54 protein-coding genes and 1 tRNA gene (1 of these 55 only partly in view) are annotated in these 56,118 nt (G+C 65.5%); 36 read left to right on the top strand and 19 right to left on the bottom strand.

Annotated features, from left to right (window positions below; genetic code table 11):
- The 13 genes from trbB to cueR all read left to right on the top strand — a co-directional run.
- Window positions 1-887, top strand: partial view of a P-type conjugative transfer ATPase TrbB gene (gene trbB / locus VF617_RS00275; RefSeq protein WP_414713924.1) — the 3' portion only. 40 nt of this gene lie to the left of the window's left edge; only the last 887 of its 927 coding nucleotides appear in the window; its start codon lies beyond the left edge, outside the window; the stop codon is at window positions 885-887.
- Window positions 884-1,213 (top strand): TrbC/VirB2 family protein, encoded by a 330-nt coding sequence (locus tag VF617_RS00270; RefSeq protein ID WP_331012848.1) that lies wholly within the window; start codon window positions 884-886, stop codon window positions 1,211-1,213. The genes trbB and VF617_RS00270 overlap by 4 nt, the downstream gene beginning before the upstream one ends.
- Window positions 1,213-1,491, top strand: coding sequence for a VirB3 family type IV secretion system protein (locus VF617_RS00265; RefSeq protein WP_331012847.1), 279 nt, complete (start codon window positions 1,213-1,215; stop codon window positions 1,489-1,491). The genes VF617_RS00270 and VF617_RS00265 overlap by 1 nt, the downstream gene beginning before the upstream one ends.
- A 7-nt stretch (window positions 1,492-1,498) precedes the next feature.
- Window positions 1,499-3,925: a conjugal transfer protein TrbE gene (gene trbE, locus VF617_RS00260; RefSeq protein ID WP_331012846.1), complete on the top strand. Its 2,427-nt coding sequence runs from the start codon at window positions 1,499-1,501 to the stop codon at window positions 3,923-3,925.
- Window positions 3,926-3,930: 5 nt separating this feature from the next.
- Window positions 3,931-4,680, top strand: coding sequence for a P-type conjugative transfer protein TrbJ (gene trbJ, locus VF617_RS00255; protein ID WP_331012845.1), 750 nt, complete (start codon window positions 3,931-3,933; stop codon window positions 4,678-4,680).
- A 10-nt stretch (window positions 4,681-4,690) separates the two neighbouring features.
- The gene (gene trbK-alt / locus VF617_RS00250; RefSeq protein WP_331012844.1) at window positions 4,691-5,044 is read left to right on the top strand and encodes a putative entry exclusion protein TrbK-alt; all 354 of its coding nucleotides are present in this window, start codon (window positions 4,691-4,693) and stop codon (window positions 5,042-5,044) included.
- Window position 5,045: 1 nt separating this feature from the next.
- Window positions 5,046-6,518, top strand: a complete 1,473-nt coding sequence (gene trbL / locus VF617_RS00245) for a P-type conjugative transfer protein TrbL (RefSeq protein WP_331012843.1) — start codon at window positions 5,046-5,048, stop codon at window positions 6,516-6,518.
- Between the two features lie 4 nt (window positions 6,519-6,522).
- Window positions 6,523-7,206, top strand: a complete 684-nt coding sequence (gene trbF, locus VF617_RS00240; protein ID WP_331012842.1) for a conjugal transfer protein TrbF — start codon at window positions 6,523-6,525, stop codon at window positions 7,204-7,206.
- On the top strand, window positions 7,203-8,207 hold the full coding sequence (gene trbG, locus VF617_RS00235; RefSeq protein WP_331012841.1) for a P-type conjugative transfer protein TrbG: 1,005 nt from the start codon (window positions 7,203-7,205) through the stop codon (window positions 8,205-8,207). Before trbF ends, trbG begins: the two co-directional genes overlap by 4 nt.
- Window positions 8,204-9,418, top strand: a complete 1,215-nt coding sequence (locus VF617_RS00230) for a TrbI/VirB10 family protein (protein ID WP_331012840.1) — start codon at window positions 8,204-8,206, stop codon at window positions 9,416-9,418. Before trbG ends, VF617_RS00230 begins: the two co-directional genes overlap by 4 nt.
- Window positions 9,415-9,633 carry a DUF2274 domain-containing protein gene (locus VF617_RS00225; RefSeq protein ID WP_331012839.1) on the top strand — a complete coding sequence of 73 codons (219 nt, stop codon included), beginning with the start codon at window positions 9,415-9,417 and terminating at the stop codon, window positions 9,631-9,633. Before VF617_RS00230 ends, VF617_RS00225 begins: the two co-directional genes overlap by 4 nt.
- A gap of 466 nt (window positions 9,634-10,099) precedes the next feature.
- Window positions 10,100-12,445, top strand: a complete 2,346-nt coding sequence (locus VF617_RS00220; RefSeq protein WP_331012838.1) for a heavy metal translocating P-type ATPase — start codon at window positions 10,100-10,102, stop codon at window positions 12,443-12,445.
- A 32-nt stretch (window positions 12,446-12,477) separates the two neighbouring features.
- Window positions 12,478-12,873 (top strand): Cu(I)-responsive transcriptional regulator, encoded by a 396-nt coding sequence (cueR, locus tag VF617_RS00215; RefSeq protein WP_331012837.1) that lies wholly within the window; start codon window positions 12,478-12,480, stop codon window positions 12,871-12,873.
- On the opposite strand, the gene VF617_RS00210 is transcribed toward cueR, so the two are convergent.
- From VF617_RS00210 to copC, 3 genes are all read right to left on the bottom strand, one after another.
- Window positions 12,874-13,344, bottom strand: coding sequence for a YybH family protein (locus tag VF617_RS00210; RefSeq protein WP_331012836.1), 471 nt, complete (start codon window positions 13,342-13,344; stop codon window positions 12,874-12,876). It lies immediately after the preceding gene.
- 108 nt (window positions 13,345-13,452) lie between these two features.
- A complete protein-coding gene (copD, locus tag VF617_RS00205; protein ID WP_331012835.1) occupies window positions 13,453-14,361 on the bottom strand; it encodes a copper homeostasis membrane protein CopD in 909 nt (302 codons plus the stop codon).
- Window positions 14,362-14,365: 4 nt separating this feature from the next.
- Window positions 14,366-14,752 carry a copper homeostasis periplasmic binding protein CopC gene (gene copC / locus VF617_RS00200; RefSeq protein WP_331012834.1) on the bottom strand — a complete coding sequence of 129 codons (387 nt, stop codon included), beginning with the start codon at window positions 14,750-14,752 and terminating at the stop codon, window positions 14,366-14,368.
- A 205-nt stretch (window positions 14,753-14,957) separates the two neighbouring features.
- On the opposite strand from copC, the gene VF617_RS00195 reads away from it, so the two are divergent.
- The 4 genes from VF617_RS00195 (at window position 14,958) to VF617_RS00180 (ending at window position 18,428) form a co-directional block, all read left to right on the top strand.
- Window positions 14,958-15,260, top strand: a complete 303-nt coding sequence (locus VF617_RS00195) for a hypothetical protein (RefSeq protein WP_331012833.1) — start codon at window positions 14,958-14,960, stop codon at window positions 15,258-15,260.
- 33 nt (window positions 15,261-15,293) lie between these two features.
- Window positions 15,294-15,485 (top strand): hypothetical protein, encoded by a 192-nt coding sequence (locus tag VF617_RS00190; protein WP_331012832.1) that lies wholly within the window; start codon window positions 15,294-15,296, stop codon window positions 15,483-15,485.
- A gap of 76 nt (window positions 15,486-15,561) precedes the next feature.
- On the top strand, window positions 15,562-17,391 hold the full coding sequence (locus tag VF617_RS00185) for a copper resistance system multicopper oxidase (RefSeq protein WP_331012831.1): 1,830 nt from the start codon (window positions 15,562-15,564) through the stop codon (window positions 17,389-17,391).
- On the top strand, window positions 17,388-18,428 hold the full coding sequence (locus VF617_RS00180) for a copper resistance protein B (protein ID WP_331012830.1): 1,041 nt from the start codon (window positions 17,388-17,390) through the stop codon (window positions 18,426-18,428). The genes VF617_RS00185 and VF617_RS00180 overlap by 4 nt, the downstream gene beginning before the upstream one ends.
- On the opposite strand, the gene VF617_RS00175 is transcribed toward VF617_RS00180, so the two are convergent.
- Window positions 18,329-18,745 carry a hypothetical protein gene (locus VF617_RS00175; protein ID WP_331012829.1) on the bottom strand — a complete coding sequence of 139 codons (417 nt, stop codon included), beginning with the start codon at window positions 18,743-18,745 and terminating at the stop codon, window positions 18,329-18,331. The two genes, VF617_RS00180 and VF617_RS00175, sit on opposite strands and share 100 nt — an antisense overlap.
- Window positions 18,746-18,954: 209 nt before the next feature.
- On the opposite strand from VF617_RS00175, the gene VF617_RS00170 reads away from it, so the two are divergent.
- Genes VF617_RS00170 through VF617_RS00155 form a run of 4 tightly spaced genes read left to right on the top strand, consistent with a single transcriptional unit; the run spans window position 18,955 to window position 25,019 of the window.
- Window positions 18,955-20,235 carry a TolC family protein gene (locus VF617_RS00170; RefSeq protein WP_331012828.1) on the top strand — a complete coding sequence of 427 codons (1,281 nt, stop codon included), beginning with the start codon at window positions 18,955-18,957 and terminating at the stop codon, window positions 20,233-20,235.
- A complete protein-coding gene (locus VF617_RS00165; RefSeq protein ID WP_331012827.1) occupies window positions 20,235-21,476 on the top strand; it encodes an efflux RND transporter periplasmic adaptor subunit in 1,242 nt (413 codons plus the stop codon). The genes VF617_RS00170 and VF617_RS00165 overlap by 1 nt, the downstream gene beginning before the upstream one ends.
- A 28-nt stretch (window positions 21,477-21,504) precedes the next feature.
- Window positions 21,505-24,660, top strand: a complete 3,156-nt coding sequence (locus VF617_RS00160; RefSeq protein ID WP_349256341.1) for a CusA/CzcA family heavy metal efflux RND transporter — start codon at window positions 21,505-21,507, stop codon at window positions 24,658-24,660.
- A gap of 8 nt (window positions 24,661-24,668) precedes the next feature.
- Window positions 24,669-25,019, top strand: a complete 351-nt coding sequence (locus VF617_RS00155) for a DUF3147 family protein (RefSeq protein ID WP_331012825.1) — start codon at window positions 24,669-24,671, stop codon at window positions 25,017-25,019.
- 215 nt (window positions 25,020-25,234) lie between these two features.
- Here VF617_RS00155 and VF617_RS00150 read toward each other — a convergent pair whose 3' ends face one another.
- Window positions 25,235-26,143: a LysR family transcriptional regulator gene (locus VF617_RS00150; RefSeq protein WP_331012824.1), complete on the bottom strand. Its 909-nt coding sequence runs from the start codon at window positions 26,141-26,143 to the stop codon at window positions 25,235-25,237.
- 534 nt (window positions 26,144-26,677) lie between these two features.
- Between VF617_RS00150 and VF617_RS00145 the strand changes: the two genes are divergently transcribed.
- From VF617_RS00145 to VF617_RS00130, 4 genes are all read left to right on the top strand, one after another.
- On the top strand, window positions 26,678-27,214 hold the full coding sequence (locus VF617_RS00145) for a sigma-70 family RNA polymerase sigma factor (RefSeq protein WP_331012823.1): 537 nt from the start codon (window positions 26,678-26,680) through the stop codon (window positions 27,212-27,214).
- Window positions 27,211-28,173: a FecR family protein gene (locus VF617_RS00140; RefSeq protein WP_331012822.1), complete on the top strand. Its 963-nt coding sequence runs from the start codon at window positions 27,211-27,213 to the stop codon at window positions 28,171-28,173. Before VF617_RS00145 ends, VF617_RS00140 begins: the two co-directional genes overlap by 4 nt.
- Window positions 28,174-28,259: 86 nt before the next feature.
- Window positions 28,260-31,175, top strand: a complete 2,916-nt coding sequence (locus VF617_RS00135) for a TonB-dependent receptor (RefSeq protein WP_331012821.1) — start codon at window positions 28,260-28,262, stop codon at window positions 31,173-31,175.
- On the top strand, window positions 31,169-33,211 hold the full coding sequence (locus VF617_RS00130) for an Atxe2 family lasso peptide isopeptidase (protein ID WP_331012820.1): 2,043 nt from the start codon (window positions 31,169-31,171) through the stop codon (window positions 33,209-33,211). The genes VF617_RS00135 and VF617_RS00130 overlap by 7 nt, the downstream gene beginning before the upstream one ends.
- On the opposite strand, the gene VF617_RS00125 is transcribed toward VF617_RS00130, so the two are convergent.
- The 10 genes from VF617_RS00125 to VF617_RS00080 all read right to left on the bottom strand — a co-directional run bounded on the left by VF617_RS00125 (window position 33,189) and on the right by VF617_RS00080 (window position 41,526).
- Window positions 33,189-34,955 (bottom strand): asparagine synthase-related protein, encoded by a 1,767-nt coding sequence (locus VF617_RS00125; RefSeq protein ID WP_331012819.1) that lies wholly within the window; start codon window positions 34,953-34,955, stop codon window positions 33,189-33,191. The genes VF617_RS00130 and VF617_RS00125 overlap by 23 nt on opposite strands.
- On the bottom strand, window positions 34,952-35,590 hold the full coding sequence (locus VF617_RS00120; protein WP_331012818.1) for a lasso peptide biosynthesis B2 protein: 639 nt from the start codon (window positions 35,588-35,590) through the stop codon (window positions 34,952-34,954). Before VF617_RS00120 ends, VF617_RS00125 begins: the two co-directional genes overlap by 4 nt.
- A gap of 48 nt (window positions 35,591-35,638) precedes the next feature.
- A complete protein-coding gene (locus VF617_RS00115) occupies window positions 35,639-35,773 on the bottom strand; it encodes a benenodin family lasso peptide (protein ID WP_331012817.1) in 135 nt (44 codons plus the stop codon).
- Window positions 35,774-35,854: 81 nt separating this feature from the next.
- Window positions 35,855-36,445, bottom strand: a complete 591-nt coding sequence (locus tag VF617_RS00110; protein ID WP_331012816.1) for a GntR family transcriptional regulator — start codon at window positions 36,443-36,445, stop codon at window positions 35,855-35,857.
- A 1-nt stretch (window position 36,446) separates the two neighbouring features.
- Window positions 36,447-37,328, bottom strand: coding sequence for a phytanoyl-CoA dioxygenase family protein (locus VF617_RS00105; protein ID WP_331012815.1), 882 nt, complete (start codon window positions 37,326-37,328; stop codon window positions 36,447-36,449).
- 9 nt (window positions 37,329-37,337) lie between these two features.
- Complete coding sequence (locus VF617_RS00100) at window positions 37,338-37,955, bottom strand: acyl-homoserine-lactone synthase (RefSeq protein WP_331012814.1); 618 nt, start codon at window positions 37,953-37,955, stop codon at window positions 37,338-37,340.
- A gap of 81 nt (window positions 37,956-38,036) precedes the next feature.
- A complete protein-coding gene (locus VF617_RS00095; RefSeq protein WP_414713920.1) occupies window positions 38,037-38,780 on the bottom strand; it encodes a LuxR family transcriptional regulator in 744 nt (247 codons plus the stop codon).
- A gap of 576 nt (window positions 38,781-39,356) precedes the next feature.
- Window positions 39,357-39,431, bottom strand: a tRNA-Thr gene (locus tag VF617_RS00090).
- 182 nt (window positions 39,432-39,613) lie between these two features.
- Window positions 39,614-39,763 (bottom strand): hypothetical protein, encoded by a 150-nt coding sequence (locus VF617_RS00085; RefSeq protein ID WP_331012812.1) that lies wholly within the window; start codon window positions 39,761-39,763, stop codon window positions 39,614-39,616.
- On the bottom strand, window positions 39,730-41,526 hold the full coding sequence (locus VF617_RS00080; RefSeq protein WP_331012811.1) for an aminopeptidase P family protein: 1,797 nt from the start codon (window positions 41,524-41,526) through the stop codon (window positions 39,730-39,732). The genes VF617_RS00085 and VF617_RS00080 overlap by 34 nt, the downstream gene beginning before the upstream one ends.
- Before the next feature lie 91 nt (window positions 41,527-41,617).
- Here VF617_RS00080 and VF617_RS00075 point away from each other — a divergent pair, with 91 nt between their 5' ends.
- The gene (locus VF617_RS00075) at window positions 41,618-42,664 is read left to right on the top strand and encodes a DSD1 family PLP-dependent enzyme (RefSeq protein ID WP_331012810.1); all 1,047 of its coding nucleotides are present in this window, start codon (window positions 41,618-41,620) and stop codon (window positions 42,662-42,664) included.
- On the opposite strand, the gene VF617_RS00070 is transcribed toward VF617_RS00075, so the two are convergent.
- Complete coding sequence (locus VF617_RS00070) at window positions 42,661-42,990, bottom strand: hypothetical protein (protein ID WP_331012809.1); 330 nt, start codon at window positions 42,988-42,990, stop codon at window positions 42,661-42,663. The two genes, VF617_RS00075 and VF617_RS00070, sit on opposite strands and share 4 nt — an antisense overlap.
- A gap of 124 nt (window positions 42,991-43,114) precedes the next feature.
- On the opposite strand from VF617_RS00070, the gene VF617_RS00065 reads away from it, so the two are divergent.
- The 4 genes from VF617_RS00065 (at window position 43,115) to VF617_RS00050 (ending at window position 47,194) form a co-directional block, all read left to right on the top strand.
- On the top strand, window positions 43,115-43,861 hold the full coding sequence (locus tag VF617_RS00065; protein ID WP_331012808.1) for a TonB family protein: 747 nt from the start codon (window positions 43,115-43,117) through the stop codon (window positions 43,859-43,861).
- 18 nt (window positions 43,862-43,879) lie between these two features.
- A complete protein-coding gene (locus tag VF617_RS00060) occupies window positions 43,880-45,943 on the top strand; it encodes a S9 family peptidase (RefSeq protein ID WP_331012807.1) in 2,064 nt (687 codons plus the stop codon).
- A complete protein-coding gene (locus VF617_RS00055; protein ID WP_331012806.1) occupies window positions 45,940-46,383 on the top strand; it encodes a DUF2059 domain-containing protein in 444 nt (147 codons plus the stop codon). Before VF617_RS00060 ends, VF617_RS00055 begins: the two co-directional genes overlap by 4 nt.
- A gap of 271 nt (window positions 46,384-46,654) precedes the next feature.
- Window positions 46,655-47,194, top strand: a complete 540-nt coding sequence (locus tag VF617_RS00050) for a thermonuclease family protein (protein ID WP_331012805.1) — start codon at window positions 46,655-46,657, stop codon at window positions 47,192-47,194.
- 48 nt (window positions 47,195-47,242) lie between these two features.
- On the opposite strand, the gene VF617_RS00045 is transcribed toward VF617_RS00050, so the two are convergent.
- Entirely contained in the window at window positions 47,243-47,500 is a 258-nt protein-coding gene (locus VF617_RS00045) for a YjhX family toxin (RefSeq protein ID WP_331012804.1), read from the bottom strand.
- Window positions 47,501-47,762: 262 nt separating this feature from the next.
- Between VF617_RS00045 and VF617_RS00040 the strand changes: the two genes are divergently transcribed.
- A complete protein-coding gene (locus tag VF617_RS00040; protein WP_331012803.1) occupies window positions 47,763-48,755 on the top strand; it encodes a lipase family protein in 993 nt (330 codons plus the stop codon).
- Here VF617_RS00040 and VF617_RS00035 read toward each other — a convergent pair.
- Entirely contained in the window at window positions 48,682-50,493 is a 1,812-nt protein-coding gene (locus VF617_RS00035; protein WP_331012802.1) for an AMP-dependent synthetase/ligase, read from the bottom strand. The genes VF617_RS00040 and VF617_RS00035 overlap by 74 nt on opposite strands.
- A 317-nt stretch (window positions 50,494-50,810) precedes the next feature.
- Here VF617_RS00035 and VF617_RS00030 point away from each other — a divergent pair, with 317 nt between their 5' ends.
- Window positions 50,811-52,532: a gamma-glutamyltransferase family protein gene (locus VF617_RS00030; RefSeq protein WP_331012801.1), complete on the top strand. Its 1,722-nt coding sequence runs from the start codon at window positions 50,811-50,813 to the stop codon at window positions 52,530-52,532.
- Here VF617_RS00030 and VF617_RS00025 read toward each other — a convergent pair.
- On the bottom strand, window positions 52,529-53,506 hold the full coding sequence (locus VF617_RS00025) for a quinone-dependent dihydroorotate dehydrogenase (RefSeq protein ID WP_331012800.1): 978 nt from the start codon (window positions 53,504-53,506) through the stop codon (window positions 52,529-52,531). The two genes, VF617_RS00030 and VF617_RS00025, sit on opposite strands and share 4 nt — an antisense overlap.
- A 241-nt stretch (window positions 53,507-53,747) precedes the next feature.
- Between VF617_RS00025 and VF617_RS00020 the strand changes: the two genes are divergently transcribed.
- From VF617_RS00020 to sufB, 4 genes are all read left to right on the top strand, one after another.
- The gene (locus tag VF617_RS00020; RefSeq protein WP_331012799.1) at window positions 53,748-54,218 is read left to right on the top strand and encodes a DUF6597 domain-containing transcriptional factor; all 471 of its coding nucleotides are present in this window, start codon (window positions 53,748-53,750) and stop codon (window positions 54,216-54,218) included.
- Window positions 54,218-54,664, top strand: a complete 447-nt coding sequence (locus VF617_RS00015) for a helix-turn-helix domain-containing protein (protein ID WP_331012798.1) — start codon at window positions 54,218-54,220, stop codon at window positions 54,662-54,664. Before VF617_RS00020 ends, VF617_RS00015 begins: the two co-directional genes overlap by 1 nt.
- Window positions 54,665-54,721: 57 nt before the next feature.
- On the top strand, window positions 54,722-55,132 hold the full coding sequence (locus tag VF617_RS00010; RefSeq protein ID WP_331012797.1) for an Rrf2 family transcriptional regulator: 411 nt from the start codon (window positions 54,722-54,724) through the stop codon (window positions 55,130-55,132).
- The coding region (sufB, locus tag VF617_RS00005; RefSeq protein ID WP_331012796.1) for a Fe-S cluster assembly protein SufB at window positions 55,132-56,118 on the top strand (987 nt) is incomplete at its 3' end. The genes VF617_RS00010 and sufB, both read left to right, overlap by 1 nt.

Below are 56,118 nucleotides of genomic sequence, written 5' to 3'. Positions count from 1 at the left end.
TGGACGATGCCGAGATTGTCGAGGTCATGCTCAATCCCGACGGCCGGCTCTGGGTCGACCGACTTGGAGCGGGGCTGGCCGACACCGGGATGACGGTGTCAGCAGCGGATGGCGAGCGCATCATCCGCCTGGTCGCGCACCATGTCGGCACCGAGGTCCATGCTCGCTCTCCGCGTGTTTCGGCCGAGCTTCCCGAGTCAGGCGAGCGGTTCGAGGGGTTGCTGCCCCCGGTCGTGACCGCACCCGCCTTTGCGATCCGCAAGCGGGCCGTCGCCGTCTTCACGCTCGACGACTATGTCGCGTCGGGCATCATCTCCGCCGCGCAGTGCGCGTCGCTCCGCGCCGCAGTGACCGGGCGCGAGAACGTCCTCGTCGCCGGCGGCACCGGCAGCGGCAAGACCACACTTACCAATGCGCTGCTCGCCGAGATCTCGGGAACCAGCGACCGCATCGTCTTGATCGAGGACACGCGCGAGTTGCAGTGCACCGCGCCCAACCTGGTCGCTATGCGAACCAAGGAAGGCGTGGCGACGCTCTCCGACCTGGTACGCTCGTCGCTTCGTCTGCGTCCCGATCGCATTCCGATCGGTGAGGTCCGCGGCGCTGAAGCCCTCGATCTCCTCAAGGCCTGGGGCACCGGCCATCCGGGCGGCTTCGGCACGATCCACGCCGGCACCGCGCTCGGTGCGCTGCGCCGCCTCGAGCAGCTCATCCAGGAAGCGGTCACAACCGTGCCGCGCCCACTGATCGCCGAGACCATCGGGCTGATCGCGGTGCTGGTGCGCGACGGCTCCGGCCGGCGCCTCGCCGAACTTGCCCGCGTCGAAGGCCTCGCGCCTTCGGGCGAATACCGCCTCCACTACCTCACCAACGGAGAGTCCGAATGAACGCCTCGCTTTCCGCCGCCCGCGCCCGCGGAGTGGCTCTGTACACCTGCGCCCTGGTCGCGCTCACCGCCGGCCCCGCACGCGCCTCGGGATCGTCGATGCCCTGGGAAAGTCCGCTCCAGTCGATCCTGGAGAGCATCGAAGGCCCGGTCGCCAAGATCATCGCGGTGATCATCATCATCGTCACTGGCCTGACGCTCGCGTTTGGCGAAAGCTCGGGCGGGTTCCGGCGGCTGATCCAGATCGTGTTCGGGCTGAGCATCGCCTTTGCTGCCAGCTCCTTCTTCCTCAGCTTCTTCAGCTTCGGCGGCGGGGCGCTGATCTGATGGAAGCGTTCGATCCCGGCGCGGCCATCCCCGGCTATTTCGCGCCTGTCCACCGCGCGCTGACCGAGCAGATCCTGCTTGGCGGTGCGCCACGCTCGGTGGCGATCGTCAACGGCACGCTCGCTGGCGCGGTCGGGCTCGGGCTGCGCTTGTGGCTGGTGGGCTTGCTCCTCTGGGCGGTCGGCCATGCCATCGCCGTTTGGGCTGCGCGCCGGGATCCCCAGTTCCTCGAAGTTGGGCGGCGTCACATGCGCTACCCCGCTTTGCTGCGCGCGTGAGGCGGCCATGATGTTTCTCCGCGAATACCGCGCGCGCGGCTCCACGCTCGCAGACTTCCTACCCTGGGCGGCGCTGGTCGGTCCGGGCGTGGTGCTCAACAAGGACGGCTCGTTCCAGCGCACGGCCGCGATTCGCGGACCCGATCTGGATTCTGCGACCCCGGCGGAGCTGGTCGCCACCGCCGGCCGCCTCAACAGCGCGCTGCGGCGGCTCGGCTCCGGTTGGGCAATCTTCTTCGAGGCGCAGCGCCTGCCGGCACATGATTATCCTGAGGATGCCTTCCCCGATCCGGCATCGGCGTTGGTGGAACGCGAGCGCCGCGAGCAGTTCGCCGAGGAAGGTGCGCATTTCGAAAGCGCCTATTTCCTGACGCTGCAATGGATGCCGCCGGCCGAAGACGCCGCGCGCGCCGAGGGGTGGCTCTACGAGGGCCGCTCGGGCAGCGGCGTCGATCCGAACGAGTTGGTAGCTGGTTTCGTCGATCGCAGCGCCCGCCTGCTTCAGTTGCTCGAAGGCTTCGTGCCCGAAGCGCGCTGGCTCGATGACCGCGAGACGCTGACCTATCTGCACTCGACGATCTCGACCAAGCGCCAGCGCGTCCGGGTGCCCGAGACCCCGATGTACCTGGATGCGATCCTCGCCGACGAGCCCTTGATCGGCGGACTTGAGCCGCGGCTCGGCAGCCAGCACCTGCGGACGCTGACCGTAACCGGCTTCCCGAGCGCGACCTTTCCCGGACTGCTCGACGATCTCAACCGATTGGCTTTTCCGTACCGCTGGGTCACTCGCGCGATCACGCTCGACAAGACCGATGCGACCAAGCTGCTCGGCCGAATCCGCCGCCAATGGTTCGCCAAGCGAAAGTCGATCGCCGCGATCCTCAAGGAAGTGATGACCAACGAGGCATCGGTCCTGGTCGACAACGATGCGTCGAACAAGGCCGCCGATGCCGATCTGGCGCTGCAGGAACTCGGCAGCGACATGGTCGGGCAGGCCTATGTCACGGCGACGGTCAGCGTTTGGGACGCCGACCCCGGCCTTGCCGCGGAGAAGCTGCGCCTGGTCGAAAAGGTCGTGCAGGGCCGCGACTTCACCGTGATCGCCGAAGGCATGAACGCGGTAGAGGCGTGGCTCGGAAGCTTGCCGGGGCATGTCTACGCCAATGTCCGACAGCCTCCGCTCTCGACGCTCAACCTCGCGCACATGGTGCCGCTGTCCGCAGTCTGGGCGGGGCCGATCCGCGACGAGCATTTCGATGCGCCGCCGCTATTTTTCGCGCGGACCGAAGGCTCCACGCCATTCCGCTTCTCGCTCCACGTCGGCGATGTCGGCCACACGCTGATCGTCGGTCCCACCGGCGCCGGCAAATCGGTGCTGCTGGCGCTGATGGCGATGCAATTCCGTCGCTACGAAAATGCGCAGATCTTCGCCTTCGACTTTGGCGGTTCGATCCGGGCCGCCGCGCTGGCGATGGGTGGAGACTGGCAGGATCTCGGCCACGCGCCGCAAGAGGAGGCCGCGTATGGTGTCCGCCTGCAGCCGCTCGCCCGCATCGACGATCTGTCCGAACGCAGCTGGGCCGCCGAATGGCTCGCAGCGATCCTCGCTGCCGAGGGAGTGACGCTCGACCCGCAGGCCAAGGAGCATCTTTGGGCAGCACTGAACTCGCTTGCGTCCGCGCCGGTGCCCGAGCGGACGCTCACCGGCCTCGCGGTGCTGCTACAGTCTCACCAGCTCAAGCAGGCGCTCGGGCCCTATTGTGTCGGCGGGCCGCATGGCCAGCTTCTCGACGCGGAGTCCGAGCATCTCGGCGAGGCGCGTGTCCAGGCGTTCGAGACCGAAGGACTGGTCGGCAGCGCCTCCGCGCCGGCCGTCCTCTCCTATCTCTTCCACCGGATCGAAGCGCATCTCGACGGTGCGCCGACGATGATCATCATCGACGAAGGCTGGCTCGTTCTCGACAGCCCTGCCTTCGCGCAGCAACTGCGCGAGTGGCTGAAGACGCTGCGCAAGAAGAATGCGAGCGTGGTGTTCGCCACCCAGAGCCTGGCGGATATCGAGACGTCGGCGATCGCGCCGGCGATCGTCGAGAGCTGCCCGACCCGCATCTTCCTTCCCAATGAGCGAGCGTTCGAGCCGCAGATTGCCGCCATCTACCGGCGCTTCGGGCTGAACGAACGCCAGATCGAGATCCTCGCCCGGGCGACGCCCAAGCGCGACTATTATTGCCAGTCGCGCCGCGGCAACCGCCTGTTCGATCTTGGACTGGGTGAGGTTGCGCTCGCCTTTGCCGCCGCATCGTCGCGCACCGACCAGCGGCGCATCGCCGAACTTCTCGAGGCCCATGGCCGCGCCGGCTTCGCCGCCGCGTGGCTGCGCGCCCGTGGCCTCGACTGGGCCGCGGATCTTCTCCCCCTCACTGTCCAGGAGTAACTGTCATGCGTTCCTCGTCTCTTCGCCGCCTCGCGCTGTCCACCGGCGCCGCGATGTTACTCGGCTTCGCCTCGGCCCCTGCCCACGCCCAGTTGGGCGGCGTCGTCTACGACCCCACGAACTATTCGCAGAATGTGCTGACCGCCGCCCGCACGCTCGAGCAGATCAACAACCAGATCAAATCGCTGCAGAACGAGGCGCAGTCGCTGATCAATGACGCCAAGAACCTGGCGACGCTGCCGACCTCCGCGCTGACCGAGCTCCAGGCGCAGGTCCGCCAGACGCAGCAGCTGCTCGGCAACGCCCAGCGGATCGCCTATTCGCTCCAGTCGATCGATCAGGCGTTCAGCAGCCGGTACCGCGCCTCAAATATGTCGGCGACCGACAAGGCGCTGGTCGACAATGCTCGTGCCCGCTGGGAAGACACGGTCGCCGCCTTCGAGGACGCGCTCAAGGTGCAGGCCGGCGTCGTCGGCAACATCGAAGGCTCGCGCGACGTGATGGACCGGATTGTCGGCTCCAGCCAGTCCGCGTCGGGCGCGCTTCAGGCGGCGCAGGCCGGCAACCAGCTCCTCGCGCTTCAAGCCCGCCAGCTCGCCGACCTGACCGCGGTCGTTGCGGCGCAGGGCCGAGCGCAGGCGCTCGAGGCATCGCAGCGTGCGGCTGCGCAGGACCAGGCTCGCGAGCAGCTCCGCCGCTTCCTCGCTCCGGGCACCGGCTACCGGCCGACCCCGGTGCAGATGTTCCACCGCTGAGGTTTGGGCGATGAACCTCCGGCTTCCGGCTCGCATTGGCGCCTTCGCGTGCCTTGGCGCCGCCTTCGCGATGGGTCTGCTCGCCTTGCGCGAGGAGCCGAAGCCGTCATCGCCTTCCACCACCCTCTCGACCGACCTGCCCACAGACCCGCTCCAGGCAAAGCTTCGGAGCTGCCAGTTGGCCGGGCAGGCGGCGGGCTCGGACCCGGGCTGCCTCGCAGCCTGGGCCGAGAACCGCCAGCGGTTCCTCGGGCAGCGGAGATTGCAGCCCGGCGAGCCTGAGATGGACGAAGCGCCCGGCAGATCCACCGAACCGGCGATCTTCGCGAACGACCCGATCGCCAATAGCCAGCAGGAGCAGTGACATGGGCGGCACAGGCGTCGTCGACCGGTTTCTCGAGGTCTTCACCTCCTACATCGATTCCGGGTTCGGGCTGCTTCAGGGCGAAGTCGCGTTTCTCGCGACCACGCTGATCGTCATCGACGTGACGCTTGCGGCGCTGTTCTGGACCTTCGGCGAGGGCGACGACATCGTCGCCCGGCTGGTCAAGAAGACCCTCTTCGTCGGCATCTTCGCGTACATCATCGGCAACTGGAACATGCTCGCGAGGATCGTCTTCGAGAGCTTTGCCGGGCTTGGCCTGAAGGCCTCCGGCACGGGGTTCACCACAGCCGAGCTTCTGCAGCCGGGCCGCGTTGCCCAGGTCGGCCTCGATGCAGGCCGCCCCATCCTCGACTCGATCTCCGGGCTGATGGGCTACATCAGCTTCTTCGAGAACTTCATCCAGATCGTCGTGCTGTTGTTCGCCTGGGTGATCGTGCTGCTCGCCTTCTTCGTGCTGGCGGTCCAGCTGTTCGTCACCCTCATCGAATTCAAGCTCACCGTGCTGTGCGGCTTCGTGCTGATCCCGTTCGGCCTGTTCGGCAAGACCGCCTTCATGGCCGAGCGCGTACTCGGCAACGTCGTCTCCTCTGGCATCAAGGTGCTGGTGCTCGCGGTCATCGTCGGCATCGGTTCGACGCTCTTTTCCGAATTCACCGACGCGATCGGCAACGCGCAGCCTACGATCGAAGATGCCATGGCGATCGTCCTGGGCGCGCTGTGCCTGCTCGGCCTTGGCATCTTCGGACCCGGCATCGCCAGCGGCATCGTTTCGGGCGGCCCGCAGCTCGGCGCCGGCGCTGCGGCGGGCACGGCACTTGCTGCAGGTGGGGTGATGGCAGCCGGCGCGGCCGCCGGCGGCGCAGCGCTCGGCGCAGCCGGTGGTGCGCTCGCCGGCGCGGGACGGACCGTCAGCACCGCGACCAGCGCGTACCGCGCTGGCGCGGCGGGCAAGTCGGGCATGTCCGGCGTCGCATCCGGTCTCGGCAATGTCGGCCGGACCGCCGCAAACAGCGCCATGTCTCCGCTTCGACGCGCAACCGGCGGATCTCCCGGCGCGTCCGCCGGGCCCGGCAGCGGTACGGGCAGTGGAAGCGGCACTGCGGGCGGGGGTGGCAGTGCCGCGACCGCGACCGCGCCGTCACAGGTTGAGCGGGACTCGGGCGGGGTATCCAAACTCCCGGCGGGCCCTGATCCGATCGAGCGCGACAGCGGCGGCGTTCCGTTGGCCCGGGCCGAAGCGTCACGCGCGGCGCCCTCGCCGACATCGTCGGACGAGGCAGCGGCGGCCGCGTCGCCTGCACCCGACGCCCCCCGGAGTGAACCGCCCGCCTGGGCTAAGTCGATGCGCCGCCATCAGGCGATCGTCCACGGCGCCAGCGTCGCCACCCACACGCTGCGCGGCGGCGACAGCCGGGGCCCCGGCGCCTCCGTCAGCGTGACCGACAAGGAGTGAATGCATGTTTCGACGATCGACCGTGCGCTATAGCGCAACCCCCGAACCTCAGACGCCGTACCAGCGTGCCGGGCAGGAATGGGATGACCGCATCGGCTCTGGCCGCGTTCAGGCCCGGAACTGGCGGCTCGCCTGCTTCGCGGCGCTCGCCCTCCTCGCGCTATCCATCGCCGGGCTGATCGGCATGGCCATGCGCGGCACCATCACGCCCTGGATCGTCCAGGTCGACAAGATCGGCGAGGCACAGGCCGTGGCCCCCGCTGATGCGGCCTATCATCCGAGCGATCCGCAGATCGCTTATCATCTGGCGCGCTTCATCGAGAATTTCCGGGCTATTCCCGCCGATCCGATCGTGCTGCGCCAGAGCTGGCTGCGGGCTTATGACTTCACCACTGCCAAGGGTGCGCTCGCGCTCAACGACTATGCCCGCAACAACGACCCGTTTGCTCAGGTCGGCAAGATGCAAGTCGCGGTCGATGTATCGAGCGTGATCCGTGCCTCTGACAACAGCTTCCGCATCTCGTGGACCGAGCGTCGCTACCAGGACGGGAGCCTCGCTGCGACCGAGCGCTGGTCGGCGATCGCGACGGTCGTGATCCAGGCGCCGCGTACCCCCGAGGCCCTGCGCAAAAACCCCCTCGGCGTGTTCGTCAACGCCCTCAACTGGTCAAAGGAGCTTTCGCAATGACCCCCATTCGCACGGCAATCCTGCCGACCCTGTTCGCGCTGGCAGCGTTGCCGCTCGCCGCGTGCAGTTCGTCCCACGCCCAGACGCGCCCGCTGACGTTCGATGCGCCCGCCGCGGTGCCGGAACCGGAACAGCCCAAGGCGGTCGAGATCATTCGTATCCCCGAGCCCTTGCCGCTGCCCGGACAGCTCAAGCCGATCTCGACCCCTTCCATAGCAGAGCCGGCCGACCCCAGGACCCGGATCGGCAGCGCCAATGCCGCGGCGCGCATGCAGCCCGTTCGGGACGGGTTTCTCAATGCGATTCAGCTCTACCCCTGGGCCGAAGGCGCGCTCTATCAGCTCTATGCAGCGCCCGGTCAGGTCACCGATATCGCGCTCCAGGAAGGCGAACAGCTGGTGGGGCCGGGCCCGGTCGCGGCCGGCGATACCGTCCGCTGGATCATCGGCGACACGGTGAGCGGGACCGGAGCGGGGCAACGCGTCCATATCCTGATCAAGCCTACACGGACCGGCCTCGTCACCAATCTCGTCATCAACACCGACCGGCGGACCTATCACCTCGAGCTGCGCTCGACGCCCGAAACCTACATGGCCTCGGTCTCCTGGACCTATCCGCAGGACGCATTGATCGCGCTTACCGCGCGCAGTCGGGAAGCAGCAGCCGCAGCGCCGGTCGTGCCCAGCATTGACATCGACGCCCTCAACTTTCGCTATCGGATCGAAGGCGATCGCGCGCCCTGGCGTCCGCTGCGCGCATTCGACGACGGGCGGCAAGTCTTTATCGAGCTGCCGCCGAGCATCGGCCAGAGCGATCTTCCGCCGCTGTTCATCGCGGGCGCCAAGGGCGAAGGCGAGCTCGTCAATTATCGTGTCCGCGGCCGCTACTTGGTGGTCGACCGCCTGTTCGCCGGCGCCGAACTGCGGCTTGGGGCGGGCAAATCGGAGAAGCGGGTGCGCGTACTGCGCGACGGCGCCCTGCCGGTGGAGAAATCCAAATGAACGCCGCTGCTGAACCGCCGGTGGGCGTGGCCGACCTGCGCCTCCGCGGGGATCCTCCCCGCGTGATGCGCCTATCGCGAAAGGCCTTGGCGGCGGTTGGCCTGGTCACGACCGCCGGCATCGGCGGTGCGCTGATCTACGCGCTGCAGCCCTCGGCGCCGAAGAGCCCAACCGAGCTCTACGCGACCGACAATCGCTCGACAACCGACAGCCTGGCCAGCGCACCCAAGGACTATTCGCAGGTGCCCAAACTCGGTCCACCGCTGCCGGGTGATCTCGGCAGGCCGATCCTGTCCGCGCAGCAGCGCGGAGTCGATATGACGCCGCCTCCGATGGGTGCGCCGTCCCCGGCTCCGGCCGGTCCAGCCGTCAACGCCGCTCAGGCTGCGCGCGAGCGAACACGCCAGGAGCGCGACGCCGCGCGCACCAGCAAGGTATTTGTCGGCGGAGAAGGCGCAGGCACTTCGACAGCCGCGGCTCCCAGTCCATCGCTCCAAATCCCAGCAGTCGCAAATGCCGCGGCCATGCCAGCAGCGCCGACAAATCCCGGCGGCGGAACCGATCAGGCCGCCAAGCGGAATTTCCTGCGCGCTTCCGAAGGCAGTCAGGCCGAAAGCGGCTTTCGAGTGGCGGAGCCGAGTTCGCCCTATGTCGTGCAGGCAGGCAACATCATTCCCGCCGCGCTGATTACCGGCATCCGTTCGGATTTGCCCGGCACCATCACCGCGCAGGTCACGCAGAATATCTATGACAGCGTGACCGGCAGGTTTTTGTTGATTCCCCAAGGGAGCCGGCTGATCGGTGAATACGACTCGCAGGTATCGTTCGGCCAAAACCGCGTGCTGCTTGCCTGGGATCGCCTCATCTTGCCCGACGGTCGCTCGATCCAACTGGACCGGCTCCCCGGCGCCGACGCTTCGGGTTATTCCGGGCTGCAGGACCGCGTCGACCAGCATTGGGGTGGGATGTTTCGAGCAGCGCTGATCTCGACATTGCTCAGTGTCGGCACCGAGGTCGGCAATGGCAATGACGACGAGCTGGTTCGCGCCCTTCGCCAGGGTTCGTCAGAATCGATCGGCCGCGCCGGGCAGGACCTAGTTCGCCGGCAGATGAATGTGCAGCCTACGCTGACGATTCGGCCGGGGTTTCAGCTTCGGGTGATCGTGACGCGCGACATTGTGCTGGCGCCGGCAGAAGGAGGCGCGAAATGAACCTCAAGCTTGGGCCCATCGCCGATGACAAACCGGTGAAGGTTTCGATCGACGTGCCGGCCGAAGTCTTTCGGGACCTCACCGCTTATGCCGAGGCACATGCCGCGGCAACCGGACAGCGATCGCAAGGCCCGGCCAAGCTGATCGTACCCATGTTGACGCTCTTCATGGCGAGCGATCGCGAGTTCACGAAGGTCAGGCGTCGGCATGTCTAAAGAGTGGCGCGCATGAGGGTTTGAACTTGGCCGATGGCCGACTGGCGGTTTCGAATGCGGAAACGACAAAGCGTACGTCTCAGCCAACATTCGACGACGAATCCGGTTCGACGTGACCGACCGGACGTTGCGCCACTTTAGTGCTATGCCGGGCCATCGCCCAAGCAAGCGGGGTCCGGCCGATGCCTCCCCTGCAGCATGCCGCGGCACGGGTCGTCGCACCCATCGTCGAGATTTCCGACCTGCGAGGTTCAACGACCAAGCAGCCTACGCCGTCACGATGTCGGCACAACGCCTGCGAGACTAAGGTCCGAGCCGCTCGTCCGGTACGACTCGCGCGGAAACCCTACCCGCTTTCTGCGAGGCCGACCTGGCATCGCTGCATCGTGATTCGACTCGCTTGACCCTGACATCATGTCAAGCTGCAAACGGTACCAGAAGATGATTCGCTTTGAAGGACGATCCTATGAACCACGATCATTCCCGGCACAGCGGCACGCCCGAACCGGGACGCGCGACGGACCCTGTATGCGGAATGACTGTCGATCCCGCGGCGACGCCACATCACCATTCCTTCGAGGGCAGGACCCATCATTTTTGCAGCGGGAGCTGCCTCGCGAAGTTCTCGGCTGATCCAGCTCGCTACCTTGCCGAGGAGCGGTCGAGCGCGTCGGACACCGCATCAACTGCACCCTCCCAGGGCGTCATCTGGACCTGCCCGATGCATCCGCAAATCCGACGCCCGGAACCGGGAAGCTGCCCGATCTGCGGGATGGGGCTGGAACCGCTTGAACCCAGCCTGGAGGAGGGTCCGAATCCCGAGCTGATCGATATGACCAGGCGCTTCTGGTTCAGCGCCGCGTTGTCGGCGCCGCTGGTCATCCTGACCTTGGGTGCCGAGGTGTTCGGCTGGGATCTTGTTCCGATGCAGATTTCTATCTGGGTCCAGCTTGCCCTGACAACGCCGGTGGTTCTCTGGGGCGCCTTTCCCTTCTTCGAGCGGGGCCTCGCGTCCCTGCGGACCCGACACCTCAACATGTTCACGCTGATCAGCCTCGGTGTGGGCGTGGCCTATGGCTACAGCGTGGTCGCAACGCTCGCCCCAAGCCTGTTTCCCGCCTCATTCCGAACGATGGGAGGCGCCGTTCCGGTCTATTTCGAGGCGGCGGCGGTCATCACGGCACTGGTGCTGCTCGGGCAGGTGCTGGAGTTGCGCGCACGTTCTGCAACGGGTCGCGCCATCCGCGCGCTGCTGGGGCTTGCGCCCAAGACCGCGCGCGTGGTGCGCGAAGACGGGCGCGAGGAGGATGTTGCGCTCGAGCTGGTGCAGGCGGGAGACCTGCTTCGTGTCCGGCCGGGCGAGAAGGTGCCGGTCGATGGCGTGGTCACCGAAGGCCATTCCTCGATCGACGAGTCGATGATCAGCGGAGAGCCTGTGCCCGTCGAGAAGACGCCGGGGGAAAGAGTGACCGGCGCCACCGTGAACGGCACCGGCGGCTTCGTGATGCGTGCCGAACGCGTCGGGCAGGATACGATGCTTTCGCAGATCGTGCGGATGGTCGCGCAGGCGCAACGTTCGCGCGCACCGATCCAGGCGCTCGCAGACAAGGTCTCGGCGTGGTTCGTGCCCGCCGTGGTGCTGATCGCGCTCACATCCTTCGCGGTCTGGTCGATTTGGGGGCCGGAGCCCTCGCTCAGTCACGCGCTTGTCAACGCCGTGGCGGTGCTCATTATCGCCTGCCCATGTGCACTCGGCCTTGCGACACCGATGTCGATCATGGTCGGCACGGGCCGCGGCGCGGCGGCCGGCGTGCTGGTCAAAAATGCCGAGGCCCTGGAGTTGATGGAGAAGATCGACACGCTCGTGGTCGATAAGACCGGCACGTTGACGCTTGGAAAACCCAAGCTCGTCGCCGTGGTGACTGCTGCGGGATTCGAGGAAGCGGAGGTGCTGCGGCTCGCGGCCGCCCTCGAACGGGGGAGCGAGCATCCCCTCGCCGCCGCGATCCTCGAAGGAGCGGAGGACCGTGGCATCGATCTGCCGGCGACGAGCGGTTTCGCTTCACATACGGGCAAGGGTGTGACCGGCACCGTTGACGGCCGAAAGGTTGGGCTGGGAAATCAGGCGCTGCTGGACGAATTGGGCGTCGACTCCGCCTCGCTATCCGCTCAGGCGGATGCGTTTCGCGCGGATGGACAGGGCGTCATGCTGGCGGTCATCGACGGGAAGCTGGCGGGCCTGATCGTGGTCGCGGACCCGATCAAGGAGAGTGCGGCGGCGGCGATCGAGGCGCTGCGGCGTGACGGCGTCCGGGTGGTGATGCTGACCGGCGACAACCGGAGAACCGCCGAAGCTGTCGCACGTGTAATTGCAGGTATCGACGAGATCATCGCCGACGTCCTCCCCGAGCAAAAGCAGCAGATCGTGGAGCGCCTGCGCAAGGAAGGGCGGCGCGTGGGCATGGCGGGCGACGGCATCAACGACGCTCCCGCGCTTGCCGCCGCGGACGTAGGTATCGCGATGGGCACGGGGACCGACGTGGCAATGGAGAGTGCTGCCGTGACACTCGTCAAGGGCGACCTTGGCGGGATCGTCCGGGCACGCCATCTAAGCCGTGCCGTCATGTCAAACATCCGTCAGAATCTGTTCTTCTCCTTCGTGTTCAACGCGGCGGGGGTACCGATCGCGGCCGGGGTTTTCTATCCGTTCTTCGGCCTGCTGCTGAGCCCGATCATTGCCGGCGCGGCGATGGCCTTCAGCTCGGTGGCCGTTATCGGAAACTCGCTGCGGCTTCGGACGACTCGTCTTTGATGCGAAACTGTGGGTGAGGGAGCGGAGGCATCGTGAAAATAGGTCAGGTCTCGGCGGCAACCGGCGTCAGTCAACGCATGATCCGCCATTATGAAAAGATCGGGCTGATCCCGCGCGCTTCGCGTCGGGACTCAGGGTACCGCGACTATGACGCGCGCGACGTGAACACGCTTGGCTTCATCCGTCGCGCCCGCGACCTCGGCTTCCCAATCGAGGAAATCGGCCAGTTGCTGGCATTGTGGCACGATCGCGGTCGGGCCAGTTCCGAAGTAAAGTCGTTGGCACTCGCCCGCGCGGCGGAACTGAAGCGCAAGGCGGCGCAACTCGACGAGATGCGTAAGGCGCTGGAGCATCTCGCGTCGAGCTGTCACGGCGACGATCGTCCCGACTGCCCTATCCTGGTGGGACTCGAAGGCCCGAGCGGATGACTAGGACGTCAGCTTTCGCGAAGACCAGTGGATATGGAAGATCTTCCAGCTCCCCTTGACGCGCCGAAGCAGCATGGTCTCGGTGGTCAGGCTGTTGACCGCCTTGCCCTTGTAGGTGCCCTTCGTTCGCGTTTCGCTGGCGATCCAGGCAAAGTCGCCGATCGTCTCGCCGGAGCGCTTCGCCGTCACACTCGACACGGCTTTCGCAAATTCCGCGTCGGCGGCGGCGTGGTGGGCGGCATATTCCGTCTTGCTGCGCTCCACATGGCCACTCTCGAAGATCAAGGCGTCGTCGGAAAGCAGATCGAGCGCGTCGCTCGGCCTCCCGGTGGACAGGGCTGCGTGAAACGCATCAACGACCTTCGCCGGGTCGCTGATCTCCGTGGTGGGCCGCTTCAACTGGACGGCGCTCGCCTCGGTAGCCAGCGGCGCGCCGGACAGGGCGACGAACGTCGAGAGTGCAACGAGCATTCTGATGTTCATGCTGGTCCCCACTGTGATGAAACGCTGTTATTCCTAGCATGCGCGCTCGCGCGATAGGAAGCGGCCGCCCTCGCGATTCCGTGGCACGGTTGGTGCTCAGGACGCCGAGGGTGGCGCCAGCATGCCGAGCCAGGCGACGAGCGCGACGATCACGACCGCAGCGGCTGCCTCGGCGACGATGCTGGCCCGCAGCGCTCCTGTGGCGGTCCTCGTATCGCCCTTCGCGAGCGCAGCGGCCAGGCGCGGGGTCAGACGCACGCGATTGAGGGCGGCGAGGCCAAGCATGGCAAGGAACAGGAGCAGCTTGAGGATGAGCAACTGTCCGTAGGGCGAGGCCGGCAGGAGCGGCAAGCCACTTGGGCCGACGGTCAGCCAGAGATTGACCGTGCCGGTGAGCAACAACAGCGCGACAACGATCGATCCGACCGTGGAGAAGGCGTGGAGTGCGTCATGCATGTCGCTCAGCGGGCGGCTCTGCGCAGGCGGCTGGATCAGCGACGCGAGCAACACGGCGAGAGCCCCGACCCATAGCGCCGCGGCCAGTAGGTGGGCTACGTCCGAAAGCAGGTGGATGGTCCCGGCGGGCCCTTCCGACACCGCCGCATGCCCGACCCACGCCAATGTTGCCAAGGCCGTTCCCGAAGCGGCAGCGACCACCCAGATGGCAGTCCTTCTCCGCGTGACGAAAGCGATTGCTACCAGCGCCGCGGTCAACGCAGCGAGTCGCACCAGGAAGGACCAGCCAGGCGTCGTTTCCGCCAGCACGAACCGCAACGTGTCCTGGTCGAGATCCGTTACTGCGACGCCCGCCATTCCTGCCACCGAGTAGAGGAAGCCGGTGACGCTCAGAATAACCGCGAGGCCGCCCAGCGCGGATAGCACTCGACGGCTGGGAAGCAGCGAGGCCTGACGGGCGGCGTAAACGCATCGCGCCGCGAGCCCCGCCAGCAACATCAAATCGAGGTAGAGGGCGAACCGCAGCGCGGCCGCCAGCCAGTCGGTCACGGCATCACTTCACGGTGAAGACATGCACGCCGGTGATCCGGTGCGTATCCCCGCCAACCACGAACCATTCGACGCGATAGGTGCCGCGAGGAAGCGGCTTGGAAAGCGTCAGTACGATCGACTTGCCGTCCGCACCAACCGCGCTCGTCACGCCGCTCATTTTCATCGGAGGATGGTCTTTCATCCCCCGCATGCCGGTCATCACAAGCGAGCCGCCCGACAGCCGTGGCGTCAAACGTTCGCTGAACGTCAGGACAATTCGAGTGGGTGGAGCGACGCTCGCGTTCGCGGCCGGGGTCGCCGCAACCAGCTTGGGATGCGCCAGCGCCGAGGCCGGCACGGCCGCGAGGCCTAGAGCCGCGAGCAGAGCGAGCATGAACTTGAAACGCATGATGAACTCCTTTGAACGCGATTGCTCGCTATGCGGCACGGGCACTTTACCCGCCCTGAACTTGCCTGAGCGAGGTTGATTCAACTCCATGGGACTTGACACTGTGTCAGGGTCAATAGGCTTTATTTGTAGGCGAAACAGCGCTCAAGCCGTTGCGCGCCTTGCTATCAAAGCCTATTGAACCCGCATGTCGGCCGCTCGCCTCATGAGGCTTCTGATCCTCTTCGCGGTTCTCGTCATGCCGCTGGCCATGGTCAATGGCGGCCCCGCGATGGCTTCGAGCATTTCACAGGAACCAGCAGGTCATTGCGAGCAGATGCCCGAGCACAAGAAGGACCAGCCGGATCGGCTTGCCGATTGCGCGGTCGCCTGCGCCGCAATTCCTTCGCAGCGCTACGACATTCAGCGACAGACGTATGGGCCCACCGAACCGCGTGTCGCGGGTCTGGCCGAGATTCTCCACGGGCTCGCCCCGGAGGCAGCAACACCCCCTCCACGATTCTCCTGAGACGTAAACCCGCTCAAATCACAGGAGATTCTCATGAAGACCATTTTGGCCACGATCGCGCTGACGATCGCGTTTCCCGCCGCCGCCTACGCACAGTCCGCTCCGACGCCGGAGAAGAAGTGCTGCTGCTGCAAAGACGGCGAGAAGATGGAGTGCTGCAAGGACAAGGTTTCCGATGCCCATGCTGGGCACGGCGAAGGCAAGCCCGACAAGCCCCACCATTGAGCCCTGATGGATAGCGGCGCCGCACATGGCGCCGCTGTCTTCGGGACGGCGCGAGTGCGCGTCACAAGGAAACATCATGAACAAGCCGCATCCGATCGAGCGGCGGACGCTTCTGCGCGCTGCCGCCCTGGGCGGCGGAAGCCTGGCGCTGTCTGCCTGGTTTCCCGCCTGGGCCAAGCCTGTCTCTCAGGGGATCGTCCGCCCGCTGCCTTCGCTCCAAGGCGCCGAAATCGCGCTGACCATCGCGCACCAGCTGATGAAGGTCGATGGGCGTAACACCCATGCGATCGGCATCAACGGGACAGTGCCGGGGCCGCTGATTCGACTGAAGGAAGGGACCAACGTCCGCCTCTCGGTGACGAACGATCTCGACGAGGACAGCTCGATCCATTGGCATGGCCTGCTGCTGCCGTTCCAGATGGACGGCGTGCCGGGCGTGAGCTTTCCCGGCATCCGACCGCGTTCGACCTTCGTCTACGAGTTCCCGGTCGTCCAGGCCGGCACCTATTGGTATCATAGCCACTCGGGGCTCCAGGAGCAGATGGGGCATTACGGCCCTATCGTCATCGACCCCGAAGGCCCCGATCCGATCGCATCCGATCGCGAGCATGTGATCGTGCTGTCGGACCACAGCCCGCTTCATCCGCACGAGATATTCCGCAAGCTCAAGCTTCAGGGCGGCTATTTCAACTACCAGAAACAGACGCTCGCCGAGCAGCTTCGTGGCGAGGGACAGTCAGCCGCCGAACGCCGCGAATGGGGCAAGATGCGCATGGACCCCACCGACATCGCCGACGTGACGGGATCGACTTACACCTATCTCGTCAACGGGCACGGCCCTGACGACAATTGGACGGCGCTGTTTCGGCCGGGCGAGCGCGTGCGCCTAAGGGTCATAAACGCTTCGGCGATGACGACATTCAATGTCCGCATCCCAGGCCTCAAGCTCACCATCGTCCAGGCGGACGGGCTGAGCGTGCGCCCGGTGACGGTTGATGAGTTCCAGATCGCGATCGCGGAGACCTATGACGTAATCGTCGAGCCGATAGAGGATCGCGCCTACACGCTTGTCGGAGAGAGCATCGACCGATCCGGCATGGCGCGGGCCACGCTGACGCCGCGCGCGGGAGTGGTGGCGGAGGTCCCACCGCTCCGAAAGCGCCCCCTCGCGACCATGAAGGATATGGGCATGGGCGGGATGGGTGGAATGGACCACGGCTCCGGTGCCGCGGGTGCCGCCTCAGACCCTGACTGCCCGCCAGAGCACGCCGAAATGGGCCATTGCACTCCAAAGGGGGCAGCGGCGCCGCAGAGCGCGCATGCGACGGCTCCTGCACCGATGAAGCACTCCATGCGCGACTTTTCGACCGTGCCGCCCACTGTCGAGGACACCCCGACCGTCCAGATGATTTCTCCGATGCCGATGGATCGCACCGGCGAGCCGGGTCAAGGATTGGAGGACGCCGGTCACCGCGTGCTGGTCTATCGCGACCTGATCGCGGCGGAGCGCAACCCCGACGTTCGCGGTCCCGATCGTGCCCTCGAGATCCATCTCACCGGGAACATGGAGCGCTATATGTGGGCGTTCGACGGCGTGAAGCTCAACGAAGTGAAGGCGCCGATCCCCTTCCTGAAGGACGAGCGGGTCCGCATCACATTAGTCAACGATACCATGATGGGTCATCCGATCCATCTCCACGGCCATTTCTTCGAGCTCGTGACCGGCCACGGCGAATATGCGCCCCGCAAGCATACCGTAAACGTGCAGCCGGGCGGCAAGGTGACGTTCGACGTGACCACCGACGCGGTTGGCGACTGGGCGTTTCACTGCCACATGCTTTACCACATGCATGCCGGGATGATGCGTGTCGTCACCGTCCGCCCGCGCCAGGGAGAAGCCGCATGAAGCGCCTCCTCCTGCTCGCCGCCGCCTCGACGATTATTTGCGCCGCCCCCGCGGCGGGACAGTCGATGGATCACTCCGACATGCCGGGGATGACACCTCCAAAGCCCACGCCCACACCTGCGTCCAAGCCCGCCGAGGACCAGCACGCGGGCCATGCGGCGCAGCCGAACGCGAAACCCGCGGCCGCTGAGCCTGCCGATCCGCACGCCGGCCACGATATGTCGGCCATGCCGGAGGCAGGACCGGCGACGCCTCAGGCAAGCGGGGACCCCGGCTTAGGCGGCACAGCGCTACCGCCGGGCAATGCGCCCGCACCCGTTCCGGTCGAAGCAAACTATGCCGACAGCATATGGGGCCGTGACGCGATGATCGGCTCGCGCGCAGCAGTGATGCGCGAGCATGGCGGCGGGACGTTCTCGCAGATCATCTTCAACATCGCGGAATATCAGGCGGGTAAGCGTGCGGATGGCTTTCGCTGGGAGGGCGAAGGCTGGTTTGGTGGCGACATCAATCGCCTCGTGGTGAAGACCGAAGGCGAAGCCACTTTCGGTGAGGGCGTGGAAAGCGCGGAAGTCCAGGGGCTCTACTCGCGCGCCATCGATCCCTATTTCAATGTGCAGGTCGGCGTCCGCCATGATTTCGAGCCGGGCCGCCCGGCGACCTATGCGACCGTCGGTATCGAGGGGCTGGCTCCCTATTGGTTCGAAGTCGAAGGCGCGCTGTTCCTATCGACCAGGGGCGACCTTCTGGCCCGAGCGGAGGGCTATTACGACCAGCGCATCACCCAGCGCGTGATCCTGCAGCCGCGCGTCGAGTTCAACCTCTCGGCGCAGGACGTGCCGGCGAGCCGTATCGGCGCCGGTCTGGTCGACGTCGAGCTCGGTCTCAGGCTGCGCTATGAAATCAGCCGCGAGTTCGCGCCCTACGTCGGCGTTGCCTATGAGGCGAAGACGGGGCGCACCGCGAACTTCTCGCGTGTCGCGGGCGAGGATCCGACGTCAGCCAACTTCGTGGTGGGGGTGCGGTTCTGGTTTTGACGTGTGGCGACCGTGCTGGCTTGCGCGAGGTTTGCGGCGGAGATAGGAACTTCCGCGTGAGATTTTTCGGCGACCATCTGGTGAAGCGGATGAGTGCGATGTTGTGCATCGCGCTCGCACTTGTCTTCGCCGGGACCGCCGCGTCGGGCGTCGTCGATCAGGTTCAGCACTCGGGTGCCCGCGCAGAAGTGCATGAGCATTCGGCTTTTAGCGTTGCGGTCGCGCTGGATGATCACGATGCCGATCATCATGCGGATCACGATCAGGACGACCAGCGCGATGGTCCAATGGATCACCAGCCGGGCCATCACCATCACGGTGACACCGGCTCGGGCATCGTGGCTTTGGCCTCGTTACACATCGGCAGGCTGGCTGCCACGAACGGTGGGCTACCACTCCCACCCGACCGGAACCCCGCGAACGCGGCCCCTCACGGGCCCGAACGGCCTCCCAGAACCTCGACGGCTGACGTTTAGCCCGCGCCGCTCGGCGTGGGTCTCGCTACGCCTTTCTGCGGAGTCGAATCATGGTCTTGCTCTCGAGCGCACGCCGCCGTGCGCGCGGATTTCACAAATTGGCGTCGATCGGCGCACTTACGCTGCTGTTTGTCGCTTCATCTGCCCAGGCGCAGGGCCTCAGCCTTAGTGACGTGCTCGGCAGGGTCTCTGCCGCCGATCCATATGGCGATGTAACCGGCGCCCGCATCCGGGCGGGCGAAGCTTCCGTGCGCCAGGCCCGGGTTGGGCCGAGGCCGGTGGTCGGACTCGAAATCGAGGACTTCGCCGGGACCGGCCCCTACTCGCCATTCAACCGGTCCCAAACGACAGCCTATTATGAGCGGCCGGTCGAGCGCGGCGCAAAGCGCGAAGCCCGCGTCGGCGCGGCTGAGTCCGAGCTGGCCGTGACCCGGTTCCGCGGCATGGTCCGGACGCTCGACCTTGTGGCGCAGGTTCAAATGCTGTGGGTCGAAGCGCTCGCGGCCCAAGCGGCGGTGTCGGTCGCAGAGGAGCGGCTGGCCTTCGCGCAGCGCAATGCGCGCGAGGTCGGCTATCGCGTCGATCGCGCGGTCGATCCGCTGTTCGCCGACGAACGCGCGAAGACAGCCGTCGCACAGGCGCAGATCGCGCTCGATCAGGCAGTGGAGGCCGCGCGTATCGCGCGCGCCAACCTTGCGGCGATGTGGAGCGGCAGCGACGGTTTCCAGCTCGACATGAGCGCCTTCTGGCTGACGGACGTTACCCTTTTCGAGATGGAAGAGACCCCGGACATCGCGCTGCTGATCGCGGAGCGCGATGTTGCGGGCGCCAAGATCCGGCTGGTGCAGACGCTCGGCACTGCCGATCCCACCTTCCGTGTCGGCGTTCGGCATTTCGGCGAGGGGAACGAGGCTGCCCTGATCGTCGGCGGATCCATCCCGCTGGGCAGCCGCCGGGCGAATACCGCAAACATCGATCGCGCACGAAGCGATCAGACCGCGGCGGAAGGCGAAATCTCCCTCGCCCGTGTCGAGCGCAAGCGTGAGATCGACCGGCTGGTGGCCGAGCGCCGCGCGATCGCGACGGAAGTCGGCAGGATCGATCGCGAGGTGCTCCCGCTTGCGGAGCGCACCGTGTCGATGGTCCGCGATGGCTTCAACCGTGGCGGCACTGCGTTCACCCTGCTTGAGCTGGCGGAGTCGCAACGTGTCGTGTCCGACGCCCGCGCGCGGCGAATCGAGCTTCTGCGGCGCTTCCACCTTGCCGGCGCGCGCCTCGACCGGCTGACCGGACGCCACGCCTCCCTGTTCACCAGCGCGGAGAACCGCTGATGCGTATTCATCTCCTGAGCGCGCTGCTGGTCTGCGCGCTGACCGCCGCGTGCGGCCAAAGCCCTTCCGCCAATGAAGGTGAGGAGGCGCACGGCGCCGAAGCGGCCGAGTTTGAACGCGGGCCGCATCGCGGGCGCATGCTGCGCGACGGCGACTTCGCGATCGAGATGACGATCTTCGAGGACGGGGTAGAACCCGAGTTCCACATCTATGCGTATCGCGGCAACAAGCCGGTCGCACCGGGTGAAGTCCAACTCAGCGTCGAACTGGCCCGGCTCGGCGGACGCGTCGATCGCTTCGCCTTCGCGCCCCAGGAGGATTATCTGCGCGGAACCGGAGTGGTCGCCGAGCCCCATTCGTTCGACGTGAAGATCAAGGCTGTCGAGGGCGGACGGACGCACAGCTGGACCTACGCATCCTATGAGGGGCGAACGACGATCGCTGCCGAAGCGGCGCGGCAAGGCGGAGTCAAATCCGAAAAGGCAGGGCCGGGGACGGTCAGCGAACTGGTCGATATGTCCGGCCGCGTCGAGATCACGCCCGAGGGCAAAGCCGATGTCCGCGCCTGGCTGCCGGGCCGCATCGTCGAGATGCGCGGACAGCTGGGCCAATCGGTGCGCAAGGGCCAGCCGCTCGTGCGGGTCGAATCGAGCCACAGCCTTCAAGTCTATTCGATCCCCGCACCAATCAGCGGGATTGTCGTCGAGAAGAACGCCAATGTCGGCGATGTGACGGGGGATCGCGCGCTGTTCGTGATCGCCGATCCGACGAAGCTCCATGCCGAGTTCTTCGTCTACCCGCGCGATGCCGAACGCATCCGGGTGGGCCAACGCGTCGATCTCAGGAGCCTGTCGGGCGAGGCGCGGCTGTCGGCGACGGTGGAGGCGATGCTGCCCACCGCCGATCTCGCCAGCCAGACGCTGATGGCGCATGTCCATTTGCCGGCGTCGGCGGCGACCTTGTTCCGCCCCGGCATGGGTGTCGAGGGCTCGTTTGCCATTTCGGAGACACAGGTGCCGCTGGCAGTGCGCACCAAGGCGATCCAGCGATTCCGCGACTTCGACGTGGTTTATGCCAAGGTCCGCAACACCTACGAGGTTCGCATGATCCGGATCGGGCGGCGCACGCCCGAATGGACGGAGATTCTCAGCGGGCTCGAACCCGGCACCGAATATGTGACTGACGGCGCCTTCCTGATCCGCGCGGATATCGACAAGGCAGGGGCGAGCCATGACCATTGAGGCCGATCCCGCCCCGGCGCGACCGGCCCTGCTCGAACGCATCGTCTCGGCGGCAATTCGCTATCGCTGGCTCGTCTTGGGAGCGATTGCGCTGCTGTGCGCGATCGGCATCTGGAGCTTCCAACGCCTGCCGATCGACGCGACGCCGGACATCACCAACGTCCAGGTCCAGATCAACAGCGAGGCGCCCGGCTTCTCGCCGCTCGAAGCCGAGCAGCGGGTAACCTTCCCCGTAGAGACCGCCATCGCGGGCCTGCCCGGCCTTCAATACACGCGCTCGCTCTCGCGCTACGGGCTCAGCCAGGTGACGGCGGTGTTCGCCGACGGCACCGACATCTATTTCGCCCGCCAGCTCATCAACGAGCGTCTTCAGATCGCTCGTTCGCGGCTTCCCGAGGGCGTGAACCCCGAAATGGGACCGATCGCCACCGGGCTCGGCGAAATCCTGATGTATACGCTCGAGGCGGTCCCGAACGCGCGCAAGGCGGACGGGCAGCCCTATACCGCGGAGGATCTGCGCACCCTGCAGGACTGGGTGATCCGTCCGCAGCTGCGAAACACGCCCGGTGTCACCGAGGTCAACAGCATCGGCGGGTTCGAGCGGCAGTATCACGTGACTCCGCTGCCCCCGCGCCTCTCCGCTTATGGGCTTACGCTGGGCGATGTGGTCGAGGCCCTGGAGCGCAACAACGCCAATGTCGGGGCGGGCTATGTCGAGCGCTATGGCGAGCAATATCTCGTCCGCGTCTCGGGCCAGGCCGCAGGGATCGACGATCTCAGGTCGATCATCGTCACCAATCGGGGCGGCGTGCCGATCCGCATCGCCGACATCGCCGATGTCGGGATGGGCGAAGAACTGCGCACCGGCGCGGCGACCGAGAATGGCCGCGAGGTCGTGCTTGGCACCGTGATGATGCTGGCTGGCGAGAACAGCCGGGTGGTCGCCCGCGCTGCCGCCGAACGGCTCGCCGTTGCAGCCAAGGCGCTGCCGCCGGGCGTGAAGGCCGAGACGATCTACGACCGCACCGACCTGGTCGAACGCGCGATCGCGACGGTCGAGAAGAACCTGCTCGAAGGTGCCTTGCTTGTCATCGTCGTGCTGTTCCTGCTGCTCGGAAACATCCGCGCGGCGCTGATCACCGCAGCCGTCATCCCGATCACCATGCTGATGACGATCACCGGGATGGTGCAGGCGGGCGTGTCCGGCAATCTGATGAGCCTCGGCGCACTCGATTTCGGGCTGATCGTCGATGGCGCGGTGATCATCGTCGAGAATTGCCTGCGCCGCTTCGGCGAGACGCAGCACCGGCTGGAGCGGTTGCTGACCCGCGAGGAACGGTTCAGCCTGGCGGCCTCGGCCACCTCCGAAGTGATCCGCCCGTCGCTCTTCGGCGTGATGATCATTGCCTTGGTCTATGTGCCTATCTTCGCGCTGACCGGTGTCGAGGGGAAGATGTTCCACCCGATGGCGGTCACAGTGGTGATGGCGCTGACCGCCGCGCTGATCCTGTCGCTCAGCTTCGTGCCCGCGGCGATCGCGATGTTCGTCACTGGGCGCGTGGAAGAAAAGGAAAGCTGGCTGATGCGCTGGGCGCGTCAAGCCTATGCGCCCGCACTGTCGGCGGCGCTGAGGATGCGGGCGATCGTCGTCATTTCCGCGGTGATCCTGACCGCGCTCGCGGGGTTCGCGGCGAGCCGGATGGGATCGGAGTTCGTGCCGAACCTCGACGAAGGCGACATCGCGCTCCATGCGCTGCGCATTCCGGGTACGAGCCTCACCCAATCGATCAAGATGCAGACGAGCCTGGAAGCCCGGCTCAAGCGCTTCCCAGAAGTCGAGCGGATCGTCTCGAAAATCGGCACGGCGGAAGTCGCGACCGATCCGATGCCGCCCTCGGTCACCGACACCTTCATCATGCTCAGGCCGCGCGACCGATGGCCAGACCCGCGTAAACCCCGCGCCCAACTGGTCAGGGAGATGCATGCCGCCGCCGAGACGATCCCCGGCAACAATTATGAGTTCACCCAGCCGATCCAGATGCGGTTCAACGAACTGCTCTCGGGCGTTCGCGCCGATGTGGCTATCAAGGTGTTCGGCGACGATCTCGAACAGTTGCTGGAGGCAGGACAGGCGATCGAGCGCGTGGTCGGCGGCATCGATGGCGCTGCTGACGTGGGCATCGAGCAGGTTACCGGCTTGCCCGTGCTCCAGATCACGCCCGACCGCGCCGCGCTGGCGCGGCTGGGCCTCAATGTCGGCGACATCCAGGACGTCGTCTCGGTGTCGATCGGCGGTGCCGAAGCGGGGCAAATATTCGAGGGAGACCGGCGCTTCGCCGTGGTGGTGCGCCTCCCCGAAGACATTCGCTCGCGCGTGGACGAGATCGGCCGGCTGCGGATCCCCCTGCCATCGCATGGCGGAGAGCCGCGGGGTTTCGTGCCGCTCGAGGATGTGGCCAAGGTCGAGGTTGTGATCGGCCCGAACCAGATCAGCCGCGAGGACGGCAAGCGCCGCGTCGTGGTGACCGCCAATGTGCGAGGGCGCGATCTCGGATCGTTCGTGCAGAAACTCCGGCAAAAGGTCGATGCGGAGGTCGAGCTGCCGCCCGGTTATTGGGTGAGCTATGGCGGGACGTTCGAACAGCTGATCTCCGCCGCCGAACGCTTGCGGCTGGTGGTGCCCGCTGCGCTGTTGCTGATTTTCGGACTGCTCTTCTGGCTCTTCCGCTCGGTTAAGGATGCGGCGATCGTCTTCTCCGGCGTCCCGCTTGCGCTCACCGGCGGCGTCGCGGCCTTGCTGATCCGCGACCTGCCACTGTCGATCTCGGCGGGCATCGGCTTCATCGCGCTTTCGGGCGTCGCCGTCCTCAACGGCGTAGTGATGCTGAGCTTCATCCGAACGCTGATCGCCGAGGGGAGACCCGTAGAGGAGGCGATCCGGGAGGGCGCCCTGACGCGGCTGCGACCGGTGCTGATGACCGCCCTGGTCGCGAGCCTTGGGTTCGTGCCGATGGCGTTCAACGTGGGCGCGGGTGCCGAGGTCCAGCGCCCGCTGGCGACGGTGGTGATCGGGGGCGTCATCTCATCGACGCTGCTGACGTTGCTGGTGCTTCCGGCGCTTTACCGGCTGCTTCACCGCGTGCGCCCGGAGACGGGCCCTGACACCACAGTTGCAAGGGCGTAGGTGACGATATGCTCTATCTGGCCATCAAGGCGCTGCTATCGGGCGTTATCATCGCGATCGTGTCCGAGGTCGCCCGCAAGAGCCCTGGCCTCGGCGCGCTGATCGTCTCGCTGCCGCTATTGTCAATTCTGGCCATGATCTGGCTGTGGCGCGAAACGCGGGACCCGGTGCGACTGGCCGATCATGCGGGCGCGACATTCTGGTATGTGATCCCTAGCCTGCCGATGTTCCTTCTGTTGCCGATGCTGCTCAAGCGCGGGGTGGGCTTCTGGCCCGCTCTAGCGGCGGGCTGCCTGCTGACAATGGTACTCTATGCTGTCACCATCTGGCTCGCGACACGCGCCGGAGTACGGCTCTAAAGCGTGATCAACCTTGAAAACGTGCAAGTCAGTGCTTCGCACGGTGATCACCGGCAATGCCATGGCCGTCACCGCTATGACAACGGCGCCTCCGATACGATCGTGCCGGGGTCCGGAAGCATGGCCAGGACCGCCCTGGTCAATGTCCCACCAACTATGACTCGGTAATGCTCGAGCGCCGTCATGCTCCCCTCACATGGCGGCCTTCCTGTCTTCTAGTCCAAGACGTCCGACAATGAGCGGCCATACCTTGTGCCGACGAGCGCCAGGAACCGCTTGAGAGCCGGATTGGCATTGTCTCCCCGCCAGTGCAGCCCCTGGTCGAGCCGCGTCGGGCCGAACGCATCATGGACTTCGCAAAGCAGCAGGGCCGCGTCCGTCGCTGCGGGTGCTCCCGCCGTCACCGCCACACAATTGCCGCCGGCGAAGCTCACCAGATTGTCGCGGCTGACCGACTGCGAGATGATCTTCGGCGCCGAACCCGGCCCCGATAACCGCGCAGTGATCATTGCCGCGATCAGCGGACCTGGGTCGGCGGCCGTCACCACAAAGGTCAAGCCGCGAAGATCGGTCCAGTAGAGGGGCGCGCGAGCTTCGAGCGGGTGTCCGCGAGCCATCCCGATCGAGAGAGGCTCGCTCCACAGGCAAAGCGATCGATGTCCCGCAACCCCCACTTCACCGGCGACGATCGCGATATCGAGTTGATCGCGCTGGACCTCGGCGAGCAGCGTATCGCGGGCGCCTTCGGTCGCCTCGAGTTCCACATCGGGGCAGGAGCAGCGATAGGTTTCGAATATGGCACGGAGATCTCCTGCCGCGAGCGATCCCTGGAAGCCGATCCGCAGCCTTCCCGCCGTTCCCTTCGCCAGCGCCTGAGACTCCGCGGAAAGGGATTCGAGATCGCCGAGGATCGTGCGGGCCCTGGCGAGAAAACGGAGCCCGACCGGCGTCGGCGCGACCCCTTGGGTCGACCGGTCGAACAAGGACAGCCCGAGCCGCAACTCGAGATGGCGAATGCGCTTGCTCAGCGTGGACTGCTTCACGCGGAACTGCCCGGCGGCCCGGCTGAAACTGCCGGTCTCCGCAGCCGCCAGCGCATAGCGCAGGAGGTGAACGTCGATCATGGCGCATCCCTGTCCGTCTTGCCCCGGTGATGGGGGCGCGCAGGAGTCAGTTAGAAACTTCGGGGGGTCATCTGACAATTACAAGAAATGGTGGCGCAAACATCGACGACCGCAGATGATGACTTGGCTTTCCGGGCGGCGCGGCAAAAACTTACAAGACGAAATCTTCCGGGCTCGGCTATGGATTGTGCTGGACCCGCAACGGTATTTTTGAGCCGACGTGCAGGAAGCGGCTCAACTGGTCCAGTTTGAAGACAGAAGCGGCTCAGGCTACTTGCCATCGGATAGGCGGCCCGCCTAGCTTGTGGCGGTGCCGGCGAAATTCGGCACCGAGGCGTGAGAACCTCGTTTGGGTGTCTTCATTCACTTGGCCAGCCTGCCGGGTGGCCGGCGCGCATGTCCAGGCCGCAAGGCTAAAGGCGTCGGCGCATGTTCCCAAACATGTTCTCAACACCCGGCTTGCTGCCGGTCCCGTCTCGCTTTTGGGGACGGGTCTATGGGTCGGCTGAGCAGTGCGGATCAGGAGTTGCGGTCGTGACGGGTCCCGCCGCGACGCGGGCGGCCGACGAAAGCGGCGGGCTGCGGCTCGACCTGCTGTATCGCGATCGCCGGCTGTCTCTCGTGCGTTATTTCACGCGAAATCGCGCAAGCCCGGTTGAGGCCGAGGACCTCGCCCAGGAGGCCTTTCTCCGGGTGGCGCAATCCGCCGCTTCGAACGTCGAGATCGCCAAGCCTGCGGCCTATCTGAACCAGGTCGGTCGAAATCTCCTGCGTGACCATGCCACGGCCCCGTCGCGCCGCAATGAAGTGTTCGCGCCCGAGATCGTCGATGCGGCCATTTCGGAAGCGAATGAGCTTGGCCGGCTGGAAGCGCGCGATACGTTGCGCCGGCTCGAGGCCGCTCTCCTCCGGCTCAAGCCGAAGACCCGCGAAATTTTCCTCGCGCACCGACTCGACGGCATGACCTATGGGGAGATCGCCGAGCGAACGGGGTTGAGCGTGAAGGGCGTGGAAAAGCAGATGTCGAAGGCCATAGCCCATCTCGGCCGCGTCATGGACCGCGAAGGATGACCTCCGAGCCGGACGCGGCGGAATGGTGGAGCCGCATGCAGGGGCCGGATGCAGAGCAACACCGCCCCGCATTTGAACAGTGGCTCGCGGCGGCGCCCGCCAATTCGGAAGCCTATTCTCGGCTCGAGCGTGCCTGGCAGGCATCGTCCGGACTGGGGGCCACCGAGATGGGCCGCAACCGGTCGCTCGAGCGCCACCGATCGCCATTTTTCGTCCTGACCGGTCCTCGCGTCGCCGCGATCGCCGCCGCCGCTGCCGCGATCCTGCTAGTCGTTTTCCTCCGGCCCGGCAGCGAAAGCCCCGCGCCTCAGCCGGTCCAGACTGCCGCGCTGATGCAGACGGCGATCGGCGAGATCCGCACCCTCCGCCTTCCCGACGGCTCGAAGATGACGCTCGATACCGATAGCCAGGTCAGGGTGCGCTACGCTCGGGACGCGCGCCGCGTCGAACTTGTGCGCGGCCGGGTCCGCTTCGAGGTTCGCGCCGATCCTTCGCGCATGTTCGTAGTCGAGGCCGGGGATCGGCTGGTTTCAATTCCGGAGGGCCGGTTCGACACGGAGATCCGTCCCGCGGGGGTGTGCGTGTCAGCTTGGAAGGGCCCGATCGAAATTCGCGGCCGAGGCGCCAGCTACACTCAGGCCGCTGTCTTCAGGATGGCACCCGGGCACAGCATGATCTTTCCGGCGGGTCGGCCGCAAACAGCCGCAGCGCCGGCCAGCGAGCAATGGGTCGCCGGCATGCTCGTCTACAAGAGCGTGCCTCTGGCGGACGTGCTGGCAGAAACCAACCGCTACTCGAAGCAGCACATCGTCCTTTCGGACCGGTCGCTAGGCCAGTTGCGTGTGACGGGGACGTTCCGGCCGGTACCGGTGGGTGCCCTGGCGGCGAGTCTGGCCGCGGCATTCGAGCTTCACCTGCGCCCCGGCGCGGACGGAAATCTGATCCTCGAACGCCCCTGATCTGATCCCCGAAATAATTTCGGGGGGTATATTGCGCCTGCACCGTCTTGCCCACCCAGCCGCGCACTGCGGCAGGGGAGGCATCAATGAACAGAAAACAAGGGTTCGCATTTCTTTGCGGCGCCGCCGCCATCGTCGCGCCGAACGCGCAGGCGCAACAAGCCGCGACACGGGACTATGACATTGCATCGCAGGATCTCGGCGCGGCGATCAACCAGCTCGCGGCATCGTCGGGCCGGCAGATCATGGTCGCCGACACGCTCGTTCAGGGGCGTCGTTCGCAGCCGGTCCGCGGACGCTACGCCGTAGAGGATGCGCTCGGGTCGATGCTTCGCGGCACCGGCCTGCGCGCCGTGGTCGTGGGCACCACGCTGGTTGTCCAGCAGTCCGACACACCGGATCAGGGTGCGGGAGGCGGCGAGATCCTTGTCACCGGCACGCGCATCCGTGGCCGTGGTCCGGTGGGATCGGCTGTCGTGACGATCGATCGAAAGGCCATCGATCAGAGTGGTTATTCGACGGTGCAACAGATCGTGCAGACGATCCCACAGAATTTCTCCGGCGGTCCAAGCGACGGCACCCAAGGCGGCACGCTGTCGCAGTCGGCGTCGCTGAACACGGCCTACGGCTCAAGCGTCAATCTCCGCGGCCTCGGTGTCGCCTCCACGCTCGTCCTGCTCAACGGCGACCGCCCGGCACTTGGCGGCCCGACCGGCGTATTCGCCGACGTTTCAATGATCCCGCTCTCGGCGATCCAGCGGATCGAAGTCGTCCCCGACGGCGCTTCGGCGATCTATGGCTCGGATGCCGTCGCCGGCGTCGTCAATATCATCCCGCGACTGGACTTTACCGGCGCGGAGACCAGCTTCCGCGTCGGCACCGCCGATGGGTCGTTCAACGAATACAATGCCAGCCAGCTTTTCGGAACGCGCTGGTCCGGCGGCCGGGTGATGGTGGCGTATGAATTCTATCAGCGAGGAGCTTTGGCAGCCGCCGAGAGCCGCTTCGCGACCGACGATCTAAGGGCGTTCGGTGGACCCGATCGGCGGGGCACCTACGCCAACCCCGGCACCATCACTGCCGGCGGCCAGACCTTCGCGATCCCCCGCGGGCAAAATGGAATGGGCCTGACCGCTGCAAGGCTGACCGCGGGGACTTCGAACCTCGGTGACAGCTGGCTGGGCGCAGACATCATGCCGATGCAGCGCCGCCATTCGGCCTTCGCCGCATTCAGTCAGGACCTGCTGCCAAATCTGCGCTTCTATCTCCAAGGTCTCGGCACGATCCGGAACTTCGATGGGCACACCCGTCCGAGCTCGGACGCCACGCGCACGGTGCCGGTCACCAATCCCTTCTATGTCGACCCCATCGGCACCAACCAGCCGATTCGAGTCCAGTACCGTTTCGTGCGCGATCTCGGCGCAGAAGGTACCCGGGGCCGGGTGTTCGCACTGAGCGGCACCGCCGGCCTCGCCTTGGACATCGGCCGCTGGAATATCGACGCACACGGCACCTGGGGCCGCCAGACCGAGCGCAGCACCAATTACAATCGCGTCAACAGCGCGCGCCTCACCGTAGCGCTGTCCGACACCAACGCCGCGACTGCGTATAATCTGATGGGCGACGGTTCGTTCACAAACCCGGCCACGATCGACAAGGTTCGCGGTTCACTCAGGAGCAGCAATAGCGGCATCGTCTGGTCGACCAGTCTGCGCGCGAATGGTCCCATCGTCACAATGCCAGCCGGTGACGTCTCGGTCGCTGTCGGTGCCGAGTTCCGCAAGGAAATCTACCGTTTCAACCGGACAATCGCGGATATCAGTACGCTGACCCCAACGACGGTCGCGGCCCGCGCGCTGCCGGCACCGCGAACTGTGCGAGCAGCGTATGGCGAATTGGTCGTTCCGCTGTTCGGCGAAGCCAATGGCTTTCCTGGAATGCGGCGGCTCGACCTATCGGCGGCCATCCGTGCCGAGCGCTACAGCGACTTCGGCGCGACGACCAACCCGAGGCTCGGTTTCACATGGGCGCCCGCGGACGCGATTACCTTCCGCGGCAGTTATGGCCGTTCGTTTCGCGCGCCCGGGTTCAACGAGTTGCGCCAGGATCCGGGCGCGAAGCTGATCTTCGCATATCCGATCCCCGACCCGCAGTCGTCGAGCGGAGTCACCAACACGGTCGTGATCCGCGGCAACGACCCGAACCTGCGGCCAGAGCGAGCAACGACGACCACGCTCGGCTTCGATGTCCGGCCCGCGGAGGTTCCCGGCCTTCACCTCGGCGCTACATGGTTCGATGTCGACTATCGGGACCGGATCGCGGACCCGTCCTCCAACCTGCTGACCTTTTTGACCAACCGTGCGACCTTCTCGCCGATCCTCAACGAGAGCCCAACTGCCGCGCGCATTGCCGAGCTCTATGCCGACCCTTTCTTCGTGAACTATTTCGGTGTTCCCGCCTCTGCAGTGACCGCGATCGCAGACGCCCGCCTCCAGAATCTGGCGGTGGTCAAGGTACAGGGCCTCGACCTCGATCTTGGCTACGCCTTTGATGTGGGCGGTGGCCGCGCCGACATCGGGGCAAGCGCGACCTATACCTTCCATATCAAGCAGCAGCTCTCGGCCGCGGCACCCGTCACCAACGTCGTTGGCACGATCGGCAATCCAACCGAGATCCGCGCGCGCGGCCATCTTGGCTGGTCGTCAGACCGCTGGGGCGCGCGGTTCAGCGTCAACTATGTCGATGGCTATACCAATTCCCTTCTGGGAACCCAGCAAAGTGTGTCGGCCTGGACCACGTTCGATCTGCAACTGAACTACACGGTGCCGGAAGGGTCCGGCGCTTTGGGCGGCCTCAGGCTGGCCCTGAGCGCGACCAACTTCTTCGATCGCGATCCGCCCTTCGCGGCCTATGCCGTGGGTCCGCTGACCTACGGCTTCGATCCCGAGAACGCGAACCCGGTTGGCCGGGTGATCTCGCTGCAGGTCACCAAGAAATGGTGAGCCGAACTGGCATGTCGGCACTCGCCATGTTGCTTTCAAGCACGACGGCGGCGGCGCACGCAACGCCCGCCGCGTGCGAGAAGCGCCTGCTGCCGCCCTCCCCCGGGGCGGCGGCAGGCCAGAACCTGGCGGCGAAAGACCTCGTCCAGCTTCGCGACTTCGGGGAGAGCAGCGTCTCGCCGGATGGCAGATGGGCGGCCCTGATCCTGCGCAGGGCCGACCCGGCACGCGACGATTACTGCATCGGTCTCGTACTCGTGCCGCTGCAAGGCAGTGGCGCCGCACGCTTTCTCGACATTGGCGGGGAGCCAATCCAGCTCCGGATGGACCTTCGAGGCGTCTCCGATATCGTCAATGGTTCGATTGCCGACGATGCGCCGGTCTGGTCGCCGGACGGGCGCACGATCGCCTATCTGCGCCGAGATCGTGGCGTCACTCAGGTCTGGATCGCCACACCTCAGGGCCGCCCTCGCCAGCTGACCCGGCTTGCCGATGACGCGCGGAGTGTGGAATGGTCCACCTCGACAACATTGCGGATCCAATACCGGCCTACGTCGAAAGCGCTCGCCCAGATCAGCCGGGAGGGTCGGGGAGGCTACCTCTATGATCGCCGCTTCTGGGCGCTCTCTGAGGCGCGGCCCAATCCGCCACCGAGCCCGTTCGAGATCGTGACAGTGGAGATTTCCGGTGGCCGGACGGTCCCAAACCTCGCGGCAGCTCCCGATCCGAAACGGTCACCCGCCGCCAGATTGTACGTGACGATCCCGGAAGGGGGGCGGGCCTGGACGGCGCCGCAGCAACCCCTTCGCTATGCCGGCCCGTCGGTCCTAACGGTCGAGTATCGGGGCCGCCGGATTGCGTGCGGCGATATCTGCGGATCGCGGGTGTCGGCCATCTGGGCGCAGGGCGATACGGTCCTGTTTCTGCGCTCCGGCAATCCTGCGAATGGCGGCGAGACGGAAATCTACCGCTGGGATCTTGCCCGCGAGCCATCGCCGCGGCGGATTCTGGCAACCCAGGACGCGCTCTACAGCTGCGCGCTCGCAGGTTCCAAGCTGGTCTGCGGACGCGAGACCGCGCTGCATCCCCGGACGCTGGCGGCCATCGACTCCGGGACTGGCGCAACGAACACCCTCTACGATCCCAACGCGGACCTGGCAGGGCGCATTCGCAACAGCGTCGAACGGTTGCGATGGACCGATCCCAACGGGATCTCGAGCTACGGCGATCTTGTGCTGCCAGCAGGATATCGTCCGGGCCAGCGCCTTCCGCTGGTCATCGTCCAATATCAGAGCCAGGGGTTTCTACGCGGCGGCGTCGGCGACGAATATCCGATTCACCTGTTCGCCGCACGCGGCTATGCAGTTCTCAGCATCACGCGTCCGCGCCCGCCCAGCAGCGATAGCGACGCGCCCGATGCGGACAGCTATCAGCGGATCAATATCACGGGCTGGGCCGACCGCCGCCGTGTGCAGGCGAGCCTGGAGGCCGGCATCAACGCCTTGGTCGCGCGCGGGGTCGCCGACCCCGACCGGATTGGGTTGACCGGTCTCAGCGACGGCAGCAGCACGGTGCAATTCGCGCTGATTAACTCCTCCCGCATTCGCGCGGCGGCGATGAGCACGTGCTGCGAATCCAGTGCATCCGGAGTATCAGTCGGACTGGCCTATTCGGATTCCCTTACGCGGTGGGGCTATCCGGCACCCGGTTCCGACAATCCCCAATTCTGGAAGCCCTATTCGCTGGCAGCTAATGCGGAGCAAATGCAGACACCGTTACTGATCCAGGTGTCGGACCGCGAATACCGTCTCGCGCTCGAAACATATGCCGCCTTGGACGCCGCGAACGCGCCCGTCGAAATGTACGTCTTTCCGGACGAGCACCACGTGAAATTTCACCCTGAGCATCGGCTAGCCGTTTATGAACGCAACCTCGCTTGGTTCGACTTCTGGCTAAAGGACCAACCAACTGCGGATCCCGGGAGCGCGGCCACGATGGCCCGCTGGCAAGCGCTCAGGTTACGATCGACCCGCTAGCGCGAGACGCCCATGCGTCGACCCACGCCTCCACATCGGTGAGCTCCAGAAGGCGGACCACATCGAGCTTGGAAACCGTGTCCCGCGCAAGCACTGCTTCCAGACGAACGGTGTCGATCAAAGACTGTCGAGCCAGGGCGCCGTTTAGCAACATCTCGCGAATGGCGCCCCGGTTCGCATCGAACACACGACTGCTGTAGGTATCGAACGCACCCTTGCTGCGCCGTTCGATCACAACCGGTGGAAGGAGATCGGCGAACGCCTTCCGGGCGACGGCCCTGTTCTCGCCTCCGGCACACCACAGCCAAGTCGGAACGGCCATGCAGGCTTCGATTAGCGGCTGCGAGAGGAGCGGGGATATGATCGGGGCGTCATGCAAGCGGCCAAACCCCTCCAGATGGTTCTGGATGACGACCAGCCCCAGCCCGTGAACACGCTTTCCGGGAAGGATCGTCGCGGGCGCGTCGATCCACGGGTGGCCATGGGGAAATGGCAGGTCACCCAGGGCGCGGGCAGAGACGAAGCGATCCCGCACCAGCCACCGGCGCGCCGCACGAAGCCGCAAGCCGCGCCGTACCGATGCGATCATCACTTTCCAGAAGCTGACGTCGGAGAGTTCCGCAATCTCACCGATCGTCTTCAGGACCCCGCCGTCACCGCGCTTCCAGCGGTCTATTACCGGCAAAGCGGATCGAAGATAGGCGAACACGTTATCGCCGCCGCCGCCGCTGAAAAAGGCGTCGGTACCTTGGCGCTCTGCGATCGCGCGGAGGCCGGCATCATGCGCTTGAGAGAATGCCCGCGCGGATGGCCGTGGCAGATCGCGCGCGCAGGATTGGGCAACATCGACCAACGCCGTGTCGGGCTGCAGGACTTCGAGTGACAGCCCGAGCGCTTCTGCGGCAGCCCGCGCGTATGGCGTCTCGTCGGGATCCCCTTCGATCGCGGCGAACGTGACGCAGTGCGTGTTCGAATTTGCCTTCGCCAGCACCGCGGCCACGATCGAGGAATCGAGCCCTCCCGAGAGTTCGAGCAGAGGACGCTCGAAGCATCGCCCCCACGCGGTTACGCAACTCATCGTCGCCCGCCTGACTCGCTCGATCGCCTCGTTCAGCGAACTGACCTCGCGCTCCCGCGCTGCCCATCGCCACGGAGTCCAGAACGTATCGATCTCGGTCCGGTCCCGGGCGTACCGGGCGCAGGTACCCGGCATCAGTTCGTCTATCCCTCGGAGCGCGGTTCTCGCCGGCCGAAGGTCCTGAAAGACGATTGACTGGGCGACGATCGTCCAGTCGATTTCGGGGCGGATCAGCCCGGCGTCGGTCAGCAGCGAGATTCGCGTGGTGAGAATGCAATCGTCACCTAGCCGCGCGTGATAGCATGGGATCGCGCCGGAAGGATCGCGCAGGATCTCGACGATGTCGCCGGTCTCGCGGATTGCCAGATAGCCGCCCCAATATTGTTCAACGAACTGTTCGAAGGGCGCGTTCGCGTTGGGCAGACCCTTCCTGTCCGTGACCCGCCATGAGGTCATGCGCTCGAACAGCGTACCCCAGATCAGGCCAGCGCCATCGGGCAGCACGAGATGCGGCGCGGTCCGTTGACCTGCAACGATCAGTCGGTCTGTCTCGAAAAGCCGCTCGAGACTCCCTTTCCCGGTCAGCGCATCGACGAACGATCTCAACCTCGCCGAAAGCGGAGAGCCTGGATCGCGCACGATCACGACGAGAGGCGAAAGGTTCATACCGTCAGGATCGGCTCGAAGCGGGAGACGCGGTCATAGCTGTCGTTCAACACGGTTGCCTCGGACTGGACCCAGCAGTGCGCTTCAAAGGGCTTCGCCACGACCCCGAAGACGATCTCCGCGTTACGGGGATGTTCCATCCATCGATCGAGGGCCAGCGAGTCGAGCAGGCAGTTCCGCTTCATCGGGCACCAGCGTCGGGCGTTCGCGAAACGCTGGGCACAGTCCACCAGCGCGGAAGGCTCGAGCAGGGTTGCCGCTGTCCTCCTGCCCCGATGATGGGCCAGGATCCGATGCAGCTTGCGGGTCCGCAACAGGCTCCAGCTTGCCAATATGGTCCTCGTCACCGAAAAAACGCTTGTTAGATCGGCGCCCGTCCCGGCTGGCTGCCCAGCGGTCGGATTCGGGGCGGAGACGTCGATCCGCAGTTGGTTGGTCAAACGGCCGGGGCTCGTGTCGCCAAGCATTCTTGCAAGTGGCGCGGGGACATCGCTGCCATCCGCCGCGCTCAGCCAGGCCTCGATGAAAGCCACGCTGTCGTCGGGGACCGCGGAGTAGCGGTCGCGCGCTTCATCAAGCAGGATCAGCCTGCCCGAGGCAATGCAGGCCGTGAGATTGGAATTGAGACGCCACATGAAGGTGCGACAAGGCGTCGGCGCGGGACCGCGCCGACGCCGAGCCGGTCAGTCCTCGTCCGAGAGGCCGGCGAGCAGCTGCTGGCCGACGGGCTCGAAATCGGGGCCCTTGATGCCCTGGGTTTCGACGCTGGCGGCGCCGAGGTCGATCAGGGCGATCGCGTCTTCGTTGGTGCGTTCCATGGTCACTCTCCGTGATACGCCGCGAATCGCGGCAAAGGAAAGTTCGACCCTCCGACGCTCTATAAGAACTTTATAATCGGGTTATTTTCCGGTGCGCAGTCGGACGAGCTCAGGTGCTACACGCATTCTGATCTGATGGTAGCGCCGGATGGCCGCCTGACGCCGCTCCGCCGGCTCGAGAAGGGCTTCAAGTTCTCCGAGAACCGGTTCGAGCACCTGAGCTTCGATGAGTCGAAACGGATGGAGCCGATCGGCAGCTCGCGAGATTGCGATGCGGAGCTCCTGGTTCGGCACGGACCCGGCGAGCAGCTGAAAGCAGGTCGCGGTGGCATCAGCCAACGTATCACTCGACATCGCGGCATGCACCGCTTCAGGATCGGGGATAGTCCGCGCACTCCGGGCGGCTAGGATGGCGATCGCGGAGTTCCACTCGTACAGGTCCCGCAGATCACCCTCGCTGAGACGCGGTACGTGGAAGCCCTCACCGGTGCTGGCTTCGACGAGTTCCTCGCCGACGAGGCGATTGAGAGCGTCGCGCACCGGCGTCATGCTAATCCCGAGCTCGTCAGCAATCCGATTTGCTTCGAGCCGATGTCCGGGCCGGTAGATGCCGTCGCGCAGCTGAGCCTTCAGAGCCGCATAGCTCCGCTCCATCGCCTGAAGGGGGCTCATGTCATGCTTCCTGATCGCGGCGGTGTGCCGCTACAGCATCGCGTTGGTCCGGCCGTAGTGCATCAACCGCGGCGATATTGTCTGGCACTTGGTCTTGCAGGAGCACGGACGGGCAAACGCCCTCGTAATTGCCGAGGTTTGGCCGATGTTGCCTATAACCGACCAGTCCGGCGAGCTCGGGATCGAACGTCCGGGCGATTTCCGGGGGATAGGCCAGCCACTGGTTTTCATATGGCTTCAGCCAGCCGAGGCAGTAGCTGACCACGACCGCGTCGCGCACTGCGTTCGTCTGGTTCGTACCCCCGCCATGCAGCGTCGAACCGAGGAATACGATCGCGCTGCCCGGGTCGCAGATCGCGCTGATCGGTCTTCCCGGATCGCCTTCGTGCAGCGCCTGGCGTCCATGAGTGTCGGGATAGATTATCGTGGCACCGTTATCCGCGGTGAATGGCGTAAGCGGCCACATTACGTTGACGAGATACTCGACCTCCCCCTTCACGCCCTGCCACATATCCTGGTCGCGGTGCGGAAACTGAATAGGCGCGCCCGGGTGGATCGCGATGGCCTGGGCGAGGTTGAGCTGGATTGTGTCGCACCAAGGCGTCAGCACGCTTTCGGCCATCGCAAGGATTTGCGGTTGTCGAACCAGCGACGCGGCATACGGCGACCGGCGCAATAGGCTACCGAAGCGCTTGGTCCGCGCACCGTAGAAATCGCCCGAGCAAAATGGGGTCCGGTCGAATATCCGGCGCAGGTCGGCCGCCAGGGCGGCCACCGTATCGGGCTTGACCAAGTCGCGCGCTACGCACCATCCGTGTTGGGTGAGGTGGTCGAAGCTCTCGGAATTGCAGGCGGCGACGGGGGTGATGGCTGTTGAAGTCAACTCGGCCTCCTATGCGCAGACAGCTGCAGCCGACAGCGGCTCGGTGGGGGACCAGATGCCGGTCTGGGCGAGCAGCGACGGTGTCGCCGGCGTGATCTGGATTCGCAGTGCGCCAAGTGTCTGCGTGCGATCGCGCAGGACCTGCCCGAGCGGACCTGCGTCCCAACCGAATTTCAGGATTTGGTCGAGCCAGACTGGCTCGGCAACGCCGGTATAGGTCCGAATGTCGTTTGCGAGGGCGTGCACCACCAGCGCGGTCACCAGCCGGTTGCGCATATCCCTGCGGCGGGCGGCCGGGAGACGGCGGTCGAGGCAGAAGCGGGTGATCTCGAACGTTTCGGGGCCTCGCGGCACCCGGCCTGCGCACAGGGCCGGAAAGAGGGTGTCGAGGATGTGGGGACGGACGGTCGGCAAGAGCCGGGCCGAGGCCAGGTGCCCGCAGGTGAGGTCCGTGACGATCAGGTAGCGGGCATGCTCGTCATCGAACTGGTCGATCTCGTACCGACCGTCGAGCACCGGGACCTGCCACCCGAGCAGATCGACGAACACTTCCTTCCGGGCGGCGAACATGCCGCGCATTGTGGCGTCGCAACCGGATGTGATTGTCGTGTCGATAAGCGCGACCACCTGGAACCTCCTCGGGATTGGGAGGGCCAAGCATCGGGAGTTCGCGGCTCACGCGATATTCCAAGGAATGGGGGGGGCGGGTTACTTCAGGAAGATATCCGAGAAGCAGATGCTACCGTCGAACAACGCCATCACGGCAAGGTGCGCTCGCTTCTGCACGCCGTAGCGCTCTCGCGCATGTTTGAGGTGCTGGATGACCGTCTCGTGGCTGACACCGAGGATGCGGGAGATCTCCCAATCGGTCTTGCCGCGGGCGGCCCACAGGACGCAGTCACGTTGGCGGTCGGTCATCGGCTGCGCCTTCGGAGCTTGTCGCGGTTCGGATAGCCGCCGCGCGGTCTCGAATGCGAGGCCGCCCACGAGCTGGGCGATCAGGACATGCTGATCGGGAAATGCGTCGCCGGAACCGACAGCAAAGGAACATGAGCCATTATATTCGCCAGGCACATTGGCCGGAACCGTAAATCCGTCGCCGATCCCGACTTCTCGGGCTTGCCGAAGGACTTCGCGATCACCGGAGGTCAACTGGATGAGATCGGGAACGCGGGTCCAGGCGAAGCCCATATTCGTAACATGGCTGGCGCGATGGATCGGGTCGAAGCGCCCGAGGGATCGCTGATCGAACCATTCCTGCCACTCCAGCGGGTAATTGTGGATGCGTATGCCGGGAACTGGCGACGCAGCGAAGTCCATGTGATGCGTCAAGGCGAAGTAGCGAAAACCCATCGCGCTCGAACATTCCTGCAGCAATCCGAACAAGGCGGATAGTTCGCTCGTATCTCGCAGCATGTCCTCAAAGGCGGTTGCTATTGCCAATCTTGCCATATCGACCAACGTCGAAAGCAAGGGTGTCCCAAAGCACCACGAGCATCGTTAAGAGCCAGACGCCGGTAGCCATACTTCTCAAGATAACGCTCGGCGTCGTATCGTTTTTTCTCTGAAATGTTGTAGAATGTCAAATATAGGTCTTTTCGTCTGCGGAATAATCTAAGTTTCCGCAGCGTTCATCATGCAGCAATAGCGATTAAGATCGCAGAGGCCATGCATCTTATCCCCGCTGCCTAGGTGGGCCCCGCGCCTCCTGACTCCCCTGTGACTTGGCACGCGTTCAATCTCCGACCTTGCAGGCACGTCCGCTTGGCGACCTTGTGCCGTCTCTGGGCGATTGCCGCCCTCTCGACCAACTTCGCACCGCCACAGTTCGGGCGATCCGTGCCGGCGGGATCGCGCCCAGCAGAGAGAAGCCAAGCCACCCGATTCAGGCCGCTGCCGCGACGGGTTTTCTTCGCCACGCTGGCCGAGGCTACGACGCCGCTTGCTTCCGTGGTGCTTCCGCGGCGCACATCCGGGCCAAAGTGCCCCGGATGGCGTGAGTTAAGTATTTGATTTACAAGAGAAAAATGGTGCTGCCGGTGAGGATTGAACTCACGACCTCAGCCTTACCAAGGATGCGCTCTACCACTGAGCTACGGCAGCATTCCGGCCCGTGCGGAGCGGAGGGGCCTATGTGCTTGGGGAAAGCCGATTGTCAACCCAAGCCAAGCGGGTTTATCACGGGGGATGAGCGAAGGGGACAAGAAGGCTCGATTGGCGGAAGCGCTGCGGGCGAACCTGCGCAAGCGCAAGGCCCAGTCGCGCGAGCAGGCGCAAGGCGAGGCTCAGCGGGTGCGGACCCACTCCGACGCAGAATAGCCCAGGTCATAGGCCTGATCGATGAGTGCATGGGGCCCGAGCAGATAGATCGCCATGCTCGCGGCGCCCGCCGCGAACCACATCAGCTTACCGGCGCGCACTTCGCTTCCAGCCATCGCCGCTCTTCCGCATCCAGTTTGGGGCCGATGATCTGCACCACCCGCGAATGATATTCATTAAGCCAGGCAAGTTCGTTTTGAGTCAAAAGATTAGGTAAAATCAGCGTTCGTTCTATCGGCGCGAAAGTGAGCGTCTCGAAGCCGAGCATCTGCTGTTCGGACCCGGGGATATGCTTCTCGACGATCAGCACCAGATTTTCGATGCGGATGCCGAATTCTCCCGTCTTGTAATAGCCAGGTTCGTTCGAGAGGAACATGCCGGCCTTCAGCGGCTCAAGGCTCTGCCCGCCGGGATAATAAGGCTGGGCGATGCGCTGCGGCCCTTCGTGAACGGAGAGATAGGCGCCGACCCCGTGCCCGGTGCCATGGCCGAAATCCAGGCCCACTTCCCACAGGGGTGCGCGCGCGAAGCTGTCGAGCTGCGCGCCGCAGGTGCCGGCGGGAAAGGTCGCAGTGGCGATGGCGATATGCCCCTTGAGGACGCGCGTGAAACGGTCCTTCATTTCCTCGGCCGCCTCGCCGACCGGCATGACGCGAGTCACGTCGGTGGTGCCATCGGCATATTGGCCGCCGGAATCCACCAGATAAAGTTGGCCGAGCTGGATCGGCAGGCTCGATTCCGCGGTTACCTTGTAGTGCGGGATCGCGCCGTTGGGGCCGGTGGCGGAGATAGTGTCGAAGCTCAGATCCTTGAGCAGCCCGGTGGCGTCGCGGAATTCGCGCAACTTGTCCGCCGCCGACATTTCAGTGAGCCCGCCCGCGGGCGCGGTTTCCTCGAACCATTTGAGGAAGCGCGCCAGCGCCGCGCCGTCGCGTGCCTGCGCGGCCTTGTGTCCCGCGATCTCGGCGGGGTTCTTGAGCGCCTTGGCCAGCACTATGGGATCGCGCAGGCTGAGCACCTTCGCCCCGCCGGACTCGAGCGCGTCGAAAATTGCCGCGACCGCGCGCTCGGGATCGGCGGCGACACGCTTGTCCCTGAAGGCCATGAGCGCGGGCGCGAAGGCAGCGCGGGGATGCACGCGGATGGCGTTGCCGAGATGCTGGGCGACGGCTTCCGTCATCTTTTCCGGCGCGACGAACAGGTCGGCGGTGCCGTCTGAATTGACGATGGCGTAGGCCAGCGCGACGGGCGTGTGGCTCACGTCATCGCCGCGGATGTTGAACGCCCAGGCGATCGAATCGAGCGCGGAGAGCACGACTGCGTCGGCCTTGCGCTCGGCGAGCCAGTCGGCAATCTCGGCGCGCTTGGCGGCGGAGGCTTTGCCCGCCGCGGCATCGTCGTGCACCGAAAGCCTGGCGTCCGAAGGTGCGGGCTGATCGGGCCAGACCGAGTCTATCGGGTTGGTATCGACCGCGACCAGCTCCGCGCCCTTTTCAGCCAGCTCCTTGCGCGCTTCCATCACCCAGGCGCGCGTGTGCAACCATGGATCATAGCCGATGCGCCCGCCATCGGGGGCGTGATCGCCAAGCCACTCGGCCATGCTGATGGCGGGCACCGAGACATATTGCCAATCGTCGGCCGAAACCTGCTGGCGGACTTGCAGCGTGTAGCGCCCGTCCGTGAAGATCGCGGCCTCATCGGGCAGGACGACCGCTGCTCCGGCCGATCCCTGGAAGCCCGTAAGCCAGGCGAGGCGCTGGGCATAGGCGCCGACATATTCGGACATGTGCTCGTCGGTGAGCGGCACGACGAAGCCATCGAGGCGGTCGCGCTTGAGTTGTTCGCGAAGGGCTTTCAGGCGGTCGGCGTAGCTGGACATGACGAGACTTTCAGGCGGATTGTTCGGAGTGCTTTGCTCCCGATCACGGAAAAAGTCAGCATGTCGTGCGGTTCCAAGCTATGCGGGCGCAATGGCCTTTCCTCGCGATGATCTGCCGACCCCTGCGCTCGTCCTCGACGTGGCGGCGCTGGATCGCAACATCGTCGCGATGGCGTCGTTCGCTGCGGAACGCGGAGTGGCGCTGCGGCCGCATGCCAAGACGCACAAGAGCGCGGAGATCGCCCGCCGCCAGATTGCCGCCGGCGCGGTCGGGATATGCTGCGCCAAATTGGCGGAAGCGGAAGCGCTGGCGGCGGAGGGGATCGGCGATATCCATCTCACTTCCCCCGTGGTGACGCCCGGCGGGATCGCGCGGCTGAGGGCGCTGGCGGGGCGGATAAAGCTGTCGGTGGTGGTCGATCACCCCGATAATGCCCGCGCGCTGGCCGGATGCGGCGCGACGCTGTTCGTCGATGTCGATCCGGGTGTGCACCGGACGGGCGTGATTTCACCCAAGGCGGCGGCGGGGCTGGCGAAAGCAATCGGCGCGATCGGCGGCGTTCAATTCTATTGCGGCTCGGAGCAGCACATCCAAAGCGCGACCGACCGCCACGCGGCGCTAGCCGCCAAGACCGAATATCTGCGCAACGTGCTGGATGCGATACGGGCGGCGGGGATAGACGTTCCGGTGGTGACCGGCGGCGGAACCGGGAGCTTCGCGATCGACGCCGAACTGGGCGTCCTTACCGAATTGCAGGTCGGCAGCTACATCTTCCTTGATCGGGAGTACGGCGATTGCGAACTCCGCGGCCCGGCGTTCGAGCCGTCGCTGTTCGTCGATGCCAGCGTGATCAGCGCCAACACGCCGGACATGGTCACGATCGATGCCGGGCTGAAGGCTTTCGCCACGGATTCTGGCGTGCCCGTGATCACGGCGGGCGCAGACGGACACTTCGTCTTCATGGGAGACGAGCAGGGCGCGGTGATGGGGAAGGAGTTGCCGGCCCTGGCGGCGCGGATCACGCTGATGCCGCCGCACTGCGACCCGACTGTAAATCTGTACGACCGTTATGCGCTGGTCGAAGGCGACACGGTGACCGGCTTCTGGCCGGTCACCGCGCGCGGGCGTTCTACTTAGCGACGGCGAATATAGCGGCAGCGCTGCTTCGCGGTGACCGTGCGGTCGATCGCGCGGCCTGCCAGCGCGCCGCCCACGGCGCCTGCCGCAGTACCGAGGAGCCCGCCGCCGATTACCTTCGAGCCCACCACTGCGCCCGCGACACCGCCGCCGACAAGGCCGGTGGTGCCCGACGAGTGACGGCAGACCTGGCGATAGCGTGCCTTGCTGTAGCTCGTGCCCTTGTAATAGCGCGACGATTGGGCCTGAGCCGAATCGAGCGGTAGCGCGACGCCGACGGGTACGGCGACCGCGAAGGCGGCGAGCGTGAAGATCATCTTGCGCATGTGACTACCCTTTGTTGTGAACTGATCTGCATTAAACTTCGTTACGCTAGAGTAGTTGCATGAACCTGAAACAACGTTTCGTTCAGCGAGGATCACACTGGCGTGGGCAAGCATTGAGCTAGCTATGGGCTATTCACGGATCGACCCCCGCAGCCGGGCGCTGAGCGCGGCAGGCGCACTGGCGGTGCAGGGCCTGCTTATCCTGGTGCTGATCCAGGGCCTGGGCGGCCGCATCGTGCCGACGGCCACACCGGCGATGCAGTTGCTCGATTTCACGCTCGATCCTCCCCCTCCCGAACCTGAGGTCCAACCGAAAACCGAAGCAGCGCCCCGTGAGGAAGGCGCAGCGGCGCCGCCCAATCTGGTTTCGCGCGCCACCGAAGTGGCGGCTCCGCCCACGATCGTGCCGGTTCCCCCGATCATGCCGGTCGCGCCCGTCGCGGCGCAGGGCAGCGATACGACCTCCGGCGCCGCTCCGATCGCCGGCCCGGGAACGGGCGCGGGCGGCGAAGGCGACGGTACCGGCAGCGGCGGCTCGGGCGACGGAACCGGTGGCGGGGGCGGCACCGTGTTGCGGCTGCTGCGCGGCGACCTGTATGATTCCGATTATCCCGATTGGGCGGAACGCGACGATATCAGCGGCACCGTTTATTTCCGCCTGCGGGTCGGAATCGATGGCCGCGTCAGCGAGTGCCGCGTCACGCGATCGAGCGGAAGCACCCGGCTCGATCAATTGACCTGCCGATTGATCCAGAGGCGCTTTCGCTATGCGCCGAGCCGCGATGCGCGGGGGCGGCCTTATGTCGATACGGTGATTGGGGAGCAGAGCTGGGAAAACTATGATCGGCCCGAGGGTTCGACAGACCGCTAGGCTCGGCTAAGGGAGGGCATGACTGAAAGCCTCAAGCCGCCGATTGCCGCCACGCGCCCGCACAGCTTCACAGCACATGGCCACACGATCCAAGATCCCTGGGCATGGCTGAAAGACCCGGGCTACCCGCAAGTGACCGACAAGGACGTGCTCGCGTATCTCGCGGAGGAGAACGCCTATTTCGAAGCGGTGATGGCTCCGCACAAGCCGCTGAGTGAGCAATTGTTCAAGGAAATGCGCGGCCGGATCAAGGAAGACGAATCCACTGTGCCCCAGCGCGACGGCGACTGGATCTACTGGACCGATTACGAGACCGGCGGCGAGTATCCGCGCTGGTGGCGAAAGCCGGCGGCGGGCGGCGAGGATCAGCTCATCCTCGACGAGCCGGCATTGTCGGAGGGCAAGGAATATTTCCGCCTCGGCGCGATCTCGGCCAGCCCCAACGGGCGCTGGCTGGCTTATGCGGTGGACGACAACGGCTCCGAACGGTTCGAAGTCAGGGTCAAGGATCTGGAAAGCGGCGAATTGCTGCCCGACATGATACCGGGGATGCTCTCCGAGATCGTGTGGACCGCAGATTCCAGCGGATTTCTCTACGGCGTCGCCAACGAGCAATGGCGGACTGACAATGCCCGCTGGCACAAGCTAGGGGGACCCGTCGAGGACGATGTCGAACTGTTCCGCGAGGCGGACGAAGGCTACCGCGTCTCGGTGGGCGAGACGCAATCGCGCAAATGGCTGCTGGTCTCGACCGGCGATCACGTCACCAGCGAAGTCCATCTTCTGCCGGCCGACAATCCCGCCGCGCCGCTGGTGATGGTCGCACCTCGCAAGGAGGGGCGCGAATATGACGTGGACGAGCATGAGGGCACGCTCTTCATCCACACCAACGACGTGGACCCCAATTTCCGCCTGGTGACGGCGGACGTGGAAGCGCCGGGAAAGTGGGCCGAGCGGATCGGGGCTTCGCGGCATTTCTACATGACGGGCGTGGAGTGCTTCGCGGACTTCTTCATCGTGGAGGGGCGCGAGGATGGGCTCGATCAGGTCGAGCTGCACCGCTACGAGTCCGATATCGCTCCGGTGCGGCTAAAATTTCCCGAAGCCAGCTATGTCGCGGGCAGTGGGGACAATCCCGAATATGCGATTCAGAAGCTGCGGCTCGGCTATGAATCGATGGTCACGCCGGGGACGGTCTATGATTATCACGTCGCCACCGGCGAGCTGGAAACGCTCAAGGTGCAGGAGATTCCGAGCGGCTACGACCCGAGCAAATATCGCACCGAGCGGCTTAAGATCGCCGCGCGCGACGGGACCGAAGTTCCGGTGTCGATCGTCTATCCGAAGGATTTCCCCAAGGACGGGACCGGCAAGCTCTATCTCTACGCCTATGGCGCCTATGGCTATGCCATCCCGCCGGGCTTTTCCACCAGCCGGATGTCGTTCCTCGACCGCGGCATGGCCTTCGCCATCGCGCATATCCGCGGCGGCGACGATCTGGGCCAGCAATGGTATCTCGACGGCAAGCTGGAGAAGCGGGAAAACACCTTCAACGATTTCGTCGATGTGGCGAAGGGGCTGATCGAGCGCGGCTATACACATAAGGGAGGCATCGCGATCGCCGGCCGATCGGCGGGGGGCGAACTGATGGGGGCGGTGGTCAATAGCGATCCAGATCTGTGGGGCGCCGTGGTTGCCGACGTGCCGTTCGTCGATGTGCTCAATACGATGCTCGACGCCGAGCTTCCGCTGACGCCCGGCGAATGGCCCGAATGGGGCAATCCGGTGGAGGATCCGGCCGCCTTCGAGCTGATCCGCTCCTATTCGCCCTATGACAATGTGAAGGCGCAGGATTATCCGCCGATGTTCATCTCGGGCGGGCTCAACGATCCGCGCGTGACATATTGGGAGCCCGCCAAATGGGCCGCGAAGCTGCGCGCAACCAAGACCGACGATAATATACTGCTGCTCAAGACCAACATGGGCGCGGGGCATGGAGGCAAGTCGGGCCGCTGGGAAAGCCTGAAGGAAGCGGCGGACGAAATGGCATTCGTGCTGTGGCAATTGGGAGTCGAGAAATGATGCTGCTCTACGCGCTCGCGCTGCTTGCGCCCGATCCGACGCCCGAAGCGCTCGCACTGGGCAAGCGGCTGGCGGAAACCGGCACGCTGGCGGCGGTGCTGCCGATGATCATGGCCAAGGAAACCGAGGAGCTTGTCGCCCAGCATCCCGAGTATAGCGAAGCCGACAAGGCGGCATTGCGCGCCGCCGCCGCCGATCAGGGCAAGGCCGGGGTTGATCGGCTGATGACCGCTACCGGGCGTGCCTATGCGGCCAAGCTCTCCGTCGAGGACCTGCGCATGCTCGTCGCGTTCAACGAGAGCGAGGCGGGCAAGCGCTGGCGCGCCGCGACACCGGGCGCGATCGTCGCGGCGATGGGCGAAGTGGGCAACCTGGACTTCAAGGGCGACGCGCGAAAGGCTTTCTGCGCCAAGACCGGCAAGGGCTGCCCAGCTCGCTGACTGGGGCATCACCAGCCGATGGCTTTGGTGGCAAAGGGCGAATCGGACAGCTCGCTGAGCGTAAGGCGGGGGCTTTTTAGCCTGCGGAGATAGTGGTGCTTCGTATCCGTACCGGAGGCGAATGCCGCCGAAATGGAGATGCCGGGCGCACGTTCTGACCCGCTGGCCAATCGCGCCCGTGCCAGCCGAAGCAGCTGATACTGGGGGGCGAAGGTTTCCCCGCGCAACGCCCGCTCAGGATTTGTTGACGCTCCGCCGGGTAGAGTGCGGCATGCGGCACTCGCTTGAATTTCACCGCTCGCTGCGCGGTCTCGATGGCGGAAAACGCGCCCGGCGCATGGCTCGGCCTGCCATGTCCGTCCCGTTCAGACTGGCGCTAACCGGGATGATCGCGGCCGGCGCGGCGATCGGCTTGGGCTGGCGTGTCGAGCCGCCGCGTGCCGCCATTGCACCCGCCACGGCCGCCACGGTCGAGTTCGGATTCTGCCAGGCCGGCGGCGGGACGAACTGCGTCGTCGATGGCGACACCTTCTGGATGGATGGCGTCAGGATTCGCGTGGCCGACATCGATGCGCCGGAGACGCATCCTTCGCGCTGCCCTGAAGAGGCGCGGCTGGGAGCGGCGGCAACGGCGCGGCTGCAGGCGCTGCTCAGCGCCGGCCCCGTCACGCTCGAGACCCAGGGACGCGATATCGATCGCTATGGCCGCCTGCTCCGCATCGCCATGCGCAACGGCCACTCTCTCGGTGAGCAACTCGTCGCCGAGGGACTGGCGCGACGCTGGACGGGGAGCCGCCGGCCCTGGTGCTGAGGCAGGAACCCTTTCGCCAGGCGGCGGCGCCCCTCTTCCAAGTCTCGCTCAACGATTGTCGAGCTGCGCCCGGACTGCGGCCAGCCCTTCGCGCGTGATACGATAGGGCTGCCCGCCAAAGCTGGCGATCAGCCGCCGTCGCTTGAGCTTGCGGAACAGGCCAAGCGTGCAATCGGTGAGCACGAAGCCCTCCCGCGTGAAGCAATCGGCCGCCGCTATGCGGCCGTCGGAATCGCGGCGGTGCGTGATGCGCCCGCCTTGCGCCAGCGCGTGGAGCACGCGCTGTTCGTGTTTCGAGATATTCAAGCGAATCGCCCTTGTCGCTGACGTGCAACGGCGCGCTCCGCCGGTGGGCGGAGTCAGCGCATGCGCGACGGATCGCGGAGCCCGGGCTCCGGCCGTCGGTCAGCGGGTGGCAATTTCCTTCATGCGCGCTCTCTGGCGTAGGGTGCGGGGGCTCTTCTGGCGCGGGGACGGGCCGCTCGTCAAGCGCCGGAACTTCGTTCATCCGCGGTTCGACGGACTCGGAGCAGGAACCGGCTGAGAAGGAATCGAGATGCGCGACTGCATGAAGCGCCGGATGCTCTATGCGGCATCGCAGGCATATCAGCCCCGGATGGAAGTGGAGCAGCGCCGGGTCGGCTGGATCGAGCCGCCGGCGGTGATCGCGCGCGGGATCGATCTCGCGCTGGTGGGCCGAGTCAATGAAGGCGTGGTCGTCGCGTTTCGCGGCTCGCTTCCGCCCTTTTTCGGAACCGGCAATGACGAATGGCATGTCGTGCTGGATTGGCTGAACGGGTCGCTGTCGCTGTGCGTCGAGGACCGGCTGTATGGCGGGGGCGTGCATCTGGGGTTCTCGGATTCAATGCGCCGGCTGTGGGGGGATCTGGACGGCAAGCCGGGCGTGCACACCGCGGTGCAGGCGATGCTCGACCAGAGCCTGTTGGACCGCCGCTCGGCGCGGCATTTGTTCGTTACCGGGCACAGCAAGGGCGGCGCGCTCGCCAATCTCTTCGCGGCCCGCGCGGCGCGGCAGACGCGCTGGGCGGACCTGCAGATCAGCGTTGCCACGATCGCCGCCGCGCGCGCGGGCAATTCCGCCTTCGCGAAGAGCTATGCCGAAAGCCGGATCGCCTGCCTGCGCTACGAATTGGCGAGCGATCCCGTGCCGCATCTTCCGCCGGGGCCGCAAATGCCGGGCTTCGTCCAGTCGCTCGCGCGCGCCTTGTTTCCGAAGCTGAGGACCGCGGATTATCAGCCGGTGGGAGAGCGCGTGACTGCCGGGTCGGCCAGCAGGGAGCTGCAGCCCTGGCGGGGCGCACGGCGGCCGCAGAGGCTGGCTACACTATTGGAGCGGCGCGGCTTCCGGCTGACCGGACTGCTGCCCGCGCCCCTGACCGCGCACGCGATCTGCCCGGGGAGCGGCTATGACCGGCTCATATGCCTGGGCGAGGCCGAATGCGATCACGGACGCAGCGATTCCGCAGTCAGTACAGCGCGTCCAGCCGCTCGCCATAAGCCTGTTTCAGCACATGGCGGCGGATCTTCAGGCTGGGGGTGAGCTGCTCGTTCTCGATCGTGAACGGCCCATCGGCGATGATGAACTTGCGGACGCGCTCGGTCACCGAGATTTCCTTGTTCACGCGCTCGACCGCGGCGGCGAGCGCCGCCTTGTAATCGGGATTGTGCGCAAGCGACCGGAAATCGCATCGCTCTCCGGATTTCGCGCACCATTCCTGGGTCCATTCGGAATCCGGAACGAGCACCGCGGTCATATAGGGCTTCTTGTCGCCTGCGATCATCGCCTGGACGATCTCGCTCTGCAGCGTGAGCATTCCTTCGATCTTTTGCGGCGCGACATTGTCGCCCTTGTCGTTGACGATGATGTCCTTCTTGCGATCGGTGATCTGAATCCGGCCCTTGGCGTCGATCAGCCCGATATCGCCGGTGCGGAGCCACGCGCCCTTTTCCGGCTCCGCCGGGTCTGGCTTGAGGACGCGCGCGGTCTCCTCCTCGTTGCGCCAATAGCCGTGCATGACCAACTCGCCGCGCACGAGGATTTCGCCATCCTCGGCGATCCGCACTTCGACGCCGGGCAGCGGCGGGCCGACGGTATCCATCTTCAGGCCCGCGCTAGGCCGGTTGCACGAGATCACCGGTGCGGACTCGGTCTGGCCATAGCCCTGGAGGAAGGTGAGGCCGAGCGACGAGAAGAAATTGCCGACCTCGGGATTGAGCGGCGCGCCGCCCGAGACCATCGCCTTGATCCGCCCTCCGAACTTCTTGGCGAGCTTTGGGCGCAAGGTGGCGCTGAGGATCAGGTTCATCGGTTGATCGTACAGCGGCACCCGGCCCTTCGCCGCCTTGCCGCCGATCGAAACCGCACGATCGAGCAGATAGGCCGCGACCTTGCCCTGCTTTTCCACCTGCTTGGTAATTCGCGTGCGCAACACTTCGAACAGGCGCGGGACGACGACCATGATCGTCGGGCGAACCTCCTCGATGTTCGAAGCGAGCTTCTCCAGCCCTTCCGAATAATAGATTTCAGCGCCCAGCCCGATCGGGAAAAACTGGCCGCCGGTATGCTCGTAAGCGTGGCTCAGGGGTAGGAAGGAGAGGAAGACTTCGTCCTCCCAGCCGAAATCCTCGCTGATGATCGTGCAGCACCCATCGACATTCTGGAGGATCGCGCCGTGATGCTGCATCACGCCGCGCGGGCTTCCGCCGGTGCCGCTGGTGTAGATGATGCAGGCCGTGTCCCCGCGCCCGAACGTCGCGCGCGCCGCGGCTTCGCTCGCCGGCGTGTCGTGCTTCGCGATCAGATCGTGCCAGTCGTGGAAATCCAAGCTGGCCTGTTGCCCGATACGAACTTCGTCGATCCCGATGATCATCCGGGCCGAAGACGCGCGGATCGCGGCGGGAAGCAGTGTCTTCGCGAGCTTGGTGTTCGAGACGACGATCGCGCACGCTCCCGAATTCTCGATGATGTGCTGGTGATCGCGCTCGGTGTTGGTCGTGTAGGTCGGCACGGTGACGCAGCCCGCCGCCATGATCGCGAGATCGGTAATGCAGAATTCGGGGCGGTTCTCGCTGACCAGCATGACGCGGTCGCCGCGCTTCAGGCCCAAAGCGGTCAGCGCGCTGGCGAGGCTGGCGACTTGGCGCGCGGCTTCGGCCCAGCTCGTTGGGTGCCAGGACCCCTCCTTCTTGTGCCACAGAAACGGCTTGTCGCCCTTTTCGCGGGCGCGCGTGAAAAACATCGCGACCAGATTTTCGAAATGTTCGAGCTTGCGGCTCATGCTTGGCCCCCTATGCCGCCTCCTGCTTTCCGATTCGGAAGCTTCTTTCTCCTCCAATGTCTTAGGGTCCGCACTCGATACCGGCAACGGTCGTGATCGCCCGGCCCCTCTCCGGGCGACCGCGAAGCGGCGGGCGAGATTTGGCCTGCAGCTACGTCACGTCGTCGGTCACGATGCCAAAGCATCGCTCCCTCCTAGTTCCTCCCTGCAAGCCAAATCTCGCTCCGTCCCGGCCATTGCCGGTATCGAGTACGGACCCTAGAGCGCCGGCTTGGGTTTCGCCAGCGCGAGCGCTGCGCTATCGCGGGTGTATGACGATGTTGCGGAAAATCCTGGCGGTTGCCGCCTCCCTAGCGCTCGCGGCATGTGCGGCGACGCGGGACCGTGTTGCCGATCAGCCGGCGGCCCAGGCGCGAAAAGCGCAGATATTCGTGGCGGCGGCCAATCCGCTCGCAGTGGAAGCCGGCATGGCGGTGCTCCGGCGCGGCGGCAGCGCGGCGGATGCGGCGGTCGCGGTCCAGGCGATGCTGTCGCTGGCCGAGCCGCAAAGCTCGGGCGTCGGCGGCGGGGCCTTCATCACTTATTATGACGGCAAGTCGCGCCGGATCAGCGTGTATGATGGACGTGAAGTCGCGCCGAAGGGCGCGAGCGAGGGCATGTTCCTCGACGCAAACGGCAAGGCGCTTCCCTTTCCGCAGGCCGTGCTGAGCGGGCGTGCGACGGGCGTCCCGGGCGCGGTGCGGCTGCTCGACATGGTGCATGAGGAGCATGGCAAGCTCCCCTGGCGCACGCTGTTCGGCGATGCCGAGCGAACGGCGCGCGAGGGCTTCGTCATTTCGCCGCGGCTCGGGCGCTTTCTTGCCTCGGGCGGTTTCCCGCAGAGCAGCGCCCCCGATGTGCTGGCCTATTTCTCCAATGCGGACGGCAGCAAGAAGGGAGTGGGCGATCGCCTGTTCAACAGCGCTTATGCCGAATTCCTCAAGCGGCTGGCGTCCGAGGGCGCAAAGGCGCTTTACGAAGGTCCCACGGCCGAGCGGATCGTGGCGCGCACCCGTGCGGCGCCGCTCGGCGGATCGATGACGCTGGCCGATCTCGCGGCGTATCGCCCGATCAAGCGCGAGCCGCTGTGCGGGCGCTACCGCATCTATCTGGTCTGCACGCCGCCGCCGCCCTCGAGCGGTGTGGGCCTGCTCCAGCTGCTCGCGATCCTAGAACATACCGATATCGCCGCGCGCGGGCCGGCCGATCCGCAAGCCTGGTTCCTCTTCGCCGAGGCGAGCCGGATCATGTATGCCGATCGAGACCGCTATGTCGGCGATCCCGCTTTCGTCACGGTTCCCGTGTCGGGGATGCTGGAGCCGACCTATGTCGCCGGCCGCGCCAGGCTGATCGGCGAGATGGCCGGACCGCCGCCGGTGGCCGGCAAGCCGGAGGGCGGCAAGATCGCGGGAGCCGATCGGACGCTCGAACCAGTGGGTACTTCGCACTTCATCGTCGGCGATGGCGAGGGCAATGTCGTCTCGATGACCACTACAGTCGAATCGATCTTCGGATCGGGGCGCATGGTCGATGGGTTCTTCCTCAATAACCAGATGACCGACTTCACGATGCAGCCGCGCGATGCCGAAGGGCGGCTCGCGGTGAACGCCCCCGCGCCGGGCAAGCGCCCGCGCTCATCGATGACGCCACTGGTCTTCATCGATGCCGACCGGAATTTTGTGGGCGCGGCCGGGTCGGCGGGCGGCAACGCGATCCTGCCTTATGTCGCCAAAACCTTGGTCGGCGCGATCGATTGGGGGCTGCCAATGCAGGAGGCGATCGCGCTGCCCAATCTCGTAGCGCGCGGGGCTTCCTTTAATGGCGAAGTGACCAAATTCTCGCCCGAGATCCTGGCGGCGCTCAAGGCAAGGGGGATCGATCTAAAACCCGGGCAGGGCGAGGATTCGGGCTTGCAAGGAGTGATGATCCGGGGCGGTCGCTTCGACGGCGGCTATGATCCGCGGCGCGAGGGGAGGGCTGTTGCGGAAAATGCTCCTTAGCGCAGCGCGCGAGCAATCTCGCGGACCAAGCCCGGCCCTTTGAATACCAGCGCCGAATAGATCTGGACGAGACTGGCCCCCGCGTCGATGCGACGCCTGGCTTCGTCGCCGCTGTCGATCCCGCCCGCCGAGATGAGCGCGAGTTGCCCCCCGGACGCCACGCGCGCCTCGATCAGCTTGGCCAGCGCCAGCCGGGCAAGCGGCGCGCCCGATAGGCCGCCCGCTTCGCCTGAATGAACAGAGCGCAATGGCGGGCGCGAGATCGTCGTGTTCGAGACGATCAGCGCGTCGATATGGTTGTCGATCGCCGCGCGCACCGCGCCTTCCATGCCGGCGCTGTCGAGATCGGGCGCGACCTTGAGAAACAGGGGCGTGCCGGCGCGCGCCGCGTCGGCTGCCGCCAGCAGTTCGTCGAGCGCCGGGCGCGATTGCAAGTCGCGCAGGCCTGGCGTGTTGGGGGAGCTGACGTTGATCGTGATGTAATCGGCGTGCGGCGCGGCCCTGGCGACGCCCAGCGCATAATCCGCAATCCGGTCCTCGCTATCCTTGTTCGCACCGACATTGATGCCGAGCACGCCCGGCCGCTTGCCCAGCCGGGCGATGCGAGTGAGCGCCGCATCGATCCCGTCATTGTTGAAGCCCATGCGGTTGATCACGGCTTCGTCTTCGGTGAGCCGGAACAGCCGGGGCGTGGGATTGCCGGGCTGGGGCCGGGGCGTGAGCGTCCCCACTTCGACTGCGCCGAAGCCGAGGGCGAACAGCCCGGGAATCGCTTGCGCATCCTTGTCGAGCCCGGCTGCGAGCCCGATCCGGTTCGGGAAATCGATCCCGGCGACGGTCACCCCTGCCGATGTGTCCATTTCGGACGCAAAAGGCGCGCCCAGCGAACCCCAAAGCCGCAACCCGCGGATTGCCGCGCGGTGGGCGCGCTCGGGGTCCAGCGCGAACAGGATGGAACGGGGCGAAAGAGGCATTTACGCGGCCTTTCGCACTGCGCGGGCCGCGGGTCAAAAGGACATGTCGGTTTCCTGCAATCTCTCGACTCCAATAGAATTTAGGGGGGAAACGCGACCCAGGTTCCGCTTTCAACAGGGGACCCTTCACTTTAAGGCCCGGCCGGCTTGCTGGCCGGGCCACTTTTATATTCCCGGGGTTCGCGATAGCCTCGATCCGGGGCCAGGGGGCAACCGGGCGATGCAGAGCGCAAGCAATCGAGTGGCGGAAGGAGCGGCGAGCGGGGCTCCCGGTCCACAGCCGCATATCGAATTCCGCAAGGCGACCGGCGCGCTGATGCCGCATGTCGAATCCTATTATCTGTTCCGCAACGACGCGCGCGAGATCAGGGGCGTGGAGCGCGTCGATCTGGGGCAGCTGCGCTTCATGCTCCGCGGCGAAGGCGAGCTGATCTTTCCCGATGGCCGTATCGAGAGGAGCAAGCCGATCATGGTCAACGGCCCCGGCACCGCGGCGGCGCGATATCGCATCCAGGGGCCCTTCCACTGCTTCGGCGTGTCGCTGCGCGCGATCGGCTGGAAGGCGCTGATCGGCCTGCCGGCGGACAAGGTGGCCGATAGCGTCGTCGATGGCGAGAAGCTGTTCTGCGGACAGGCCCCGCTGCTGCTCCAGCGGCTGCGCCACATGACGACGCTGGAGGAAATGATCGCGGCGGTCGAGCCTTGCTCCTGATGCGTCAACATGAAGTGAAGCCGATCCCGCTCGCGCACCTGCTTTTTCTGCGCGCCGTTCGAGAATGGGCCGCGAGCGGCGACCCTGGGCTCGACAAGCTCTATGGCCTGATCCGCGCCAAATCGAATATCGGCGAGCGCCAGGTCCAGCGCCTGTGCAAGGAGTATTTCGGCGGCAGCCCGGCGCACCTCAGGCGCAAGTTTCGCGCGATCGGCGCGGCGATGCGAATCTCTCAGGGCGCTCTAATCGAAGAAGTCGTCGGCCCCTTTTCGGACCAGTCCCACATGATCAACGAGATTCGCCACTTCACCGGCCACACCCCCACCACGCTGCGCGCGGGGATCGATCCGGTGCTGGCGGTGACGCTGAACAACGAGACGTTCCATTTCCTGCCGGACGTCATCCCCGAATCGGTTGATTTCAAGGGCGCTTGGCCCCACATGTAATCGGATTGATTTTGTCTGATTGTGCCCGGCGCAGCGCTGTTGGCCGAAAAGGAAACGATGCGTCTTTCGAGCCTTGCCGATTATGCCGTGGTGATGATGGCGGCCGCCGCGCGAAAATGCGGGGCCAGCTGTCGTCTCAACGCGACCACCCTTGCCGAAGAGACGGGATTGCCGCTGCCCACCGTGCAGAAACTGGTGAGCCGCCTGTCGAGCGCGGGCCTGATCGAAAGTGCGCGCGGCACGGGCGGGGGCTTTCGCCTGAGCCGGCCACCGGCGGCGATTTCGGTGGCCGATATCGTTGAGGCGATCGAGGGGCCGATTGCGCTGGCTATCTGCGTCGATACGAGCAGGCACGATTGTGCCGTGGAGGGCAGTTGCCGAGTCAAGCCGCACATAGGCGTGGTGAACGGCGCGGTTAAGGGTGCGCTCGCGGGGGTCAGCCTCGCCAGTTTGAGTGGAAATATCTGATGGCTACAAGGAATGCCGAGGCGCTGGCCGCCGCGAACAAGAAATACGAATGGGGCTTCAGCTCCGATATCGAGCAGGAGTTCGCGCCCAAGGGGCTGAGCGAAGGCACTGTCCGCTATATTTCCGCCAAGAAGAACGAGCCCGAATGGATGCTCGACTATCGGCTCAAGGCGTTCCGCATCTGGCAGACGATGGAGCTCCCCGAATGGGCCAAGCTCGCGATCCCCGATATCGATTATCAGGACGCTTATTATTACGCCGAGCCCAAGGCGAAGAAGACGATCGGCAGCCTGGACGAGCTCGATCCCGAGATCCTGCGCGTCTATGAAAAGCTTGGCATTCCGATCGAGGAGCAGAAAATGCTCGCGGGCGTGGAGGGTGCGCGCAGGATCGCGGTGGACGCAGTGTTCGACAGTGTATCGGTCGCCACCACCTTCCGCGCCGAGCTCGAAGCCGCGGGGGTCATCTTTCGCTCGATCAGCGAGGCGATCCGCGAATATCCCGACATGGTTCGCAAATGGCTGGGCAAGGTCGTGCCGGTGCGCGACAATTTCTTCTCGGCGCTGAACGCCGCGGTCTTCAGCGACGGGACCTTCGTCTACATCCCCGAAGGCGTGCGCTGCCCGATGGAGCTCAGCACCTATTTCCGGATCAATGCCGAAAATACCGGGCAGTTCGAGCGCACCCTGATCGTCGCCGACAAGGGCAGCTACGTCTCCTACCTCGAAGGCTGCACCGCGCCGATGCGCGACGAGAACCAGCTCCACGCCGCCGTGGTCGAGCTGGTCGCGTTGGACGATGCCGAGATCAAATATTCGACGGTGCAGAACTGGTATCCGGGGGACGCCAACGGTCTTGGCGGCATCTACAATTTCGTCACCAAGCGCGCGATGTGCGCCGGCGCCCGCTCCAAAGTCTCCTGGACCCAGGTCGAGACCGGCAGCGCGATCACCTGGAAATATCCGAGCTGCATCCTCAAGGGCGAA

Origin of the sequence: Sphingomonas sp., from assembly GCF_036388215.1 — a bacterium.
Classification (GTDB): domain Bacteria; phylum Pseudomonadota; class Alphaproteobacteria; order Sphingomonadales; family Sphingomonadaceae; genus Sphingomonas.
This window is presented reverse-complemented; position numbering and strand designations above follow the sequence as displayed.

What these genes read in the sequence shown, in the direction of transcription:
- VF617_RS00135 (WP_331012821.1), top strand. Translation starts at nt 28,260, where the DNA reads ATGAACAGAAAACAAGGGTTCGCATTTCTTTGCGGCGCCGCCGCCATC.
- VF617_RS00030 (WP_331012801.1), top strand. Translation starts at nt 50,811, where the DNA reads ATGTTGCGGAAAATCCTGGCGGTTGCCGCCTCCCTAGCGCTCGCGGCA.
- VF617_RS00210 (WP_331012836.1), bottom strand. Translation starts at nt 13,344, where the DNA reads ATGCTCGTTGCACTCTCGACGTTCGTCGCCCTGTCCGGCGCGCCGCTG.
- VF617_RS00140 (WP_331012822.1), top strand. Translation starts at nt 27,211, where the DNA reads ATGACCTCCGAGCCGGACGCGGCGGAATGGTGGAGCCGCATGCAGGGG.
- VF617_RS00110 (WP_331012816.1), bottom strand. Translation starts at nt 36,445, where the DNA reads ATGAGCCCCCTTCAGGCGATGGAGCGGAGCTATGCGGCTCTGAAGGCT.
- trbF (WP_331012842.1), top strand. Translation starts at nt 6,523, where the DNA reads ATGTTTCGACGATCGACCGTGCGCTATAGCGCAACCCCCGAACCTCAG.
- VF617_RS00085 (WP_331012812.1), bottom strand. Translation starts at nt 39,763, where the DNA reads ATGGCTGGAAGCGAAGTGCGCGCCGGTAAGCTGATGTGGTTCGCGGCG.
- VF617_RS00035 (WP_331012802.1), bottom strand. Translation starts at nt 50,493, where the DNA reads ATGAGCCGCAAGCTCGAACATTTCGAAAATCTGGTCGCGATGTTTTTC.
- VF617_RS00050 (WP_331012805.1), top strand. Translation starts at nt 46,655, where the DNA reads ATGCGGCACTCGCTTGAATTTCACCGCTCGCTGCGCGGTCTCGATGGC.
- VF617_RS00060 (WP_331012807.1), top strand. Translation starts at nt 43,880, where the DNA reads ATGACTGAAAGCCTCAAGCCGCCGATTGCCGCCACGCGCCCGCACAGC.
- VF617_RS00120 (WP_331012818.1), bottom strand. Translation starts at nt 35,590, where the DNA reads ATGTGGCGTCTCAATTCCAATCTCACGGCCTGCATTGCCTCGGGCAGG.
- VF617_RS00180 (WP_331012830.1), top strand. Translation starts at nt 17,388, where the DNA reads ATGAAGCGCCTCCTCCTGCTCGCCGCCGCCTCGACGATTATTTGCGCC.
- VF617_RS00015 (WP_331012798.1), top strand. Translation starts at nt 54,218, where the DNA reads ATGCGTCAACATGAAGTGAAGCCGATCCCGCTCGCGCACCTGCTTTTT.
- VF617_RS00040 (WP_331012803.1), top strand. Translation starts at nt 47,763, where the DNA reads ATGAAGCGCCGGATGCTCTATGCGGCATCGCAGGCATATCAGCCCCGG.
- VF617_RS00010 (WP_331012797.1), top strand. Translation starts at nt 54,722, where the DNA reads ATGCGTCTTTCGAGCCTTGCCGATTATGCCGTGGTGATGATGGCGGCC.
- VF617_RS00130 (WP_331012820.1), top strand. Translation starts at nt 31,169, where the DNA reads ATGGTGAGCCGAACTGGCATGTCGGCACTCGCCATGTTGCTTTCAAGC.
- VF617_RS00265 (WP_331012847.1), top strand. Translation starts at nt 1,213, where the DNA reads ATGGAAGCGTTCGATCCCGGCGCGGCCATCCCCGGCTATTTCGCGCCT.
- VF617_RS00125 (WP_331012819.1), bottom strand. Translation starts at nt 34,955, where the DNA reads ATGAACCTTTCGCCTCTCGTCGTGATCGTGCGCGATCCAGGCTCTCCG.
- trbE (WP_331012846.1), top strand. Translation starts at nt 1,499, where the DNA reads ATGATGTTTCTCCGCGAATACCGCGCGCGCGGCTCCACGCTCGCAGAC.
- VF617_RS00150 (WP_331012824.1), bottom strand. Translation starts at nt 26,143, where the DNA reads ATGATCGACGTTCACCTCCTGCGCTATGCGCTGGCGGCTGCGGAGACC.
- trbL (WP_331012843.1), top strand. Translation starts at nt 5,046, where the DNA reads ATGGGCGGCACAGGCGTCGTCGACCGGTTTCTCGAGGTCTTCACCTCC.
- VF617_RS00185 (WP_331012831.1), top strand. Translation starts at nt 15,562, where the DNA reads ATGAACAAGCCGCATCCGATCGAGCGGCGGACGCTTCTGCGCGCTGCC.
- VF617_RS00055 (WP_331012806.1), top strand. Translation starts at nt 45,940, where the DNA reads ATGATGCTGCTCTACGCGCTCGCGCTGCTTGCGCCCGATCCGACGCCC.
- VF617_RS00080 (WP_331012811.1), bottom strand. Translation starts at nt 41,526, where the DNA reads ATGTCCAGCTACGCCGACCGCCTGAAAGCCCTTCGCGAACAACTCAAG.
- VF617_RS00070 (WP_331012809.1), bottom strand. Translation starts at nt 42,990, where the DNA reads ATGCGCAAGATGATCTTCACGCTCGCCGCCTTCGCGGTCGCCGTACCC.
- trbK-alt (WP_331012844.1), top strand. Translation starts at nt 4,691, where the DNA reads ATGAACCTCCGGCTTCCGGCTCGCATTGGCGCCTTCGCGTGCCTTGGC.
- VF617_RS00195 (WP_331012833.1), top strand. Translation starts at nt 14,958, where the DNA reads ATGAGGCTTCTGATCCTCTTCGCGGTTCTCGTCATGCCGCTGGCCATG.
- VF617_RS00270 (WP_331012848.1), top strand. Translation starts at nt 884, where the DNA reads ATGAACGCCTCGCTTTCCGCCGCCCGCGCCCGCGGAGTGGCTCTGTAC.
- VF617_RS00075 (WP_331012810.1), top strand. Translation starts at nt 41,618, where the DNA reads ATGGCCTTTCCTCGCGATGATCTGCCGACCCCTGCGCTCGTCCTCGAC.
- VF617_RS00220 (WP_331012838.1), top strand. Translation starts at nt 10,100, where the DNA reads ATGAACCACGATCATTCCCGGCACAGCGGCACGCCCGAACCGGGACGC.
- VF617_RS00225 (WP_331012839.1), top strand. Translation starts at nt 9,415, where the DNA reads ATGAACCTCAAGCTTGGGCCCATCGCCGATGACAAACCGGTGAAGGTT.
- VF617_RS00190 (WP_331012832.1), top strand. Translation starts at nt 15,294, where the DNA reads ATGAAGACCATTTTGGCCACGATCGCGCTGACGATCGCGTTTCCCGCC.
- VF617_RS00115 (WP_331012817.1), bottom strand. Translation starts at nt 35,773, where the DNA reads ATGGAACGCACCAACGAAGACGCGATCGCCCTGATCGACCTCGGCGCC.
- trbJ (WP_331012845.1), top strand. Translation starts at nt 3,931, where the DNA reads ATGCGTTCCTCGTCTCTTCGCCGCCTCGCGCTGTCCACCGGCGCCGCG.
- VF617_RS00170 (WP_331012828.1), top strand. Translation starts at nt 18,955, where the DNA reads ATGGTCTTGCTCTCGAGCGCACGCCGCCGTGCGCGCGGATTTCACAAA.
- trbG (WP_331012841.1), top strand. Translation starts at nt 7,203, where the DNA reads ATGACCCCCATTCGCACGGCAATCCTGCCGACCCTGTTCGCGCTGGCA.
- VF617_RS00155 (WP_331012825.1), top strand. Translation starts at nt 24,669, where the DNA reads ATGCTCTATCTGGCCATCAAGGCGCTGCTATCGGGCGTTATCATCGCG.
- VF617_RS00165 (WP_331012827.1), top strand. Translation starts at nt 20,235, where the DNA reads ATGCGTATTCATCTCCTGAGCGCGCTGCTGGTCTGCGCGCTGACCGCC.
- VF617_RS00025 (WP_331012800.1), bottom strand. Translation starts at nt 53,506, where the DNA reads ATGCCTCTTTCGCCCCGTTCCATCCTGTTCGCGCTGGACCCCGAGCGC.
- copC (WP_331012834.1), bottom strand. Translation starts at nt 14,752, where the DNA reads ATGCGTTTCAAGTTCATGCTCGCTCTGCTCGCGGCTCTAGGCCTCGCG.
- VF617_RS00065 (WP_331012808.1), top strand. Translation starts at nt 43,115, where the DNA reads ATGGGCTATTCACGGATCGACCCCCGCAGCCGGGCGCTGAGCGCGGCA.
- VF617_RS00230 (WP_331012840.1), top strand. Translation starts at nt 8,204, where the DNA reads ATGAACGCCGCTGCTGAACCGCCGGTGGGCGTGGCCGACCTGCGCCTC.
- VF617_RS00095 (WP_414713920.1), bottom strand. Translation starts at nt 38,780, where the DNA reads ATGGCAAGATTGGCAATAGCAACCGCCTTTGAGGACATGCTGCGAGAT.